The following is a 56,393-nucleotide window of genomic DNA, read 5'->3' on the forward strand; positions in this document are numbered from 1 at the left end:
CGCCAGCGCGACATCGCCGCCGCCGAAGCCGCCTGGGCGGTTTCGCGCCAGATGTTGCAGGACCCTTCGGTGCAGTTCGTGGTGCTCGATGAACTGAACATCGCCCTCAAGCACGGTTATCTTGACCTCGACCAGGTACTGGCCGACATCCAGGCGCGCCCGCCGATGCAGCATGTGATCGTCACCGGCCGTGCCGCCAAGCCGGAGATGATCGAGCTGGCCGACACCGTCACCGAGATGGGTGTGGTCAAGCATGCCTTCCAGGCCGGAATCCGCGCCCAGAAGGGCGTGGAGCTATGAACCAGGTCCGGCACTGCCCGGCGGTGCTGATCGCGGCACCGGCGTCCGGCCAAGGCAAGACCACGGTCACCGCCGCCCTGGCGCGCCTGCACCGCAACCTGGGCCGCAAGGTCCGGGTCTTCAAGTGCGGGCCGGACTTTCTCGACCCGATGATCCTCGAACGCGCCAGCGGCGCACCTGTGTACCAGCTCGACCTGTGGATGATCGGCGCCGAGGAAAGCCGGCGCCTGCTCTGGGAGGCGGCGGGTGAGGCCGACCTGATCCTGATCGAAGGGGTCATGGGGTTGTTCGATGGCACCCCGTCGAGCGCTGACCTGGCACGTCATTTCGGCGTGCCGGTGCTGGCGGTGATCGATGGCACCGCCATGGCCCAGACCTTCGGCGCCCTGGCCCTGGGCCTGGCGCGCTACCAGCCCGACCTGCCCTTTGCCGGGGTGCTGGCCAACCGGGTCGGCAGCCTGCGCCACGCACAATTGCTCGAAGGCAGCCTGACCGAGGGCCTGCGTTGGTACGGCGGTTTATCCCGCGAGCGCGGCATCGAGCTGCCCAGCCGCCACCTGGGGCTGGTCCAGGCCAGCGAACTCAACGACCTGGACATGCGCCTGGATGCTGCCGCCGATGCCCTGGGTGCCAGTTGTGACGCCGCCTTGCCGCCACCGGTGGCGTTCGACGCGCCTGTGCCTGCGGCCAGCGCCGCGACCTTGGCCGGCGTGCGTATTGGCGTCGCCCGGGACGAAGCCTTCGCCTTCACCTATGGGGCCAACCTCGACCTGCTGCGCCGATTGGGGGCGCAACTGCTGTTCTTCTCACCGGTACATGACCTTGAGCTGCCGCCGGTCGACAGCCTCTACCTGCCCGGCGGCTACCCGGAGCTGCACCACCGCACCCTGGCCGGCAACGCACCGATGCTGGAGGCGATCCGCGCCCACCACGCCCAGGGCAAACCTTTGTTGGCCGAATGCGGCGGCATGCTCTACCTGCTCGACGCCCTGACCGACGTGGCCGGCGAGCGGGCTGAGCTGCTCGGCCTGCTGCCGGGCGAGGCGGTGATGCAAAAGCGCCTGGCAGCCCTGGCCCTGCAAGCGGTGGAGCTGCCCGAAGGCACCTTGCGTGGCCATACCTACCATCATTCCCTGACCACGACCGCGCTCGAGCCGATCGCGCGTGGGCAAAGCCCCAACGGCGGGCGTGGCAACGAGGCGGTGTATCGCATCGGCCGCCTGACTGCGTCCTACGTGCACTTCTATTTCCCCTCCAACCCCGACGCGGCGGCGGCGCTGCTGCGACCATGAGCGAGCATGCCTTCTCCGATGCCGAGCGCGCTGCGGTCTATCGCGCCATCGGCGAGCGCCGCGACATGCGCCATTTCGCCGGCGGCGAGGTGGCTCCGGAGCTGCTCGCCCGCCTGCTGGCCGCGGCCCACCAGGCCCCCAGCGTCGGCCTGATGCAGCCGTGGCGCTTCATTCGTATCAGCGAACGCGCGCTGCGTGCGCGTATCCAGGCGCTGGTGGAGCAGGAGCGTGAGCGTACCGCCCAGGCCCTGGGTCAGCGCTCCGATGAATTCATGAAGCTCAAGGTCGAAGGCATCCAGGACTGTGCCGAAGTGCTGGTGGCCGCGCTGATGGACCACCGCGAAGCCCACGTCTTCGGCCGGCGGACCTTGCCGGAAATGGACCTGGCGTCCCTGGCCTGCGCCATCCAGAACCTGTGGCTGGCGGCCCGCGCGGAAGGCCTGGGCATGGGCTGGGTGTCGTTGTTCGACCCCCAGGCCCTGGGCGAGCTGCTGGGTATGCCGGCCGGGGCCAAGGCGGTAGCGGTGCTATGCCTGGGCCCGGTGGTGGAGTTCTACCCGGCACCGATGCTGGTGCTGGAGCAATGGGCGCAGGAGCGACCCTTGAGCGAAATGCTCTACGAGAACCAATGGGGAGAACGCCGATGAGCGTGGCCTTGCTGACCGTGGCCGGCGTGGCCCTGGATGCCTTGCTGGGCGAACCGAGGCGGCGTCACCCGTTGGTGGCCTTCGGCAACTTCGCTTCGCGCCTGGAACAGCGCCTCAATGCGGGCGGGCGGGGCTGGCGCAGCCATGGCGTCAGCGCCTGGTTCCTGGCCGTGGTGCCGCTGACGTTGCTGGTGCTGATCCTCTCCTGGCTGCCGGGTATCGGCTGGCTGGTGGATGTGCTGGCGCTGTATTGTGCCCTGGGTCTGCGCAGCCTGGGCGAGCATGTGCTGCCTGTAGCCGAGGCCTTGCGCCGCGGTGACCTGGGCGAGGCACGCCGGCGCGTGGGTTACCTGGTCAGCCGCGAAACCCGCGAGCTGGACGAGCCCGCCGTGGCTCGCGCGGCCACCGAATCAGTGCTGGAAAACGGCAGCGACGCGGTGTTCGCCGCCTTGTTCTGGTTCGTCGTGGCCGGCGCTCCCGGGGTGGTGCTGTACCGTCTGAGCAATACCCTCGATGCCATGTGGGGCTATCGTAACGAACGGTTCGAGCGCTTCGGCTGGGCCGCGGCGCGTATCGACGATGGGCTCAATTATCTGCCTGCCCGATTGGTGGCACTGACCTACGCGCTGCTGGGCAAGACCCGCCTGGCCTTGGCCTGCTGGCGCAACCAGGCACCGCTGTGGGACAGCCCCAACGCAGGCCCGGTGATGGCCGCCGGTGCCGGCGCCTTGGGCGTAGAGCTGGGTGGCCCGGCGGTGTACCACGGCGAGCTGCACGAGCGCCCGCGCCTGGGCGAGGGGCCCATGGCTGATGCCGACGCCATCGAGCGTGGCTGGAGCCTGGTCCAGCGGGGCGTGTGGCTATGGCTGTTGTTGATGTGCCTGGGAGCCTACTGGAATGCTTGAACACGGTGGTCGCCTGCTGCGCGCAGTGCGCCGATACGGCATCGCCCGTGAAGATTGGCTCGATCTGTCCAGTGGCATCGCGCCCTGGCCCTATGCGATACCACCGATTCCGCTGGACGCCTGGGCGCGCCTGCCGGAATCCGAGGACGGCCTGGAGCAGGCCGCGCGCGCCTATTACGGCGCGGCCGAACTGTTACCGGTCGCTGGCTCCCAGGCCGCGATCCAGGCCTTGCCCTGCCTGCGCCCGGCAGGGCGGGTCGGTGTGCTCTGGCCGTGCTACGCCGAGCATCCCCATGCCTGGCGACGAGCAGGGCATTCATTGGTCGAACTGGACGAAGGGCAGGTCGAGCAGATGCTCGACAGCCTGGATGTGCTGGTGTTGGTCAACCCCAACAACCCCACGGGGCGGCGCATCGAGCGCGAGCGCCTGCTCGACTGGCATTCCCGCCTGGCGCGGCGTGGCGGATGGCTGGTGGTCGACGAAGCCTTCATGGACAACACGCCTGCCCACAGTGTGGTCGGATGCGCCACGCGCCCCGGGCTGGTCGTGCTGCGCTCGTTCGGCAAGTTTTTCGGCCTGGCCGGCGTGCGCCTGGGCTTCGTGATGGCCGAGCAGGCACTGTTGCAGCGCCTGGCCGAGCTGCTCGGGCCCTGGACCATCAGCGGGCCCACCCGGGTGCTGGGGCAGGCCTGTTTCAGCGATGGCGCGGCCCATGCGCTGCAGATCGCCCGCTGCGCACAGGCCAGCCAGCGCCTGGCTGCACTGCTGGCCGATGCGGGCCTTGTGCCCGTGGGCGGCTGCGACCTGTTCCAGTACGTGCGCACCGAGCGGGCCGCGCACCTGCAGGATTTCCTCGCCCGCCGCGGCATCCTGGTGCGCCTGTTCGAGCAGCCAGCGGCCGTGCGCCTGGGCCTGCCTGCCAACGCTGCGGATGAGCAGCGCCTGCACCAGGCCCTGGCCGACTACCAGAAGGAATCGGCATGACCACGCTCATGGTGCAAGGCACCACCTCCGATGCAGGCAAAAGTACGCTGGTCACCGCCCTGTGCCGCTGGCTGTTGCGCCAGGGGATCGGCGTGGTGCCGTTCAAGCCGCAGAACATGGCGCTCAACAGCGCGGTGACCGCCGACGGCGGCGAGATCGGCCGCGCCCAGGCGGTACAGGCCCAGGCCTGCCGGCTGGCGCCGCATACCGACATGAACCCGGTGCTGCTCAAGCCCAACAGCGACACCGGGGCCCAGGTGATCGTCCATGGCCGTGCAGTGACCTGCATGAATGCGGTGGCCTACCACGACTACAAAGCCATCGCCATGCAGGCCGTGCTGGCCTCCCACCAGCGCCTGAGCGCCGTCTACCCGGTCGTGATGGTCGAGGGCGCGGGCTCGCCGGCGGAGATCAACCTGCGCGCCGGCGATATCGCCAACATGGGCTTCGCCGAGGCTGTGGACTGCCCGGTGATCCTGGTAGCTGACATCAACCGCGGCGGGGTCTTCGCTCACCTGGTCGGCACCCTCGAATTGCTGTCGCCGAGCGAGCAGGCCAGGGTGAAGGGCTTCGTCATCAACCGTTTCCGCGGCGATATCGCCTTGCTGCAACCGGGCCTTGACTGGCTGGAGCAACGTACCGGCAAACCCGTGCTGGGGGTGCTGCCCTACATCACCGACCTGCATCTGGAAGCCGAGGACGCCATCGATGTGCGCCAGTCCACCCAGCAAGGGCGCCTGCTCAAGGTGATCGTGCCGGTGCTGCCGCGCATCAGCAATCACACGGATTTCGACCCGTTGCGTCTGCACCCGCAGGTCGATCTGCAGTTCATCGGCCCCGGGCAGCCGATTCCACCGGCTGACCTGATCATCCTGCCGGGTTCCAAGAGCGTGCGCGGCGACCTGGCGCAACTGCGCGAGCGTGGCTGGGACGCTGCCATCGCACGTCACCTGCGCTACGGCGGCAAGCTGATCGGCATCTGCGGTGGCCTGCAGATGCTCGGCCAGCAGGTGCATGACCCGCTCGGCCTGGAAGGCGCCGCCGGCTCCAGCCCCGGGCTCGGGCTGCTGGACTACGCCACCGTGCTGGAGGCCGAAAAACAGTTGCGTAATGTCTGCGGCACCTTGGGCCTGGAGCAGGCCACGGTCAGTGGCTATGAGATCCACGCCGGCGTCACCCGTGGCCCGGCGCTGGAATACCCGGCGGTTCAGCTGACCGATGGCCGCTGCGATGGCGCAATCAGTGCCGATGGCCAGATCCTCGCCACCTACCTGCATGGCCTGTTCGAAGGCAGCCACTCGTGCGCCGCGCTGCTGCGCTGGGCTGGGTTGGAAGACGCCCAGGCCATCGACTACGAAGCCCTGCGCGAACGGGATATCGAACGCCTGGCCGACTTGGTGGAACGCCACCTGGACACCACGCGCCTGCGTGAACTGTGTGGAGTCGCCTGAGATGCGCAACCTGATCCTCGGCGGTGCCCGCTCCGGCAAGAGCCGCCTGGCCGAACAGCTGGCCGTGGCCAGCGGCCTGCCGGTCACCTATATCGCCACCAGCCAGCCGCTCGATGGCGAGATGAACGAACGTGTGCAGTTGCATCGCCAGCGCCGACCCAGCGAATGGGGGCTGGTCGAGGAACCCCTGGCCCTGGCCTCGGTGCTGCGTGCGCAGGCGGATACTGAGCGTTGCCTGCTGGTGGATTGCCTGACCCTGTGGCTGACCAACCTGTTGATGCTCGAAGACGACCAGCGCCTGGCCCATGAGCGCGATGCACTGCTCGACTGCCTGCAAACGCTGCCCGGCACCCTCATCCTGGTCAGCAACGAAACCGGCCTGGGCGTCGTGCCCATGGGCGAGCTGACCCGCCGCTATGTCGACCTGGCCGGCTGGCTGCACCAGGCCGTGGCCGAGCGCTGCGAGCGCGTGGTGCTGACGGTCGCCGGCCTTCCCCTCATGCTCAAAGGACCCGCCCTATGAACCAACCCTGGTGGAGCGCCCCCTGCCAACCGTTCGATACCGCCGCCATGGAGCAGGCCCGTGCCCGCCAGCGACAGTTGACCAAGCCTGCGGGCTCGCTTGGCCAGCTGGAAGGCCTGGCCGTGCACTTGGCCGGCTTGCAGGGCTGCGAGCGGCCATCCCTCGAGCAAGTCTGCATCGCGATCTTCGCGGGTGATCATGGTCTGGTGGAGGAGGGGGTTTCGGCCTATCCCCAAGCCGTGACGGGGCAGATGCTGCACAACTTCGTCGGCGGGGGCGCGGCGATCAGCGTGCTGGCGCGCGAGCTGGGGGCCAGCCTGGAGGTGGTCGACCTGGGCACCATCGATCTTGGCCTGGCGCTGCCAGGTGTTCATCACCTGCGCCTGGGCGCCGGTACAGCCAACTTTGCCCGTCAGCCGGCAATGACCGACGCACAGTTGCAGGCTGCTCTCGGTGCCGGGCGTGACAGCGCCCTGCGGGCAGCCGGGCAAGGTGCCCGGTTGTTCATCGGTGGCGAAATGGGCATCGGCAATACCACCGCCGCCGCAGCGGTGGCCAGTACCCTGCTTGGCTGCCAGGCCCGTGAGCTGAGTGGCCCGGGCACCGGCCTGGACCCGGTCGGCGTGCGTCACAAGGCCGAGGTGATCGAGCGTGCCCTGGTGTTGCACGGGCTGCGTGCCGACGACCCGCTGCAGGCGTTGGGCTGTGTCGGCGGCTTCGAGATCGCCGCCCTGGCAGGGGCCTACCTGGCATGCGCACAGCAGGGGGTGGCCGTGCTCGTGGATGGTTTCATCTGCAGCGTCGCTGCCCTGGTGGCTGTGCGTCTGAACCCGCAATGCCGTCCCTGGCTGCTGTTCGCCCACCAAGGCGCGGAGCCGGGCCACCGGGCGGTGCTCGAAGCCCTGGAGGCGAGCCCGCTGCTGGCCCTGGGCCTGCGCCTGGGCGAAGGCAGCGGTGCCGCGTTGGCGGTCCCGTTGATGCGCCTGGCCTGCGCCCTGCACGGGCAGATGGCGACCTTTGCCGAGGCCGCGGTGGCGGATCGCCCGGCATGATCATCGACCTGCTGCGCCACGGCGAGACCGAACAGGGTGGCGGCCTGCGCGGCAGCCTGGACGATGACCTGACCGAGCGCGGCTGGGCACAGATGCATGCGGCGGTGGCCCAGGCCGGCCCTTGGGATGCCCTGGTCAGCTCGCCATTGCGCCGCTGTGCCCGGTTCGCCGAGCAGCTCGGTGCCCGGCTGGCCTTGCCGGTGCAGTGCGAGGCAGGTGTCCGTGAGCTGCATTTCGGCGACTGGGAAGGGCGCAGCGCCGCGCAGATCATGCAGGACCAGGCCGATGCGCTGGGCCGCTTCTGGGCCGACCCCTATGCCTTCACACCGCCCAACGGCGAGCCGGTGGGCGCGTTTGCCGAGCGGGTGTTGGCGACCATGGAGAACCTTGGTCGCCAGCATGCCGGCAAGCGCGTGCTGCTGATCACCCATGGTGGCGTGATGCGCCTGCTGCTGGCACAGGCCCGAGGCTTGCCGCGCGAGCATTTGTTGCAGGTGGAGGTCGGGCACGGGGCGCTGGTGCGCCTTGTCCTGGCGGCCGATGGCCAGCTGCGCGAGGAGGCCTGACATGTCGCCGTTGTGGATCGCCCTGCAATTTCTCAGCAGCCTGCCCGTGCGCCTGCCGGGTATGCCGGAGCCCCGGCAGGTAGGCCGTTCGCTGCTCTGTTACCCTCTGGTCGGTCTGCTGTTCGGCGTGGTGCTATGGCTGGCCAGCCACCTGTTGCAAGGCACTGCCGCGCCGCTGCACGCGGCCTTGCTGTTGACGCTGTGGGTGATGCTCAGCGGTGCCTTGCACCTGGATGGCCTGGCCGACAGTGCCGATGCCTGGCTGGGCGGTTTCGGCGACCGCGAGCGTACCCTGCGAATCATGAAGGACCCACGCAGCGGCCCCATCGCCGTGGTCACGCTGGTGCTGGTCCTGTTGTTGAAGTTCTGTGCGCTGTGGGTGCTGGTGGAGCAGGGCGCCGGTGCGTCGCTGGTGCTGGCGCCGGTGGTAGGTCGGGCGGCACTGCTGGGGTTGTTCATGGGCACCCCTTACGTGCGCCCGGGTGGGCTGGGGCAGGCATTGGCCGATCACCTGCCGAAAGTGGCCGCGGCCTGGGTGCTGGCGGGCACCTCGCTGGCTGCGGTGCTGCTCGGCGGGTGGCAGGTGTTCGGGGTGTTGCTGCTGGCGGTGCTGGTCTTCGCGTGGGGACGGCGGCTGATGTGTCGGCGCCTGGGAGGCACGACGGGAGATACGGCGGGGGCCTTGCTGGAGTTGGTAGAGCTGGCGGTGGTGCTTGGGTTGGCATTTTTCAGCCGGTGAAGTGTTGGGGCGTCAAAGTGTTCGGCGTAGCCGTTTCGGTGCCGGTGAGATCGAGCGCCGCCCGCGCGGCGCATCGCGAGCTGCGCTCGCTCCTACGTTTTTTTCGGCCAGTAACGCCTGTGACAGGCGCGCGCGACCGCCTGGTTCGTACGGCACGATATTGCGTCATGCCCCAAGGCGCCCGCGCGAAAATCCCCCAGGAATAATTGGCCCGAAACAAACGTAGGAGCGAGCGCAGCTCGCGATGCGCCGCGCGGGCGGCGCTCGATCTTTCAGACACTGCCTTCTTAAACGCAGGCACCCTGCAACTTCCCGCAACGTACCTGAACGGTTTCCCAGCCAAGGCAGGCGTATGCTCACGGGCTTCTCAACCGACCAGGGAGCCTTCGCATGCGCCACTGGATACTCGCCAGCGCCCTCGCGCTGGCCAGCCTGCCCAGCGTGGCAGCCGACCTCATCGATTTCTGGGACACGCCACGTCACGGCGGCAACAGCTTCAACCGACTCCCGCCTGACCAGGCGTACTTCGAGGCGCTCAAAGGCTACGGCGCCACCTGGGTTCGGCTTTCCTACGACAAATGGAAGCCCGAGCGGCGTGACTTCCTGATGGGCGATGCCGATGCCTACAAGGGCCTCGTCGCTGCCGACCTGGCAAGTCTCAAGGCCACCCTGGACAATGCCCACGCCGCCGGGCTCAAGGTCGTGATCGCGCCGCTTTCGCTGCCGGGCATGCGCTGGGCGCAGAACAACCAGGGCACATTCGACGACCGTCTCTGGCAAGACAAGGCCTACTGGGCCCAGGCCGCCGATTTCTGGCGCGACCTGGCGCTTGCGCTCAAGGGCCACCCGGCCGTGGCGGCCTATAACCTGATCAATGAGCCCGCTCCGGAAATGCGAGGCGGCCTGGCCGAGCACGCCGAGCCCGGGCGCATGCGCCAGTGGTATGCCCAGGCGCAAGGCAGTGCGCGCGACCTGCCTGCGTTCTATCGTCAGGTGGTGGCGGCCATCCGTGAGGTCGACACCGTCACCCCGGTCATGCTCGATGCCGGTTGGTACGCCGCCGCCGACGCCTTCGGCTACTGGCCGGCGCCGCTGCAGGATGCCCGGGTGCTCTACAGCCTGCATATGTACGAGCCCTATCAAGCCACCAGTGCGCCGAACATGGCCCGCAAGCAGCCGATACCCTATCCGGGGCCTGCGCCTTTCGGCGGCAAGCGTGAGCACTGGGGGGCTGAACGTGTGGCCGAGTACCTGCAGCAACCCCTGGCCTGGGTGGATGCCATGAAGATTCCGCGGTCGCGCCTGGTGGTGGGCGAGTTCGGCTGCATGCGCCAGCTCGCGGGGTGCAAGCAGTACCTGGAGGATGTGCTCACCGTCCTGGACCAGAACAAGCTGCATTGGGCCTTCTACAGTTTTCGCGAGGACAACTGGGACGGCATGGACTACGAGCTGGGGTCGGCCAAGGTGCCCTGGCGCTACTGGCAGGCTATCGACAAGGGCGAGCCGGACCCGCTGGTGCGGCAGGCCACGGCTGAATTCGAACCGATCCGCCAACGCCTGGCTCGCTGACCGGACGCGCGAAATGCCTTGCAACATATTGGGTGCGGGTATATACACGTAACCATGTTGACCAGCGAATGCATCTGTACCCATCTGCGCCGCGCTGCCCGTGGGGTGAGCCGGCACTACGACGAGGCCCTTGTGGGTTTCGGCGTCAATGTCGCGCAGTTTTCCCTGCTTCGTCATCTGCAGCGGCTCGACCGGCCAAGCATCACTACCCTGGCCGAGGCCATGGGCCTGGATCGCAGCACCTTGGGGCGAAACCTGCGGGTGCTGGAGGCCGAAGGGTGGGTGGCCCTGGCCGATGGCGATGACCAGCGCAACCGCCTGGTGTTGCTGACCGCGGCAGGCAAAGCCTTGCTGCAGGCCGCGCATCCGGCCTGGGAGCAGGCCCAGCGCGAGCTTGTGGAGCGCTTGGGGGAAGGGCAGCGGGATGTATTGGTGCGGCTATTGGAACGTTTGGCGTAAAGCCCTTCGATTAAAAGCGGGTATATACCCGCATAACCTTGCGATGTGCTGGAGATAACCACAATGACTTCGGTATGGCGAACCAGCGGGTGGGTATTGTTGGGCGCGGCGCTGATCTTGGCGCTGTCCCTGGGGGTGCGGCACGGCTTCGGCCTGTTCCTGGCGCCGATGAGCGCCGAGTTCGGCTGGGGGCGTGAGGTATTCGCCTTCGCCATTGCCTTGCAGAACCTGATCTGGGGCCTGGCCCAGCCCTTCGCCGGAGCCCTGGCAGACCGCCTGGGGGCGGCACGGGTGGTGATCATCGGCGGCATCCTCTACACCGCAGGCCTGATTCTGATGGGGATGGCCGATTCGGCCTGGTCGCTGTCGCTCAGTGCCGGGCTGCTGATCGGCATCGGGCTGTCCGGCACCTCCTTCTCAGTCCTGCTCGGGGTCGTGGGGCGTGCGGTGCCGCCGGAAAAGCGCAGCCTGGCCATGGGGATCGCCAGTGCCGCCGGCTCGTTCGGCCAATTCGCCATGCTGCCGGGCACCCTCGGCCTGATTCAGTGGCTGGGCTGGTCGGCGGCCTTGCTCGTGCTGGGCTTGCTGGTGGCGCTGATCGTGCCATTCGTGGGCATGCTGAAAGACCGCCCGTTGCCCAGCCACGGTACCGAACAGAGCCTTGGCCAGGCCTTGCACGAAGCCTGTTCGCATCCGGGTTTCTGGCTGCTGGCCCTGGGTTTCTTCGTCTGCGGCTTTCAGGTGGTGTTCATCGGCGTGCACCTGCCAGCCTACCTGGTGGACCAGCACTTGCCGGCCACCACCGGTACCACCGTGCTGGCGCTGGTCGGGCTGTTCAACATCGTCGGCACCTACACTGCCGGCTGGCTGGGCGGGCGCATGTCCAAGCCGCGCCTGCTAACAGGGCTGTACCTGTTGCGGGCGGTAGTGATCGTGCTGTTCCTGTGGGCGCCGGTGACCCAGGCCAGTGCCTACCTGTTCGGCATCGCCATGGGCCTGCTGTGGCTGTCCACGGTACCCCTGACCAATGGCACGGTGGCCACGGTGTTCGGCGTCCGCAACCTGTCCATGCTCGGCGGCATCGTCTTCCTGTTCCACCAGCTGGGGGCCTTCCTCGGGGGCTGGTTGGGCGGCGTGGTGTATGACCGGACCGGCAGCTATGAGCTGGTCTGGCAGATCTCGATCCTGCTCAGCCTGATGGCTGCGGCCCTCAGCTGGCCGGTGCGCGAGCGCCCGGTCGCACGCCTGCAGGCCCAGGCCGCATGAGCCGTTCATGGGGGCGCTGGCTGCTGGCGGCGGCGGCGCTGCTGGTGCTGGCATTGGCCTGGTGGGGTTGGCACGAGGGCGGGCTGGCGTTGATGCAGTTGGGCATAGGCGCCTGTTAGGCGCTACCCTGCAAGGCAAGGATTTCATTTTGCAGGAGTACCGAACGATGCATGTACGCTGGCTTGCCTTCCCGTTGTTGGCCCTGGCCGCTGCCACCTCGAGCTGGGCGGCGGACTGCCCGGCGTTGTTGCAGGGCAGCCTGCCCGAACTGCGCGGCAGGGAGCAGGTCGACCTATGCCAGCGCTTCGCCGGCAAACCTTTGGTGGTGGTGAACACCGCCAGCTATTGTGGCTTCGCTCCGCAGTTCGAAGGACTGGAGGCCACGTACAAGCGATATCACGAGCAAGGCCTGGAAATGCTCGGCGTGCCGTCGAACGATTTCAAGCAGGAAGATGCCGACAGCGAGAAGACTGCCAAAGTCTGTTATGCCAACTACGGCGTCACCTTCACCATGACCAAGGCCCAGGCGGTGCGGGGCAAGGATGCGGTGCCGCTGTTCAGTGAACTGGCGCGCCAGAGCAGTGCGCCGAAATGGAATTTCTATAAGTACGTGGTCGATCGCCGGGGTAAGGTGATCGCCAACTTTTCCAGCCTGACCAAGCCTGACGACCCGGCATTCCAGGCTGCGATCGAAAAAGCCATCGCTTCCCAGCCATGAGCGATCAGGGCCGCTACGCGCGCCATCGCGGCACGTAGCAGCCCCGATCATTCAAACGAACAACTCAGAAGCGGTAGGTGAGCGAAGCACCGAGCCCGTGAGCACTGTTTTCATACTTGGCTTGGTAGGAGCCTTTGCTCGCACTGACTTGGTTCACCTTGGTGTCCTCTTCCCACAGATAGGAATAGGCCAGGTCAATGGTCATGTCATCGTTCGGGCTCCAACCCGCGCCGAAGCTGACCGCCTTGCGATCACCGGTCGGGATGCGTGGCGAACGGTCATGGTTGTTGGTCGGCGACTGGTCGACGGAGAAGCCTGCGCGCAGGGTCCACTCCTTGTTCACCTTGTAGGACGCGCCGATGGCGTGTGCCCAGGTGTCATGCCAGTTCTGCTCTTCGGTGATGGTATCGAATGGCGAGCCGGTCAGCGGTGGTGGAACGTCGTTCTCCACGGTGATGTTTTCCAGGCGGCTCCAGCGGGTCCAGGTACTGCCCGCGTAGAGGGTCCACTGGTCGTTCAGCTCGTGGGTAATCGAGAGGTCGACGGATTCCGGTGTCTTGATCTTCAGACTGGCGTCGAACTTGCTGCCATCGTAAGGGCCGATCAGCGGCGTGCTGACGCGGGTCTTGCCCTCGAGCTTGTAGTCCACCATCGAATGGTAGGTCAGGCCGACTCGGGTACGATCCGTGGCCTGGACCAGCACACCGATGTTGTAGCCGACAGCGGTGTCGTCGCCCTTGATCTTGACTTCGCCATCGTTGGCGCCGGGTGTGAACGGGTTGATCAGGTTGGAGCCCAACTCGCCCTTGATACGGTTGATGGTCGGGCCGAAACCGATCGACACCTTGTCATTGAAGGCATAGCTGACGGTCGGTTGGAAGGTGATGACCTCGACGTGGCTCTTCTTGCCCCAGTAGCGTGCGGCGTCATCGCTGCCATAGTCGGTGACCAGGCCGAATGGCACATAAACACCGAAACCTACGCTCCAGTGATCATCGATTGGTTTGACGTAGTAACCCATCGGCACACCCACGGTCGGCACCATGTCGCCGTCGGTTTCCCCACCCAGGTTGCTCCCAGGGCCGGAAATATCGGTTTTGGCGATGACCGCTGCACCCCCAACGGTGATCTGCTCGCGCTTGAGGCGCGACATGCCGGCAGGGTTGCCGAATACAGTGCTGGCATCCTCGGCAGAAGACGAGCGCCCCGCGAAACCGGTCCCCATGCCGCTGACACTCTGTTCGTTGAGGGCGAAGCCCGCGGCGAACAGTTGGCTGGATGCGAGGGCGACGGCTACACCGAGGGAGGTTTTGAGCATTGCTTTTTTCATTATTGTGAAACTCCTTGGGATCTCCGGGGCGAAAAGCTACCAACAAATGACGCGCGGCGCTATAGCGGTAATCGCAGCATTTCACGCGGTTTTGTAGGACAATCCGACCAAAATTCCCTTTTTTCCGGTTATTTGTAAGACGCGTCTTAAGATGCCTGGGATAAAATCGGATCCACACACAAATGCCAGGCTTGGGTGAAATCCCGCAGGCGCCCTTGAGGGTGGAAGATCTGTCGCCAGACCCGCGCCAGGCCCAACAGGTCGTTCGGCGCAGGTAATGGCATGGCCTGCTCTTCGATGAGCATCCAGGCGATAGCTGTGGAATAACGCAGGTTGACCGCGAGCTCCAGGTGCGGCCCGCGCAGAAAGGCGTGTTGGCTGGCCAGGCCGCGGACCAGGCTGGCAAGGTCCGGGTCGCGTGCCAGGAAGTCGTCCCAGAGCGCCTGGTGACGGGTTTCGCCTATTAGATAGAGACCATGACCCCGTCGGTCGTGCAGCGCTGAACCCAACGCCGATTGGCTGGCTGCAACGCCCAGCAGCAAGGCCTCGGCGCTTTGGCTGTGACGGCCCAGGTAGATCAGGGTCGGACGGATCACATACTGACACAACTCTTTAGCCGCGATACCCATGGTGCCCTCGATCAGTTAAGGGCCGACGGGCACTGGAGCTTGGCAGCTGGTGAATTGATCAGGCCCGCCGGAAGCGGCTCGCACCGCTCGAGTTGAAGTGTAGTGTGATAATCGTGGTGTAAAGGGCTGTTTTTAAATCGATTGCTGCCCGTCGCCCTGGCGCATATGCCTTGAAGCAATTACGCCAAGAACGATCAGGAAGCGAAGGGAAGGGGCTATCGTGCGCCTGAATGCGCCGGAATAGGCCGCTCACGCGGCCAGCGACTGGCGGGTCCGTTCGATGACAGCCTGCAGCGGGGCGACGCGGCTGTATTGTTCCGGGTACAGGCGTTCGGTGTGGCAGGCGATGCCATGTTCGTCGACCAGGGTGAAGCTGAAGTTGCCCTTACGGGGGGCGACGATAACGCATTTCAACGGCGCGAAGGCCTGGGACAAGGTGCCGATAGCGGCTTGGATCTGATGATGAGTATTCATATTGTTGGATGTTCCTGCTTTAAACACGGATTTCGATCCGTGCATTTTAGAAACGTTCCAGTGACGCCTTTATTAAGGGACGAAGAACCTGACTGGAACAGGGCAGCCAGATGAGGCGCAAGCAAATGTGGGCGCTGGGCTGACTGGTAGGTACTTCAGAAGGCGGGCAGGCACGCCAGGGCAAAGGTTCAATGCCTCTGGGTGAAGATCCCGATCAATCTGTCGCGTGATTCGCGCTGGGGCAGGTTTGCTGCCGAGTGAATCATCGAAGGGGCCGGTCCTGGTTTCAGCAATGGCTCGTGTGGGGCGAGACGCATTGCAAGGACATATTGGCCAGAATTGACTTTCAGCTGGGTACTAACGATGCGCACCCTACAGGAAAGAATACTGCCTGGCAAGCAATTTAGGTTTTTGTCAGGCGAGCCGAGCAGTATGGCCTTTATTCGCCGTGCTGTGAAGTGGGGCGGTTCTGCGGTCGGGTTCGACGATCTTGCGCTTTTCCTATCCAACTGGATGTCCCTGGCGTACTTGTACACACGACGAGTGTGACTTGTAACGGTTTGGCAACGTGCGGCAGCGAGCTCGCCAATGCCTTGACTGAATCCTTAAGTCAATGAAAAAAAACACTAATTTTTACTGGTGAAAAAATCGTCAGTTTGACCGAAAGCCCCATTCCATCGGGGTTTGAAGACGTGTCGAGGCGGTTGTCCACTGAGTTATCCACAGCTTCTGTGGATTGTCCCGAGCGCTTGCTCTAGGACGGGCGTGCCAGCGGTTTTTGAATTGTCCGACGATCAGCCATCCGGGGTCGGCAAGAGGTCCATCGAGCGAAAACGTCAAGAAAAGATCATCGAAATTTTTTTACATCTTTAGGATTTGGCCGGGCTATGAGCAAAAAAATGCAGTAGAGTGCGCGCCTTTCGAATTGCCTTCGCTGTTGCTCATGAAGTTTCGCGGTAAACCCCTCGCAAGCCCCACTGCACATTCGCCCGTGTCTTCCTCCAAGCGCTTTTCCCTGAAGGTGGCCCTTTGGCTGCTCGACAGCCCGCGCCTGGGCGACAAGCCCAGCGTCAAGCACCTGGCCGGCCGCCTGCTCAAGCAGCCCGCGCGTCAGGGCGTGGTGGTGGCCCAGAGTCGCTTGGGGCAGATGCTATGCCGCGATTGTGGCAATGCCCGTGACCGGCGCATCGGCCATGAACTGCTGCGCCAGGCTGCACGGTCGGGCGACCGTCGTGCCCAGCTGGAGTTTGCGCGGTTGTGCCAGCACAGTGAGCCGGATCAGGCCCGTTACTGGCTGGAACTGGCGGCGGGGCAGGGCTCGCAGGAAGCGCGGCGGTTGCTCAAACAGCTGAGCTGACGCGGTTGTCGCAGCGGCTGCGGTGCCTGTGAGATCGCGCGTCGCGCGGGCGGCGCTCGATCTCCAACAACACATCACCCAAGCCCCTCACCTGATAAGCTGCACAGCATTATCGAACACCGATCGGAGTCGCTATGGCAGTGGATCTTGCCAGTATCCTGCTGGGCCTCGTGGCCGCAGCCATCCCTTGCCTGGGCTGGGCCGTGCAACTGCAGCGGCGCCTGTCTGCCCGGCAATCGGAACTGGCGCTGCTCGAAGAGCGCCTTGGCAGTGCCCAGCTCGCCCAGGAAGGCCTGCAGGCGCAGCTGGACGCCAGCCGCGACGAAATCAGCGACCTGAGCGAAGCCAATGTGGTCAAGCAGACCACCCTGGCGGCCCAGGCCCGCGAACTGGAACTGTTGCAGATCGACCGCGACAACGCTCGCGATGCCGCCCACGCCTGGCAGCTGGAGCGGGCCAACCGCGAGGCCGAACTGCGCCGCCTGGAAGCCCAGGCTGCCCGCCTGGAAGCCGAGCTGCGCGAACAGCAGGAAAGCCACCAGCAACGCCTCGAAGACCTGCAGCAAGCCCGCGACACCTTGCGTGCCCAGTTCGCCGAGATGGCCACCAAGATCTTCGATGAACGCGAACAGCGCTTCGCCCAGACCAGCCAGCAGCACCTGGGCCAGTTGCTCGACCCGCTCAAGGAGCGCATCCAGGCCTTCGAAAAGCGCGTGGAGGAAAGCTACCAACAGGAAGCCCGCGAACGCTTCTCCCTGGGCAAGGAGCTCGAGCGCCTGCAGCAGTTGAACCTGCGCCTGTCCGACGAGGCCACCAACCTGACCCAGGCACTCAAGGGCCAGAAGACCCAGGGCAACTGGGGCGAGCTGATTCTGGAGCGGGTGCTGGAGCATGCGGGCTTGGAAAAGGGCCGCGAGTACCAGACCCAGGTCAGCCTCAAGAGCGCCGACGGCGAGCGCTACCAGCCCGACGTACTGATCATGCTGCCAGGCGACAAGCAGGTGGTGGTCGATGCCAAGGTCAGCCTGACCGCCTACCAGCAATTTGTCGGCGACCCCAACACCGAGAGCGCCCAGGCGGCCCTCAAGCAGCACGTGCAGTCGCTGCGCAGCCATGTCAAAGGCCTGTCCAGCAAGGATTACAACCGCCTCGATGGCCTGCACAGCCTGGATTTCGTTCTGCTCTTCGTGCCTATCGAAGCGGCGTTCTCCGCCGCCCTGCAGGCCGAGCCGAACCTGTTCCAGGAGGCCTTCGACCGGCAGATCGTGATCGTCAGCCCCACTACCTTGCTGGCCACCTTGCGGGTCATCGACAGCCTGTGGAAGCAGGAGCGCCAAAGCCAGAACGCCCGGGAAATCGCCGAGCGCGCCGGGTGGCTGTACGACAAGTTCGTGCTGTTCATCCAGGACCTGGACGAACTGGGCAGCCGCCTGCAGCAGGTGGACAAGGCCTATGCCGCAGCGCGCAACAAGCTCTGCGAAGGGCGCGGCAACCTGGTCAGCCGCAGCGAGCAGCTCAAGCTGCTGGGTGCCCGGGCCAGCAAGAGCCTGCCGGGCGACTTGCTCGAGCGGGCCCTTGCCGATGGGGTGATGGCCGACGAAGCGCTTACTGAACCAGGCTCAGATGGCGATTGAGCAGAGCCCGCAGGGCCGCCGGCTTGACGGGTTTTGCCAGGTAGTCGAGGCCGGCGGCATGGACCAGCGCGATGGTCTCGTTGCGCCCGTCGGCACTGATCACCACGCCAGGCACCGGCTCGCCCAGGCGGGTACGTAGCCAGGCCATCAGGCCCGTACCGGTCTCGCCGTCGTCCAGGTGGTAGTCCACCAGCGCCAGGTGCGGGCGCATGCCCTTGCCCAGCAGCGCCTCGCATTCCTCGCGGTTGCGCGCGGTCCAGACCCGGCAGCCCCAGCGGCCGAGCAGGCTGTTCATGCCCACAAGAATGCTGTCTTCGTTGTCGACGCACAGCACCTGCAGCCCGGCCAGTGGTTGGCTGGCCTGTTCCACCGGCGCCTTGGCCGGGGCGACGGCGCTGCGGGCGATCGGCACGCTGACGCGAAACACGCTGCCCTTGCCGGGCCAGGACCGCACCTCCAGCGGGTGGCCGAGCACCCGGCACAGGCCGTCGGCGATGGCCAGGCCCAGGCCCAGGCCTTTCTCGGCACGGGTTTGGTGGCTGTCCAGGCGCTTGAACTCCTGGAAGATCACCTGCAGCTTGTCGTCGGCGATGCCCGGGCCGCGGTCCCACACCTCCAGCCACAGGCGCTCGCCCTGGCGACGTGCGCCCAGCAGGATCGGGCTCTTGCCATAGCGCAGGGCGTTGGTCAGGAAGTTCTGCAGCACCCGGCGTAGCAGCTTCATGTCGCTGTCGACCCGCAACCGGCTGCCGCGCAGGCGGAATTCCAGTCCCTTTTCCGCGGCCAGCACCCTGAACTCGGTGCCCAGGGTATCGAACAGCTCGTTGAGGGCGAACGGCTTCGGGTCGGGAGTGACCTTGCCGTTCTCCAGGCGCGAGATATCCAGCAGATCGCTGATCAGCTCCTCGGCGGAGCGCAGCGAACTGTCCATATGCTGCACCAGTTGTCGGGCCTCGTCGGTCATGCCCTCGTCCTGCTGCGCCAGTGCGGCGGAGAACAGCCGCGCGGCATTGAGCGGCTGCATCAGATCATGGCTGACCGCAGCCAGGAAGCGGGTCTTGGATTGGCTGACGGCCTCGGCTTGGCTCTTGGCCTCCGACAGCGCCTGGTTGAGCTGGGACAACTCGTGGGTGCGCTCGGCGACCCGCTGTTCCAGCCCCTCATTGGCATCCTTGAGTGCCTGTTCGGCCTCGCGGAACGGGGTGATGTCGGTGAAGCTCATGACGAACCCTCCACCGGGCATGGGGTTGCCGATCAGCTCGATGACCCGGCCATTGGGGAACAGGCGTTCGGAGGTGTGCGCGCGGCCTTGGCGCATCCAGTGCAGGCGCCGGGCCACATGGACTTGGGCTTCACCGGGGCCGCACAGGCCACGTTCGGCGTTGTAGCGGATGATGTCGGCGATCGGTCGGCCGACGCTGATCAGCCCGTCGGGGTAGTTGAACAGCTCCAGGTAACGACGGTTCCAGGCCACCAGGTGCAGGTTCTGGTCCACCACGCTGATACCCTGGTTGATGTTCTCGATGGCCCCCTGCAGCAAGGCACGGTTGAACTGCAGCACCTCGCTGGCTTCGTCGGCGATGCGCACCACGTCTTCGAGCTGCATTTCGCGGCCTTCGATGGCTGCCTTGACCACCGCGCGGGTCGAGGAGGTGCCGAGCACGCCGGCGAGCAGGCGCTCGGTGTGTTCGATCCAGTCGCCGTCGGCGTTCTGGTTGGGGTTGAAGCCCTTGCCCTGGCGATAGGCGAAGCGGATGAAGCTCTGCCGAGCGCGCTCTTCACCGACGAAGCGCGCGGCCAGCTTGAGCAGGTCGTCGATCTGCACGGCCAGCAGCGAGCGGCTGCTGGGCCGGGCGCTGCTCTGCTGGCCGATGAAGCGGCCGGCCTGCCAGTGCTCCGATACCCGCGTGCGAGAAAGGATCGAGACCCAGGCGAAGAGGATGAAGTTGCCCGCCAGCGACAGCACCACCCCTTGGGTCAGCGGCGTGATGGGCAGGTCCAGCGGGTTGCCATGCAGCCAGGCCAGCCCCGGGAACAGTTGCAACGACCAGCCAAGGCTACGGGCAGCAATGGGCAGCACCAGGGTGTAGAACCACAGGAAGATCCCCGCTGCCAGGCCCGCGAACACGCCGCGGCGGTTGGCCTGCTTCCAGTAGAGCGCGCCGAGCATCGCCGGGGTCAGCTGGGTGACGGCGGCGAAGGCGATCTGGCCGATGGTCGCCAGGCTCGCGGTGGAGCCAAGCAGGCGATAGCTGACATAGGCGAGCAGCAGGATGACCACGATGGTCACCCGTCGTACCGAAAGCATCCAGTGACGGAACGCCTCGAACGGGCGCTCGGCGTTGTTGCGCCGCAGCAGCCAGGGCAGCAGCATGTCGTTGGAGACCATGGTCGACAGCGCCACCGCCTCGACGATGACCATACCGGTGGCTGCTGAGGCGCCGCCGATGAAGGCCAGCAACGCCAGGCTCGGGTGGGCCTCGGCCAGGGGCAGGCTGATCACGAAGGAGTCGGAGATCACCGTGCCGGGCAACAGCATCTGCCCGGCCAGGGCGATCGGTACCACGAACAGGGCGGCCAGCGCCAGGTACAGCGGGAATACCCAGCGTGCCAGGCGCATGTCCTGGGGTTCGATGTTCTCTACCACAGTCACGTGGAACTGGCGCGGCAGGCAGATGATCGCCATCATCGCCACGGCGGTCTGCACCACCATCGACGGCCAGTTGACCGTCTCCTGCCAGTAGCTTTCCAGGTGCACCGAGTGGCGCGCCTGATTGAACAGGTCGTCGAAGCCATCGTACAGATTGAACACCACGAAGGCGCCCACGGCGAGAAATGCCAGTAGCTTGACCAATGATTCGAAGGCGATGGCCAGGACCATGCCACGGTGGTGCTCGGTGACGTCCAGGCTGCGGGTGCCGAAGACGATGGCGAACAGGGCCAGCACCAGCGAGACGACCAGCGCGGTGTCCTGCACCCGGGTGCCTGTGGCGTCGGCGTTGGCGCCGATCAGCAGGTTGACGCCCAGCACGATGCCCTTGAGCTGCAAGGCGATGTACGGCAAAACCCCGACCAGGCAGATCAGCGCCACCACCACCGCCAGGGATTGCGACTTGCCATAGCGGGCGGCGATGAAGTCAGCGATCGAGGTGATGTTCTCTTGCTTGCTGATCAGCACCATCTTCTGCACCACCCAGGGTGCGAAGACCAGCAACAGCACCGGCCCCAGGTAGATCGGCAGGAAGGCCCACAGCTGTTCGGCGGCCTGGCCGACCGCGCCGAAGAAGGTCCAGCTGGTGCAGTACACGGCCAGCGACAGGCTGTAGACCCACGCGCGCAGACGCGGCGGCAGCGGCGTGCTGCGGCGGTCGCCGTAGAAGGCGATGGCGAACATGATGGCCATATAGACCAGGGCGACCACGGCGATCAGCCCGCTGGACAACGACATGCAAACTCCGGAGCAAAAAAGAAAACGCGGTCCCGATCAATCAGTCTGGCACGGCCACTGAGGTTCGTCAGCGCCGACAATGGTCGCAGTGGCAGGACGTCGCACGCCCGTATCGGCCCGATCGCGGGTCAAGCCCGCCGCGGCAGGCCCGCACCGGCAATCTCAAGGCCTGCGTGTGCCCAGCCAATAGAACACCCCCGCCAGTATCACCGACATCACCAGCAGGTAGAAGGTCGCCGCCGGCACCCACTGCCCCAAGGCAAAGCCGACGATCGCCGGCCCCAATCCCGCCCCCAGGTTGGACAGGTTCTGCGCGCCATAATAGACACCCCGCAGATGCTCCGGCGCGATCAGGTCGATGAACATGTATTCGGCTGGGATCACGATGATCTCGCCGAGGGTGAACACCACCATCGCCAGGCACCAGGCCAGGGCGGAGCCGGCCATGGAAAACCCCAGCAAGCCGAGGATGAACAGCGCCATGCCGGCCAGCAGCCAAGGCATCAGGCGTTGGCGGTCGATGCGTCGGCCGATCAGGTACTGGAGCCCGATCACCGTGACGGCGTTGGTGGTGATCAGGTAGCCCACCAGCCGCGCCGCCTCCTTGGCGTTGGTGGTCACCACCAGGTACTGGGACAGGTAGGCGCCGAACTGGCCGAACACCACGGCGCTCAGCATCCCGCCCACGGTGAAGCAGATCAACCGACGATCACTTACCAGACGCAGGGCGACCTCGGTGAACCCGGCGTTGTGCTGGGCGTTCTCACCGACCTGCAGGCGCCGGTCGCCCAAGCCGTGATAGAGCCCACCCATGCCCAGGCCGATCAGTGCGGAAACCAGGAAGGGCAGGTAGGCACCTTGTTCGAACAGGGCCACCCCAAGCAGGGGGCCGACCGCGTAGGCGATATTGTTCAAGGTGTATTTGATGGCGAACACCTCGGCACGCTCGGCCACCGGCAGCAAGGCGCAGAAGCCCGACTTCACGGCGATGTCGACCACCGCCAGGGCCAGGTTGATCACCACCAGGCAGAAGAAGAACAGCGCGGCCGAGCGGCTGGCGATCGCTCCGACGAAGGCCAGGGCGAATACCGAGATGGCGCCTAGCAACAGGGTATGGTTGCGCACGGTATCGACCAGGTGGCCGCCGTACAAGCTCAGCACAGAGGCGAGGATCACGGCGCTGCCGACCAGCAGGCCGATGGGGCCGACCGCCAATTGGAAGGTATCTGCCATGTACACCACCAGATAGGGCAGGGTGATTGCCCGGGCGAAGGTCAGGACGGCCGCGGTCGCCAGCAGCAGGCGCACGGAGCGGGGGTAGCGTTTGAGGGCGGCGAGCATCGGACATCCTTGTGGTCGGGGTGGTGCCGGAGTCCAAGCATAGGAGCGTGCGTGAATAATGTCGTGGTATCCCTTAAGCACCCATGGACGCGGGGCTGCCTCATGGCGAAACAGTTACGGGTTGCCAGCCAGGCCCATTCCCATGCAGATTTGTGGCTTTGCGCGCTGTGCGTGCCTCCAATTGAAAACGCCCAACCAGGTACACGGACGATGAGCCACCCCTCGCAATTCACCCTGCTCGGCAAGCGGCGCTTCTTGCCGTTCTTCATCACCCAGTCGCTGGGCGCCTTCAACGATAACCTGTTCAAGCAGTCGCTGATCCTGGCGATCCTCTACAAGCTGAGCCTGGAAGGCGACCGCTCGATCTGGGTCAACCTCTGTGCGCTGTTGTTCATCCTGCCGTTCTTCCTGTTCTCGGCGCTGGCTGGGCAGTTCGGCGAAAAGTTCGCCAAGGATGCGCTGATCCGGGTGATCAAGCTGGCCGAGATCGTCATCATGGCCATCGGCGCCACGGGCTTCGTCACCGGCCACCTGCCGCTGATGCTGCTGGCTTTGTTCGCCATGGGCACCCACTCGGCGCTGTTCGGCCCGGTGAAGTACTCGATCCTGCCCCAGGCGTTGCAAGAGGAGGAACTGGTGGGCGGCAATGGCCTGGTGGAGATGGGCACCTTCCTGGCGATCCTGGCCGGGACCATCGGTGCCGGGGTGATGATGTCCTCCACGCACTACGCCACGGTGGTCGCTACCGGTGTGGTGGCGACCGCGGTAGTCGGCTACCTGGCCAGCCGCTGGATCCCTCGCGCTGCCGCGGCCGCGCCGCAGATGACACTGGACTGGAACATCCTCAAACAATCCTGGGCCACCCTGCGCCTGGGCCTTGGGCAGACCCCGGCGGTGTCCCGCTCGATCGTCGGCAACTCCTGGTTCTGGTTCGTCGGCGCCATCTACCTGACCCAGATCCCAGCCTATGCCAAAGACTGGCTGCACGGCGACGAAACCGTGGTGACCCTGGTGCTGACCCTGTTCTCGGTGGGCATCGCCCTGGGTTCGCTGTTGTGCGAACGCCTGAGCGGGCGCAAGGTGGAAATCGGCCTGGTGCCGTTCGGCTCCTTCGGCCTGACGCTGTTCGGCCTGCTCTGGTGGTGGCACTCCGGCGATGTGCCGGTGGGCGCCGTGCCCCATGACTGGCTGGCGCTGCTGGGGATGGGCCAGGCCTGGTGGATCCTGCTGTCGATCGTCGGCCTGGGCGTGTTCGGCGGCTTCTACATCGTGCCGCTGTATGCCTTGATCCAGGCGCGCACCCCTGAAGACCAGCGGGCCCGGGTGATCGCGGCCAACAACATCCTCAATGCCTTGTTCATGGTGGTTTCGGCCATCGCCACCATCGTCCTGTTGAGCCTGGCCGAACTGAGCATTCCGCAGCTGTTCCTGGTGGTGTCGCTGCTCAACATCGCGGTCAACGCCTACATCTTCCGCATCGTGCCCGAGTTCACCATGCGTTTCATGATCTGGCTGCTCAGCCATTCCATGTACCGCGTGGAGCACCGGGACCTCGAGCGTATCCCTGACCAAGGCGCGGCGTTGCTGGTGTGCAACCACGTGTCGTTCGTCGATGCGCTGCTGATCGGTGGTGCCATTCGCCGGCCGATACGCTTCGTCATGTACTACAAGATCTACAACCTGCCGGTGCTCAACTTCGTCTTCCGCACCGCCGGGGCCATCCCCATCGCCGGGCGTGGCGAGGACGAAGCCACCTACGAACGCGCTTTCGCCCGTATCGCCCAGTACCTGGCCGATGGCGAGCTGGTGTGCATCTTCCCCGAGGGCAAGCTCAGTGCCGATGGAGAAATCGATGTGTTCAAGGGTGGGGTGAGCCGCATCCTGCAGGAAACCCCGGTACCGGTGATTCCGCTGGCGTTGCAGGGGCTTTGGGGCAGTTTCTTCAGTCGCGACCCGAACAAGGGGTTCTTCAAGCGTCTGTGGTCACGGGTGACCCTGGTGGCTGGCGCCGCCGTTCCGGTGGACGCGGCGCAGCCCGAGGCGCTGCGCGAGAAAGTCTGTGCCCTGCGCGGCGACGTGCGTTGAGAAGGGAAGGAAGAAAGGTCAGCTGGTGCTGACCTTCAGGCCGACCAGGCCGGCCACGATCAGTGCGACGCTGGCCAGGCGCATGAACGCCATCGATTCGCCGAACAGGATGATCCCGGCGATCACTGTGCCCACGGCGCCGACGCCAGTCCAGACCGCGTAGGCGGTACCCAGTGGCAGTTCCTTCATGGCCAGGCCCAGCAGGCCCAGGCTCACGGCCATGGCGGCGACGGTCAAGGCAGTGGGCAGGGGGCGGGTGAAACCGTCGGTGTACTTGAGGCCTACGGCCCAGCCCACTTCGAACAGGCCGGCGAAGAACAGGATGATCCAGGACATGATGAGTCTCCATCGTTGCTAAGGATGGGGCCGTCCCCGGAATGGTCACGCGTTGCGTCGTGAGGCCGTCCTCACAGTGCGCACTATACTGCACATTTTGCTGTGAGTCGGCAAGCGTGTAGGCGTTATCCGGGCCCACGCAATCGCGGGGCAAGTCGGACCGCCGCACCGCCGCTCCCACAGGGCCTCTTTCCATTTTGGTAGAGCGGAATACCTGTGGGAGCGGCGGTGCGGCGGTCCGACTTGTCCCGCGATAGGGCCGGTGAGGCGATCGGTATCTCAGACCCCCTGCGGAATCTCCTCGCCCCCCAGCGCCTCGAACAGCGCCGGCAGGAACTCGGTGAAGGTCATCATCATCAGGGTAAAGCTGGCGTCGAACTGCTGCTGGGCTTCCTCGCCGCCGTCCTGCTCGGCCTGCTCCTGCAGCAGCTCTTCGAACTTCAGGCGCTTGATCACCGTCTTGTCATCCAGCACGAACGACAGTTTGTCCTGCCAGGCCAGGGCCAGCTGGGTGACCACCTTGCCGGTGCCCAGGTGCAGCTGGATCTCTTCGCTGGCCAGGTCCTGGCGCTTGCAGCGCACGATGCCGCCATCTTCATGGGTGTCGCGCAGCTCACATTCATCCAGGACGAAGAAGTCGGCAGCCGGCTCCTGGGTCTTGACCCAGTCGGTCATGGTCGCACTCGGGGCGGTCTTGACCGTGACCGGGCGCACCGGCAGCGAGCCCATCACTTCACGCAGGGTCGACAGCAGGTCCTCGGCACGCTTGGCGCTGGCCGAGTTGACCAGGATCAAGCCCAGGCGCGGGGCGATGGCGGCGAAGATCATCGAACGGCGGATGAAGGCGCGGGGCAGGAATGCCTGGATGATCTCGTCCTTGATCTGGTCGCGTTCCTTTTTATAGACCTTGCGCATCTGCTCGGTCTCGATTTCCTCGACCTTTTCCTTGACCGCGTCGTTGACCACGCTGCTGGGCAGGATGCGTTCCTCCTTGCGCGCGGCGATCAGCAGGAAGTCACCGCTGACGTGCACCAAGGGAGCATCCTCGCCCTTGCCGAACGGGGCGACGAAACCATAGGTGGTCAGCTCCTGGCTGGCGCAGGGGCGGGCTGGCTTGCTGGCCAGGGCGGCTTCCAGTGCCTCGGGCTCGAACGGGACGTCCTGGGTCAGGCGGTAGGTCAGCAGGTTCTTGAACCACATGAGGGGGAATCTCTCCTTAATGCATAAGGCGGGCATTATTCTCCGAGGGGTGGTCGCAGGCCAACCCTGTCAGAGCGCCACCAGTGACTTAATTCAGGAGAAAAGCGCTATTGCGCTAGGTCTTTGAAAGGCCTGAAAAATTTTTTTTAAAAAGTGCTTGCCAGGGTGGCAGGTCCTCCGTAGAATGCGCGCCACACCGAGACGTTGGGTGATTAGCTCAGCCGGGAGAGCATCTGCCTTACAAGCAGAGGGTCGGCGGTTCGATCCCGTCATCACCCACCACTTCTCGATGTTTAGCGCAGCGGTAGTTCAGTCGGTTAGAATACCGGCCTGTCACGCCGGGGGTCGCGGGTTCGAGTCCCGTCCGCTGCGCCATATTCCAGCTTCCAGGGCCCACTGAACACCCGGAAGCACAAAAAAAGCGACCCTAGGGTCGCTTTTTTTGTTTCTGCTGCTTATTGAGGTCGTCAGTGCCACCGATTGGTGCGAACCCAATGGTTCAGTGCCATTTCTGTGCCGGCCCAATCTCGGGGCAAGTTCGCTCCCATACTGTTTCTGTTCCTCAAGGACACTGAAGTCCCTGTGGGGGGGCCGATGTCTGCAGTTGGCCCAGTACTTGCTGATGCTCTTGCATCCAGGCCATCAATGCCGATGGCCCCCACGACAAAGGCGCCGTGCTGCTCCTCCTGCTTCTGCAGGGCGGGGCGGCCGGCGCCTTTTTTCGTTCATGCGGCCAGGAGATCGACCGATGAGCAGCAGCGAAGTGCGCAGTGTGTGCCCGTATTGCGGGGTAGGGTGCGGCATCGTCATGACCGTGACGGACGGCAAGGTCACCAAGGTCAGCGGTGACAAGCAGCACCCGAGCAACTTCGGTCGCCTCTGCACCAAGGGCCTGACCGCTCATCTGCCACTGACCGCCGCCGGGCGCATGACCCACGCGTTCATGCGCCGGCAGCGCGGTCATGAGCCCATGCAGGGCACTCTGGACAGCGCCATCGAACAGGCCGCCGACCGTCTGCGTGGGATCATCGACACCCACGGCCCGGACGCGGTGGCGCTCTATGTGTCCGGGCAGATGTCGCTGGAGGCGCAGTACCTGGCCAACAAGCTGGCCAAGGGCTTCATCCGCACCCGGCACATCGAGTCCAATTCGCGCCTGTGCATGGCCAGCGCCAGCAGCGGCTACAAGCAGTCCCTGGGCGCCGACGGGCCACCGGGCAGCTACCAGGATTTCGAGCACGCCGAGGTGTTCCTGGTGATCGGCGCGAACATGGCCGATTGCCATCCGATCCTCTTCCTGCGCCTGCTCGACCGGCTCAAGGCCGGCGCCAGGCTGATCGTCGTCGACCCCCGGCGCAGTGCCACCGCCGATAAGGCCGACCTGTTCCTGCAGGTGCGCCCGGGTACCGACCTGGCCCTGCTCAACGGCCTGCTGCACCTGTTGCACCGCAATGGCCATACCGACGCCGACTTCATCGCCCGTCACACCGAAGGCTGGGAGGCGATGCCCGCTTTCCTCGAGGCTTACACCCCGCAGCGGGTCGCTGCCATTACCGGCCTCGCCGAGGCCGACATTCACCAGGCCGCGGACTGGATCGGCCGAGCCGGCAACTGGATGAGCTGCTGGACCATGGGCCTGAACCAGAGCATCCACGGCACCTGGCACAGCAATGCCCTGTGCAACCTGCACCTGGCCACCGGCGCCATTTGCCGCCTGGGCAGCGGCCCGTTCTCGTTGACCGGCCAACCCAATGCCATGGGCGGGCGCGAAATGGGTTACATGGGATCCGGGTTGCCCGGCCAGCGTTCGGTTCAGGTCGCCGCTGACCGGGCCTTCGTCGAACAGCACTGGGGGCTCGCCCCGGGCAGCCTGCGCAACGAGAGCGAGGCAGGCACCGTGGCCTTGTTCGAACAGATGAAAGCCGGCCGGATAAAGGCCTGCTGGATCATCTGCAGCAACCCGGTGGCCAGCGTCGCCAACCGCCAGCAGGTCATCGACGGCCTGGGCCGGGCGGAGTTGGTGATCACCCAGGATGCGTTCCTCGATACCGAGACCAACCGCTACGCCGACATCCTGTTACCTGCCGCCCTTTGGGCCGAAGGCGAGGGGGTGATGGTCAACAGTGAGCGCAACCTGACGCTGATGCCCAAGGCGGTCGAGCCGCCCGGCCAGAGCCTGCCGGACTGGCAAATCATTGCGCGCATCGCCTGTGCCATGGGATATGCGCAAGGCTTCGACTACCCCGACGCCGAAGCCGTATTCGATGAGATCCGCCGCTTCTGGAATCCCCGAACCGGCTACGACCTGCGCGGCATTGGCTACTGCGAGCTGCGCCAGCGCCCGCGCCAATGGCCCTGTGCCCCGGGCCGCGCCGATGACCGCAGCCCGTTACGCTACGTCGACGCCAGCGCCGCCGCCGCACGGCCTGTAGTGGTCTTCCCCACCCCTAGCGGCAAGGCTCGCTTTTTGGCACGCCCCTGGCTGCCGCCCGCCGAGCAGCCCGATAGCGACTTTCCGCTGGTGCTCAATACCGGGCGTGTGCAGCACCAGTGGCATACCCTGACCAAGACCGGCAAGGTTCCCAGCCTGAACAAGCTCGACCCGGGCCCCTTCGTCGAGCTGCACCCCGCAGACGCGGCACGCCTGGGGATCGTCGAGCGCGACCAGGTGGCCATCCGTTCCCGTCGCGGCCAGGCCGTGCTGCCGGCGCGGGTCAGCGACCGGGTGCAGGTGGGCAGCTGCTTCGCCCCGTTCCACTGGAACGATGTGTATGGTGAGCAGTTGGCGATCAACGCGCTGACCTGCGACGCTGTCGACCCGACTTCGTTGCAACCGGCTTATAAACAGTGCGCCGTGGCCGTGGAGCGGGTCGGTGGGGCGCGTATCGATGTGTTCGAGCTGAACCCGGCGACCGCTGTCGGAACACCGTCCGGTGCTCCTCTCCACCGCGTGCTCTGGGCCTCGCAGACCGGCAACGGCCAGGCCCTGGCCGAGCGCTGTGGCCAATGCCTGCGCGAGGCGGGGTTGGCCGTGGAGGTAAGCTGCATGGAAGCGGTCAGCCCGCGCCAGTTGCAAGGTGCTGCCAGCGTGATGCTGATCGCCAGCACCTTCGGCGACGGCGAAGCCCCCGCCAGCGGGGCTGGCTTCTGGCAGGCGTTGCTAGGGGAGGAGGGCAGCCACTGCGCCGAGCTGCCTTATGCGGTGCTGGCCTTGGGTGATTCGAGCTACGACCAGTTCTGCGGCTTTGGCCGCAAGCTCGATGCGCGTCTGGCCGCGTTGGGTGCCCATCGGTTATTGCCCCGGGTCGATTGCGAACCTGACTTCGACGACGCCTTCACCGCCTGGCTCGAGGCGCTGCTGCCGGCGTTGGGCGCGGCCCCGGCGGCGGTATTGCGCGGCAGTGTTTCCAGCGACGTGTTCGACAAACAGCGTCCATTGCCGGCCAAGCTGGTGGAAAATCGCCTGCTCAATGGCCCGGGCGCCAGCAAGGAAACCCGCCAGCTGGTATTCGAACTGGGCGACAGTGGCTTCGCCTACCAAGCCGGCGATGCCCTGGGTGTCTGGCCTCGCAACTGCCCGACGCTGGTTAAGGAGTTGCTCGGCTTGATGAAGCTGGACGGCCAGGCCTCGGTCGAGCTCAAGGGCAACGCCTCCATGCCCTTGGCCGTAGCCTTGGAGCGGCACCTGGACATCACCCGGGTCACGTCCCGCCAGCTGGAGGTCTTCAGCCAGGCGAGCAGCGACCTACGTGGCATGCTGCTGCCCGAACGCAAGGCCGATCTGAGAAGCTGGCTGTGGGGGCGGCAACTGGCCGATGTGTTGCGCGAGTTCCCGCAGGCATTGTCACTGGCACAGTGGCTGGACCTGCTCAGGCCCTTGCAGCCTCGGTTGTACTCGATCAGCTCGAGCCCCACCGTGCATCCCGGCCAGGTTCACCTGACCGTCTCCACGGTGCGCTACGGCACGCGCAAGGGCGTGTGCTCGACCTTCCTCGCCGACCGCGCCGAGGGGTACGAGGTGGCGATCTTTCCCCAGGTGACGACCCATTTCCGCTTGCCCGACGACGACTGTACGCCGTTGATCATGGTCGGCCCCGGCACGGGCATCGCGCCGTTCCGGGCATTTCTCGAAGAGCGCCAGGCGCGGGGGGCGAGTGGGCGCAACTGGCTGTTCTTCGGCGAACAGCACGAAGCCTGCGATTTCTATTACCGCGACCAGTTGCTGGCCTGGCAGGCCAGCGGCCACCTGCAACTGAGCACGGCGTTCTCCCGCGACCAGGCGCGCAAGGTCTATGTCCAGCAGCGCATGCTGGAGCAGGGGGCGCAGCTGTGGCGCTGGTTGGAGGAGGGCGCCTACTTCTACGTGTGCGGCGACGCCCTGCGCATGGCCAAGGATGTCGAGGCCGCCTTGCACCAGGTCATCGCCGAGCACGGCGGTATGGGGAGCGAGGCCGCTCAGGGGTACGTGGACGCCTTGAACAAGGCCGGGCGCTACCGGCGCGATGTGTACTGAGTGCCCCAGGATGAGCAGGCGTGCACTGGATTGGAGCTTTGCGTACCCCTGAGAACTGGCGTGATCCTTGTAGGAGCGGGCTTGTCCCGCGATTAGGCCGGCCCCGATATCACCGTCGTCTGGCAAGGGCTTCGCCCTTGATCGCGGGACAAGCCCGCTCTTACAGAAAGGGGGCAACGCCTAATGGTGAGTTGGCACACTCCCTGCTTCTGAACCCTTACAACCTGCCCTGCTGATCAACGGCGACCAGCCCGGGCCCACTACTGATGAGAACAGGCAAAGGCGCCTGGAGCTTCGGCTCCAGGCGCCTTTTTTTTCGCGAGGATCGGCTATGAAGGCAACAGCGAACAGCGGGCAACGAGAGCGACTGGTCATCGTCGGCAATGGCATGGTCGGCCACCACTGCGTCGAACAACTGATCGAACGCGGCGCCCTGGCGCGTTTCGAGCTGCGCGTGTTCGGCGAGGAACGCCAGCGCGCCTACGACCGCGTGCACCTCTCCGACTATTTCGGTGGTAGCGATGCCGAGGCTCTGGCGATGTGCGAGCGGGACTTCTACGACCGCCACGGCGTGCACTTGCACCTGGGCGAGGCCGTGCTGGGCATCGACCGCGAACGCTGCGAGGTGCACACGGCCGAAGGGCGCTACGGCTACGACCAGTTGATCCTCGCCACCGGTTCCTACCCCTTCGTGCCGCCGATCGAAGGCTCCAGCGGCACCGCGCGCCTGGTCTATCGCACCCTGGACGACCTCGACGCCATCCGCGCGGCAGCCGGCAACGCCCGCCGTGGCGTGGTGGTCGGTGGTGGCCTGCTCGGCCTGGAGGCGGCCAATGCCCTGAAGGCCCTGGGCCTGGAAGCCCATGTGGTGGAGTTCGCGCCACGGCTGATGCCGGTGCAGCTCGATGGCGAGGGTGGTGCTGCCCTGTGCGCGCAGATCGAGGCGCTGGGCGTGGGCGTGCACCTGTCCCGGGCCACCCAGTCGATCAGTGCTGGCGAGGCCTACCGCTACCGCATGAACTTCGACGGTGGCGAGCACCTGGAAACCGACCTGATCGTATTCTCCGCCGGAATCCGCCCCCAGGATGCCCTGGCCCGCGCCTGCGGCCTGGATGTCGCCGCCCGGGGTGGCGTGGTGATCGACGGCGATTGCCGCAGCAGCGACCCACGCATCTACGCCATCGGCGAATGCGCGTCGTGGAACGGCAGCGTGTTCGGCCTGGTGGCGCCAGGCTACGGCATGGCCCGCAACCTGGCGGCGCTGTTGGCAGGCGAGCCTGCCCAGGCCTTCACCGGCGCCGACATGTCCACCAAGCTCAAGCTGCTGGGTGTGGATGTCGGCTCCATCGGCGATGCCCACGGTGCCACCCCCGGCGCGCGCAGCTATCGCTTCATCGACGAGGCCAACGCGGCCTATCGCCGGCTGGTGGTGGATGCCAGCGGCAAGCGTGTGCTCGGCGCGGTGCTGGTGGGCGACAACAGCTATTACGACACCCTGCTGCAGTACGTGCAGAACGGCATCGCCCTGCCGGCCGACCCCGCGGCGCTGATCCTGCCGCAAGGTAGCGGGGCTCCGGCCCTGGGCGCCGATGCACTGCCCGACAGCGCGACCATCTGCTCCTGCCACAACGTCAGCAAGGGCGCGGTCTGCGCGGCGATCGACAGCGGCTGCGCCGACCTCGCCGCAGTCAAGGACTGCACCAAGGCCGCCAGCGGTTGCGGTGGCTGCACGGCGCTGCTCAAGCAGGTCTTCGAGCATGCGCTGAGCGCCCGTGGCGTGGCCGTGGACAAGAGCCTCTGCGAACACTTCGCCTATACCCGCCAGGAGCTCTACGCATTGGTCCGGGTCGAAGGCATCCGTACTTTCGCCGACCTGCTCGCGCGCCACGGCAAGGGCCAGGTCGGTTGCGACATCTGCAAGCCCACCGTGGGCTCGATCCTCGCATCCTGCTGGAACCAGCCGATCATGGACCCCTCCCTGGTGCCGCTGCAGGACACCAACGACACGTTCATGGCCAACATGCAGAAGAACGGCACCTACTCCGTGGTGCCGCGCATTCCCGGCGGCGAGATCACCCCCGACAAGCTGATCGTGATCGGCCAGGTGGCGAAGAAGTACGACCTCTACACCAAGATCACCGGCGGCCAGCGCATCGACCTGTTCGGCGCCCAGCTGCACGAGTTGCCCTTGATCTGGGGCGAGCTGATCGAGGCCGGTTTCGAGACCGGGCATGCCTACGGCAAGTCGACCCGCACGGTGAAGTCCTGCGTGGGCAGCACCTGGTGCCGCTACGGCGTGCAGGACAGCGTCGCCATGGCCCTGCGCCTGGAAGACCGCTACAAGGGCCTGCGCTCGCCGCACAAGCTCAAGTTCGCGGTCTCCGGCTGTACCCGTGAATGCGCCGAGGCGCAGAGCAAGGACATCGGCGTGATCGCCACCGACAAGGGCTGGAATCTGTACATCTGCGGCAACGGTGGCATGCGCCCGCGCCATGCCGAGCTGTTCGCCACCGACCTCGACGACGAAACCCTGGTGCGCCTGATCGACCGGGTGCTGATGTTCTACATCCGCACCGCCGACAAGCTGCAGCGCACTTCGGTCTGGCGCGAGAGCCTGGAAGGCGGGCTGGACTACCTCAAGCAGGTGATCATCGACGACAGCCTGGGCCTGGCCAGCGAGCTGGAGGCGCAGATGCAGCATGTGGTCGAGCGCTACGAATGCGAATGGGCCAACGCCCTCAAGGACCCGGAAAAGCTCAAGCGCTTTCGCACCTTCGTCAATGACCAGCGCCCCGACCCGGACGTGCACTTCGTTCGCGAGCGCGAGCAGCGCCGGCCCGGTGCACCCTTGCATTTGATTCCCACCACCCAGGAGGCTATCTGATGAAAACGTCCAACGCTGCTGTGGCAACGCAACCCGGTTGGCAAACGGTCTGCCGGCTCCAGGACCTGGTCGCCGACTCCGGCGTGGTGGTCTGGCATGAGGGCGAACAGGTGGCGCTGTTCTACCTGCCCGACCAGGCCCAGCCCGTGTACGCCCTCGACAACCGTGACCCGCGCTCCGGTGCCAATATCATCGGTCGAGGCCTGGTCGGCAGTCTGAAAGGGCAGCTGGTGGTCGCGGCACCACTGTACAAGCAGCATTTCAGCCTGCACGACGGGCACTGCCTGGAGGATACGGCGCAGGCCTTGCGCGTGTGGCCGGTGCGCGTTTGCGGCGATGCGGTGGAGCTTGCGGCGTGCGCTTGAAGCGTGCGCGGTGAAGTTGCAAGCGGCCGGGCAGGACGATTCGCTTCAGCTACGGGGAAATATCCGTGAACTTATCGGACTTTCCTGGCTCTCATGCCGGTAGCCATTGGTCATGGCCGCCTGATAAGCTCGCGGCTTTACCTGATTGCCCTTATGGCGCATGAACAAGGAACTAGCATGAAACAGCATCGTTTGGCGGCTGCGGTTGCCCTGGTTGGTTTGGTCCTCGCGGGCTGCGACGCTCAGACCAGCAGCGTCGAGCTGAAGACTCCGGCACAGAAAGCCTCCTACGGTATCGGCCTGAACATGGGCAAGAGCCTGGCTCAGGAAGGCATGGAAGACCTAGATTCCAAAGCGGTGGCCCTCGGCATCGAGGATGCGGTTGCCAAGAAAGAGCAGCGCATCAAGGACGAAGACCTGGTAGCGGCCTTCACCGATCTGCAGAAGCGCGCCGAAGAGCGTCTGGCCAAGGCCAGCGAGGAAGCGGCCAGCGCCGGCAAGAAATTCCTCGAAGAGAACGGCAAGAAGCCAGGCGTCGTCACCACCGCCTCGGGCCTGCAGTACGAAGTGGTCAAGAAGGCCGACGGCCCGCAGCCCAAGCCGACCGACGTGGTCACTGTCCACTACGAAGGCAAGCTGATCGATGGCAAGGTGTTCGACAGCTCCGTCGAACGTGGCAGCCCGATCGACCTGCCGGTCAGCGGCGTGATCCCGGGTTGGGTCGAAGGCCTGCAACTGATGCACGTCGGCGAGAAGTACAAGCTGTACATCCCGGCTGACCTGGCCTACGGTGCCCAGAGCCCGAGCCCGCTGATTCCGGCGAACTCGGTACTGGTCTTCGACCTGGAGCTGCTGGGCATCAAGGACCCGGCCAACGCCCAGGGCGAGGCGCCGGAAGCCGAAGCGCCAGCGGCTGAAGAGCCTGCCAAGTAATACCGCGTCAGATCCAAACAAAGGGGCCGCTTCGCGCCCCATCGCGGCACAAGGCCGCTCCTACATCAGCCGTGCCACCCGCACGTCCCCTGTAGGAGCGGCCTTGTGCCGCGATGGGGCGCGAAGCGGCCCCTTTAGTTCTGAACGAACCCCATAAACCCCGGAGTGTCGAAGAAAGGGCAGCCCACCGACGCAAAACGTTTGCGGTTCTGAAACAGCTGTGTAAAAAACGCCCGATCTGAGCCAGACCCTTGCCCTGTGGGCACCTCGCGTCGGAAACTGCTCCCTGTTCACAAGGTTATCCACAATAAATGTGGATAACCTTCCCTGCCGATATGGAGGCCCCATGAGCGCACCCTGGAATTTCGCCCGCTTCCTGCCCCTGGCCGAGCGCCTGCTCAGCCGTGGTCGGCTGCCGGCCTTGCTGTTCGCCGTGGCCCGCAAAGGCCCCAAGCTTGGCCAGCTGCGGGAGGACGTCCGTTTGCTCCAAGGCCTGTGCCTGGCGTGGTGGCGGGGCGAATACCGCGCCATCAGCCCCAAGGCGCTGGTCACGGTGGTGGCGGGCCTGCTGTATTTCGTCAGCCCCCTGGATGCCATTCCCGACTGGCTGCTGGGGGTTGGCTTCCTCGATGACATCGCCGTATTGGGCTGGGTACTCAAGGCCGTGGGCGATGAATTGAACCGCTTCAAGGCCTGGCGCGACAGCCAGGCACCCGAGCGCCTGCAGGTGGTCGAACGCCTGCCGGACACCCCCGAAGCCCTGCGCCTGGAGCGCGGAGCGCCCTGAAATCGCCCCGGCCGCGCATACGCCCGCGCTTGGACATATAATTGGCATAAGGATTATGCCTACGGATTACATGCAGTAATCCTACGTAAGGGGGTTGTATGGGTATTCAGGTCATCAGCCGGGACGGTCAGCCCGAGTATGCCGTGGTTCCGTGGGAACAGTACCAGGCACTGCTCAAGGCCGCGGGGCAGGCACCTGCCGAGGCACCAACGAACGAACCTGCAGTCGCCGCCGAGGCCCCGGCCTTGGTGGCATTGAGTGAATTGACACGACTGCGCCAGGCCAAGGGCCTGGCGCCCGAGCAATTGGCGCGCAATGTCGGCATCAGCCCGGCCTACCTGGCGATGATCGAGGCCGGGGAGCGCCAGCCGGATGCGGCGATCCTGCGCAGCCTGGCCTGGCACCTGGGCATCGCTGGCTGGAGCGAGCCGTCATGAGCCAGGTCAGGATCAGCCGCCAGCATTGGGACAACCTGTTGAACGAGCTCGATCTGGCCCGTCGCCAACGCCACCTGCTGACCTACCGCGCGTTGATCGAACGCCTGCAGTTGCCCAGCCCGGCGATGCAGACCCTTACCGCTGCCCTGGAATACCTGGCCGTGCTCGACGCCCGGGCCGAGCAGCCGCTGCGCAGCTCGCTGGTGATCAGCCAAGGTGCCAGCCGCTTGCCGCGTACCGGCTTCTTCGAGTGCGTCGAGCGCCTGGGGCGCTTCTCGGGGCCGGTCGATGGGCTCGAGGCGGCATCCTGGCATGCCTCGGAAGTGGTGCGGGTGTTCGAGTACAGCTATTCGGAAGAGCGCTGAGCGCGCTCTTTGCAAGTTGCAGGCTTCTCCAGTCACCTTGGCCTCTGGCCCAAGGCAGGTTGTAGAGCTGCTCCCCCTCTGGCCGGCCACCGGTGTGCAAGGCTCGTGCGCTGGCGTGTGCTGTCGCATAGAACCGCTTGTATAAATAATGTTGAATTGCCATCACTGGCTGTGATGAAATCCTCTCACTATCCCATGCTTTTTAAACACTTCTCGTTCAGGGACGAACGTTAGCCAGCGCATGCTCCCTGGTGGTCGACCTGAGTGCGAATTTCTCAGGAGCCAGATTTGTCGCCTTTATCGCTTTCCCCGCGTGAGATGCGCAGCAGCGCCTTGGCTATCGCCATTGCCATGACGGTTACCGGTTGCGCCAGTATCGAAGAGTTTTCGCGTAATCACAGTCGCACAGCCAACTGCCTGATTGGCGGTACGGTGGGGGCCTTGGCGGGGGCGGCTGCCGGCGCCCTGAGCAACCAGGGCGATGGGGCGATCATCGGTGGTGCGATCATAGGGGCTGCCGCAGGTTGTGGCGCGGCACTGGCCTACAAGGAGCGTATCGATCGCCTGCAAAAGTTGGCTCAGGAAGAGAACCTCAAGCTTCAGGTAGAGCCCCTGAGTACGCCTGGCAATACTCAGAACGCCGCCCCTCAGGATGCAGGCTTCGTTGCCCAGGTACAGGACCAGGGCATGTTCGCGGTCGGCAGTGCACACCTCAGTGTCGACGGCGAGCGGCAGGTACGCAAGCTAGCCAGCGCCTTCGTCGGACAGCGTGATACGGCGATCCTGGTGGTTGGCCATACCGACGCCACAGGCAGTGCCCGCGGCAACCAGCAGCTTTCCGAGCGTCGTGCCCGCGCGGTGGCCAGCATCCTCGCCGAGCAGGGCATCGCTCCCCAGCGCATGTACTTCCAGGGTGCTGGTGCCTCCCGGCCCGTAGCGGACAACGCCGACCCCCTGCAGCGTGGAAAGAACCGTCGTGTCGAAATCGTCGAAGTCAACGACACTGCCACGCTGGTCAAGCGGGTCAACGCTGAACAGAACAACCCCAAATACCTTGCTCATGGCACGGCGATTGTCGCTAAGGCACCTGCCGTGCATACCCCGCAAGTTGTTGGCAAGCCTGTTAAACAGACCACGGCCAAGCCGACCATTGCCAGCACCACCTCGAAGGTTGCGGCAAAGGCTGCTGCACCAATCGCCCATTCCGGCGCGCTGGTCGACTTCGGCGGCCAGGCCGTGACCGGCAGCGAATGGACGCTGGGGCAGACCATCACGCCGAAAACCGGCGGTTTCTCGCTGATCTCCCCAGCCTATGCCAACAGCATCCCGATGAGCAGCTGCGAAAGCGATCAACCCCGTGAAAGCGGCAGAGTATTCAACCTGGCCAGCGGCCAGAGGCTCGATACCCATCAAACCACCGACTACCTCCCAGGCTATAACAACCGGGTGTGGGCACAGACCGTCAACGGCCACCTGGTAACCATCTCCCCAGTCTCCATTCTGCGGGTCGATGCCGCTGTCGATCGCCAACCGTTCATCCAAGTGGTCAAGGACTACGCCGATGGCAACCGCAAGGCGTTGATCAAGGCCGACGCGGTGGCCAACACCTACGAAGGCGAGGACCGGGTGCTGTACCGAGTCTTCCTGAAGGATCCGCAAGCGCCGGTCTCTTGCATGGATGTCGTGTTCAGCAAAGGCAGTGCGCAAGCCACCGATGGTGCGCTGTTCTACCCGCGACGCGATGGTGAAACCTTTACCGCCCGGTTCGTGCCGGTCCGCACCTGACACAAGGGAATACAAATGGAAGAATTCAGCTTCAATGCCTTGATGGCCCTCGCATGGGCCAACAAGTTGATCAGTGGAGTGGTGATTTCCACGCTGCTGGCGATCATCGCTATCAAGATTTATTGGGACAAGGTCGGTTACTTCGCGATGCGGGTCTGGCACGGGATGCCGTTGGTCGGTACCGTCGCACGCCTGGCCCGCGGCAGTACCAGCGCCGACAATCGCAAATGGCTGCTCAGCGAGACCTCGCTGTGCAATGCCTACTACGACTATTACCAGGATGTCGGTGAGAAGAACGCCGACTACTACAACAAGTGCGAAGCCTATCTGGATGCCATCGGCGAGAGCGATCGTCGTGAGCGACCGCTCTGGGTGCTGGTGCTGATCTTCCTGTTGATTCTCTTCGAGGCGGTCGGTTTCGCCTATGTGCTGGTGCCATTCATCAACCAGAATCTATCGAGCAACGACCAGACCTATCTCGGCTGGATGGCGGCCTTCCTGCTGTCGATTATCTCCGCGGGCTTTGCTGAGGCCGCAGGCCGTGCGATTCACCATAACACCCTGGTGAGCAAGGCGCGCCACTGGTGGGAGAGCGATCCGGAGCGCGGCAGTAGTGCGCTCAAGCAGCAACCCACCCTGCGTATCAAGGACACCTACAAAGACATGGGCGCCAAGGATTACAACCGTATCCTGGCCCGCCTGAACACCAACCATACCGTAACGCCCAAGCGGGGCTGGATCGTCGGCTGCGCCTTGGTGGTGGTCATCATGGCCTGCGCCGCTTTTGGCATTCGTGCCTACCAGCTCAAGAGCATCGAGACCGAAATGGTTGGCAACCCCGATGTCTTCGCCCAACAGAGCTTCGAGGGCAATGCCAGCCCTTTCGAACTCCCTGAAGAATCGGCCACGCTCAATCAGGAGGCCAACGACAGCACCCTGACCGACAAGATGGATGCCATTCGCAGCGCTTCGCTGATCACTTTCGTCGTGCTCTCGGTGATCTATGTGGCCATTCAGGCGGTGAGTGTCTGGCTGGCGTCGATCTTCGGCTTTGCCGGGGTGGAGTCGAAGAAAGCCTGGGAGTACACCCACGCCTTCAACAACGCCGCGGAGCTGGAGCGCTGGATGGAGAACCAGCGCATCAAGATCAGTGCCCATGCCGATCACAAGCTGCGTATGCTGCAGATGAAACTGTCGCGCCGCCCGACCACCGACCCGGATGTCGCCCTTGCCATCAGTGGTGCTCAGAGCCGTGACTTCAATGCCTACGTGCGCCGCATGCAGGAAGAAAACATCACTCACAAGTCGGTGGAAGTAGATGCCGCACCGACAGCGCCTGCTCGCCCGATGGTCGCGCAGGGTGGCTCGGCGCCTGCAGCCGTGGGCATCGTGGCACCGGCCGTGGCCAAGGAACCGGCCATTGCGTCGCCGCAGCCGGCAGGCGCCAGCACTCCGCTGGATGCCCTGCGCAGCAAAGACCTGACGGTCTATAGCGAAGAACAATTGCGCACTGTGTGCCAGAACAAGGGCTACGATGTGGCCGCCGTGTTGGCCTTGCGTGCCGAACAAAAGCTGCTCAAAGACTTCGAAGGCGTCTGAATGAAACTCAAATCGCTGCTGGCTCTGCTGCTCTGGCTGCCTGCCCTCATCCAAGCGGGGGAGCGCAACGACGTGCCTGACTGCTACGCATATGCCAAGATCGATGCATTTCGCCAGGCTGGTTCGGGGCGAGAACTGACCGTAATCGTCGACCAGACTGTGCCCATGCCGCAAAGTATCCAGAAAGCCACCTGGGCGCAGATCAATCGCTTTGTCGGCCCTGGTGACAAGCTGCGCTTGTACAGCTTCTCGGCCTTCCTGCCCGGGCAGTTCATGCAGCTGCGCTTTGCCGGCGAGTTAAACGCGCCCCTGCAAGGCGAGATACGCGACGATGTCGGCATGCAGTCGTTGCGCGCGTTCGACAAGTGCGTGGCGCAGCAACAGGCGTTCATGCAGAAGAAGTTCGGCCAGATATTCGTCCAGACCCTGCGCGAGGCGAACGAGGATATTCCCCGCAGCGAGATCTTCCACTCGCTGCGCGACATCGGGAGCGATCTGGCGAGCCGACCGGCGAACGACCGGGTCATCCTCCTGCTCTCGGACATGCTGGAAAACAGCGACTTCGGCAGCTTCTACGCCAACAGCCGGATCCGAAATCTTGACTCGTCTGTAGAGCTCAAGCGAGTGGGCGACAAGCACCTGTTCGCCGACCTACAAGGTGCCAGGGTGTATGTCGTTGGCGCTGGCCTGGTGACCAAGGATGTCAAGCAGGCCTATCGATCCGGCAAGACCATGGAGCAGTTGCAAGCATTCTGGAAAGGCTATTTCGAAGGCTCCAACGCCTCCCTGGCGGCCTTTGGTACGCCGAGCCTGAATGTCGACCTGCAGTAGTCCCGCGGCATCATGAAAAAGGGGCGAGCACCTATCGTGTTCGCCCCTTTTTCATGATGACGCGGGTGCGTCATAGGCCTCAGTGCTTGGCCACCTGCGAATTCAAGCTCAGGTAGTCGAGCAGGATGCGCCCGGTCTCGGCCAGGTAGGCATCGTCCTCAGGCTTGGTGTCCTCGTCCTCGATCGGCAGGGCATCCTCGTCTTCTTTCTTCAGTTCCTTGAGCGGCTCCTCGCCCTTGGCCTTGCGACGAACGTTCTCCAGCGCCAGTTGCTTGGCCTCGATTTCGTCGTGGCGTGCGCGGCGTTCCTGCTCGTTGAGGCTGACGGTCTTCTCGTTCATCAGCTTCTGGGTCAGGGCCAGGCGGTCACGGATGTAGGCGAATTCCGGGTCCTTGGCGCTGCGCGCGTCATGACGGGCCTTGAGTTCGGCCAGGAACGGCTTGAACGGATCGACCGCAGGGCGTACCACGGGGCGGATGGTATCCCATGGCATGGCCTCGGGCAGGGCGCTCTCGCCGATCTCCTTGGTGTCGATGATCGACGGGTAGTCGATGTCCGGCAGCACGCCCTGGTGTTGGGTGCTCTGCCCGGAAACCCGGTAGAACTTGGCCAGGGTCAGCTTCAGCTCGCCATGGTTGAGCGGCTGGATGGTCTGCACGGTGCCTTTGCCGAAGGTCTGGCCGCCGATGATCAGCGCGCGGTGGTAGTCCTGCATGGCGCCGGCGAAGATCTCCGAGGCCGAGGCCGAGAGGCGGTTGACCAGCAGCGCCAATGGGCCCTTGTAGAAGGCGCCGGGGTTCTCGTCTTCGAGCACGTCGACGCGGCCATCGCTGTTGCGCACCAGCACCGTCGGGCCTTTCTCGATGAACAGGCTGGTCAGTTCGGTGGCTTCCTGCAGGGAGCCGCCGCCGTTGTTGCGCAGGTCGATGACCACGCCGTCGACCTTTTCCTTCTGCAGCTCGGTGAGCAGTTTCTTCACGTCGCGCGTGGTGCTCTTGTAGTCAGGGTCACCCGCGCGGTAGGCCTTGAAGTCCAGGTAGAAGGCCGGGATCTCGATGATGCCCAGCTTGTAGTCGCGCCCGTCTTGCTTGAGCTTGAGCACCGACTTCTTGGCAGCCTGCTCCTCGAGCTTGACCGCTTCGCGTGTGATCGATACCACCTTGCTGGTCTGGTCGTTCGGCGCGTTGCTGGCCGGGATGATTTCCAGGCGGACCACCGAGCCTTTCGGGCCGCGGATCAGCTTGACCACTTCGTCCAGGCGCCAGCCGACCACGTCGACCATTTCCTTGTCGCCCTGGGCCACGCCGATGATCTTGTCGGCCGGTGCCACCTGCTTGGTCTTGGCCGCCGGGCCTGCCGGCACCAGGCGCACGATCTTGACCTGGTCGTTATCGCTCTGCAGCACCGCGCCGATGCCTTCGAGCGACAGGCTCATATTGATGTCGAAGTTTTCCGCGTTGTCCGGCGACAGGTAGTTGGTGTGCGGGTCGTAGGACTGGGCGAAGGTATTGATATAGGCCTGGAAGATATCCTCGGCACGGGTCTGGTCCAGGCGCGACAGCTGGTTCTTGTAGCGCTTGGTCAGGGTTTCCTGGATCTGCTTGGGATCCTTGCCGGCGAGCTTCTGGCGCAGCACTTCGTCCTTGACGCGCTTGCGCCACAGGTCGTCGAGCTCGGCCTCGTTCTTCATCCAGGGCGCATCCTCGCGGTCGACCAGCAAGGTTTCCTTGGTGGTGAAGTCCATCTTGTCGACGCCCTTGGCCAGCTCGGCCAGGGCGAAGTCCAGGCGCGATTTCACGCGGTCCAGGTAGCGCTTGTAGATGGTGAAGCCGGGTTCGAGGTTACCGCTCTTGAGGAAATCGTCGAACTGGGTCTTCCACTTGTCGAACTGGGCGATGTCGGCGGCGGTGAAGTAGCTGCGCGAGGGGTCGAGCAGCTTGATGTAGCTGTCGTAGATGATGATCGAACGGGCATCGTCCAGCGGCGGCTTGCTGTAGTGGTGGCGCTTGAGCAGCTCCACTACGTTCAGGCTGGCGACGATCTCGTCACGGTCAGGCTGCAGGCTGTCCCACTTGTTGGCGGCCGCCGCATTGCCACCGAGCGTGAGGCTGCCGAGGCCGATCAGGAGGGCGAGGGCAGTGCTGGGCAGGAAATGCTTCATGCTGATTCGACGTAAAGGCAATTGATCACGCATAGTAGGCCGTCTTTTCCGTTCGCCGGTTCCACAAGAGCCGGACGCATACTGCAAAAAGCCCGGGACATGGCGATCCCGGGCTCAGTCATGACTCAACTATGGAGGCACTGTGAAGGCATTGCAAGGCGTTGACGGACATGTGGCCTGGGTCGAAGCCGAGCGCCCGACCTGTGACGCAGGCCAGGTGCGTATTCGTGTGGCCGCAGCGGGACTCAACCGCGCCGACCTGCTGCAGATGAAAGGCCTGTACCCGCCGCCGCCCGGCGCGAGCCCCTACATGGGCCTGGAGTGCGCAGGGGTGGTCGAGGAAGTGGGCGCCGGGGCCGACTGGCGCGTGGGCGACCGGGTCTGCGCGCTGTTGGCCAGTGGCGCCATGGCCGAGGAAGTGGTGGTCGATGCCCGCCACGTGCTGCCGGTGCCCGAGGGCTTGAGCCTGCACGAGGCGGCGGCGCTGCCCGAGGTGTATGCCACGGCCTGGCTGAACATCTTCCAGCTGGGCGCGGTGAAGGCCGGCGAGAAGGTGCTGGTGCACGCAGGCGCCAGTGGCGTCGGCTCGGCGGCGATCCAGCTGTGCAAGGCATTCGGCAACCCGGTGTGGGTCAGTGTCGGCTCGCAGGATCGCCTGGCCTATTGCCAGGCGCTGGGGGCTGCCGGTGGCGTGGTGCGCAACGAGAACCTGGACGAGCTGAAGGCGTTCGGGCCGTTCGATGTGATCCTCGACCCGGTGGGCGCCAGCTATGGGCAAATGAACCTCGAATTGCTGGCCCGCGACGGGCGCTGGGTGATCATCGGCCTGATGGGCGGGCGCAAGGTCGAGCTGGACCTGGCGCAGGTGCTGGCCAAGCGGGCACAGGTCACCGGCTCGACCTTGCGTAATCGCACTGATGAATTCAAGGGCGAGCTGCTGCGCGAGCTGGTGCAGCAGGTGTGGCCGTTGTTCGGCGAAGGGCGGCTGTCGCCGCAGTTGGTGGACACCTACCCGGTGGCGTTTGCCGAGGCGGCGTATGCGGAGCTGGCGAGCAACCAGGTGTCGGGCAAGCTGGTGCTGGTGATCGATCCTGGTTTGGCTTGAGATCGCTGGGGCTGTTTTGCAGCCCTTTCGCAGCACGAGGCCGCTCCTACAGGGCGACGCGATTCTGTGTAGGAGCGGCCTTGTGCCGCGAAAGGGGCGCAAAGCGCCCCCGGGATCTCAGCTCCAGCTCAGAATCGGCCACCCATTGACCTCGGCATGCTCACGCAGCACCGGGTCCGGGTTGACCACATGGGGGTGGTCCACCTTCAGCAGCAACGGCAGGTCATTGCGCGAGTCGGAATAGAAGCTCGCCCCTTCCAGGTTCTCCTGCTCCTGGTCCAGCCACTCCAGCAAGCGGGTGATCTTGCCCTCGCGGTAGGTCAGCACCCCATGGGTCTTGCCGGTATACACCCCGTTCACCGCCTCCAGCTCGATCGCCAGGTATTCGTCCACCCCCAGGCGTGCCGCGATCGGCCCGACCAGGTGGGTCCCCGAGGCGGAGATGATCAGGATCCGGTCACCGCGCTTGCGGTGCTCGGCAATGCAGCGGCAGGCGTCGCCATAGATGATCGGCTCGATCACATCCTCGACCCAGGGCTCGACCAGGTGCTCCACCTCCTCGAGGGTGCGCCCGGCGATCGGTTCCAGGCTGAAGGCCATGTACTCCTCCATCTTCAGGTGGCCCTTGCCGTAGGCCTCCATCAGCTCCTGGTCGCGGCGCAGGAATTCCTTGCCGTCCACCCAGCCCAGCTGGGCCATCTGCTTGCTCCACAGCGAGGCGCAGTCGCCGTGGATGAGGGTTTCGTCCAGATCGAAAATTGCCAATGCCATTGCGTTGTTCTCCTAGGCCACTTCTCGTAGCGCCGTGGGGTCGATCGACAAGGATACCCGCTGCCCGTCGGCGTGCAGGTCGGCCGACGAGCGATTGAGCACGTCCACCACCAGCTCCACGCCACGCACCTCTACCCGGTAGCGGATGACGTTGCCCAGTAGGCTGTGGCTGCGTACCTGGGCGTCCAGCTCACCTTCCAGGCGCAGGCTGATGGCTTCCGGGCGAATCGCCAGGCGACTGGCCACGGGGCGCTGCAGCAGGCGGCTGGCGGTGTCCGGCTCGAGCAGGTTGTAGTTACCGATGAAGCCTGCGGCGAACAGGTCCACGGGCGCGGTATAGAGGGTTTCGGCATCGCCGCTCTGGACGATGCGACCCTGGTTCATCAGGAAGATGCGGTCAGACATCGTCAGCGCTTCCTCCTGGTCATGGGTGACGAAGATGGTGGTCAGGCCCAGCTCGCGCTGGATGGCGCGGATCTGTTCGCGCAGGTGCTTGCGGATGCGTGCATCCAGGGCCGACAGCGGCTCGTCGAGCAGCAGCAGGCGCGGGCGGGTCACCAGTGAGCGCGCCAGGGCCACGCGCTGGCATTGCCCGCCCGACAGCTGGTGCGGGTAGCGCCCGGCGAAGCTGGAAAGCTCCACCAGTTCCAGGGCCTCGCGCACCCGCACCAGGCTCTCGTCGGCCTGGGTCTTCTGCATGCGCAGGCCGAAGGCGACGTTCTGCTCCACGGTCATGTTGGGAAACAGCGCATAGCTCTGGAACACCATGCCGATGCCGCGTTTCTGCGGGCTGAGCGGCACCAGGTCCTGGCCGTCGAGCAGGATGCGGCCGCTGTCCACCGGGGTCAGCCCGGCGATGCAGCGCAGCAGAGTTGACTTGCCGCAACCGGAAGGGCCGAGCAGGGTGACGAACTCGCCGCGTTCGATCTGGCAGTCGATGTCATGGAACACCGGGCTGCCGGCGTAGCTTTTGTGCAGTTTCTGTACGCTGACGAAGCTCATGTCAGGATTTGTCCTTGTTCAGGCGATTGGCGACCCAGGTCAGCACCAGCACGAAGGCGAAGTAGGAGATTACCAGTGCGCTGTTGAAATGGCCGCTGCTGTTGCGCATGTTGTTCAGGTAGACCTGCAAGGTCTCATAGCGGGTCCCCACCAGCAGGTTGGCGAATACGAACTCGCCGAACAGGAACGAGAACGACAGCAGCAACGCCACCATCAGGCCCTTGCGCAGGTTCGGCAGCACCACCAGCAAGGCCGCCTGCCAGGTGCTGGCGCCCAGCAGTTGGGCGGCGTCCATCAGGTCGCGCAGGTTGATCGCCTGCAGGTTGTTGGTGATGGCCCGGTACATGAACGGCAAGGCGATGGTGAAGTAGCAGCCGATGAGGATCCATGGTGTGCCGACCATGGCCATCGGCCCGCTGCCGTACAGCTGCAGCAGGCCCACCGAAGACACCACCGGCGGCACGGCGAAGGGCAGCAGGATGAGGATGTTCATCAGCGCATCCAGGCGCGGGAAGTGGTAGTGCACCACGAACAACAGCGGCAGGATCAGCACCACCGACAGCACCAGCGCGCCGACGCATACCAGCAGTGACTGGCCGAAGGCCGCCAGGAAGCGCGGTTCGCTCCATAGCGCCAGGTACCATTTGAAGGTCAGGCCGCTGGGCAGCAGGCTCGCCGACCAGCTGGTGGCCAGGGAATAGAGCAAGGTGCCGGCCAACGGCAGCAGCAGGATGATGAACAGCAGGTACACCACCACCCGGTGGTAGAGGTTGCCGCGAGGTTCAGCGCGCATGGTAGCTCCTCTTGAGCAGCCATTGATGGACCACCGTGACCAACGTCATCAACCCCACCAGCACCATCGCCAGGGCGCTGGCCAGGTTCGGGTCGAGGGTGATGTCGCCGGCCACCAGGGCGGCGATGCGGATCGGCAGCACGTTGAAGTTGCCGGTGGTCAGGGCATAGACCGTGGCATAGGCGCCCAGGGCGTTGGCCAGCAGGATGACGAAGGTGCCCAGCAGGGCAGGGGCCAGCACCGGCAGGCCGATGTGCCGCCAGTACTGCCAGTGGTTGGCACCCAGCAGTGCCGCGGACTCGCGCCAGTCTTCACGCAGGGCGTCGAAGGCCGGGTAGAGCAGCAGCACACCGAGGGGGATCTGGAAGTAGGTGTACACCAGGATCAGACCGCTCCTGGAGTAGATGCTGAAGTCTTCCAACAGGCCGGCCTGCTTGAGCAGCAAGGTCAGCGCGCCGTTGAAGCCCAGCAGGATGATGAAGGCGAACGCCAGCGGTACCCCGGCGAAGTTGCTGGTCATGTTGGCGAAGGCGCTGACGAAGTCGCGCAGGCGCGAGTCCACCTGGCGCAGGGAGTAGGCGCCGAGGGTGGCGATGACGATGCCGAACAGGCTCGACCAGAAGCTGATCTCCAGGCTGCGCTGCAGCGCCTGCAGGTAGAACTTGGAGGCGAACACCTTGTTGAAGTTGGCCAGCCCCCAGCCGCTTTCGCTCTGCAGGCTGTTGATGGCCACCCAGGCCAGCGGGGCGATCTGGAACACGATGAAGAACAGGGCGAACGGCAGCAGGCAGAGCAGGGCCAGGTAGCGGCCGCGAGGGCGGGTATTCACTTGAGCAGCTCCCGGCAGACCGGCTTGTCGTGGGCTGCGCCCAGCAGTTCGCAGATCGTGCCGCACAGCTCGGTCTGCAAGGGTTTGGCTGCAGGGTCGAGGCTGAACGCCTCGCCGAACACGAACAACGGCACTTCACGCTCCTCGGGCAGCAGGCCGTTGTGCGAGCGGTCGTTGTTCATGCCATGGTCAGCGGTCACCAGCACCTGGTAGCCCTCTTCGAGCCAGCGTGGCAGGTAGTCGGCCAGGAGGATGTCGACGCTGCGCGCGGTGTTGCGGTACTGACTGCTGTCCAGGCCATGGCGATGGCCGGCGTCATCGATGTTCATCGGGTGCACGAGCAGGAAGTTCGGAGCATGGCGACGGCGCAGGTACTCGGCGTCGGCCAGCAGGTGCGAGTCGGGGTAGTGGTCGGCGTAGTAGAACAGCCCGTGCTGGATGGGCAGCTTCGGCGCATGGGTATGACGGTCACGTAGCGGGTCGAAGGGCGAGCGGTTGTACAGCTCGCTGATCCAGTGGTAGGCCGCCGCCGCGGTGCCCAGGCCCGCTTCGCGGGCGTAGTGGAACACGCTGCGTTGGTTGGACAGGCGGCTGACGTTGTTGTGCACGATGCCGCTGTCGATAGGGGCCACGCCGGTGAGGATGCATTCGTACAGGGGCCGCGACAGCGACGGCAGCTCGCATTCGATGCGGTACAGCGCGGCGCGGTCAGCCTCGACATAGGCGTGCAGGTGGCCCATGGCATGGTGGGCGACCTGGTGGTTGAGGCCGTCGAGCAGGACCAGGATGACGTTGTGGTTCATAAGCGCTCCGCAGGGGGGGCGACGCCCCCTGTGGGAGCGGGCTTGCCCCGCGATGGCGTCAGTCGTGCAGACGCGGTTGTCTGACCTGACGCCATCGCGGGGCAAGCCCGCTCCCACAGGGCGTGAGTCGCCTCATTCCATCTCGATGATCACTTGCTCCTGCCACATCTGCGGCAGTTTCTTGGAGGTCGCTTCCCAGGCCTCGGCATTCTTGATCGGCTGCGCCGCGCTGTATTGCTCGTTGGGCAGCAGCTTGGCCTGCACCTCGGCCGGCAGCTTCAGGTGCTCGGCGCGAATCGGTCGGGCATGGCCGATGGCCAGGTTGGTCTGGCCGGCGTCGCTGAAGATGTATTCACGGGTGAGCTTGGCGGCGTTGGGATGCTTGGCGTACTTGTTGATGATGGTGGTGTAGCCGGAGATCACCGAACCGTCGGAGGGGATCAGCACCTCGAAGCGCTTGGGATCGATCTGCTCGCGGTAGCTCAGGCCATTGAAGTCCCAGACCACGCCGACCTCCACTTCGCCCTTCTCGAGGGTCTGGATGGTCGGGTTGGCCAGCGACAGGCGCTTGTCCTGGGCCAGCTTGGTGAACAGCTGCAGGCCCGGCTCGATGTTGCTTTCGTCCCCTTTATAGGCGATGGCGGCGGCCAGTACGCCGTTGGCAGCCTGGGCGGCGGTACCGACGTCACCGATGGCGACCTTGTACGTGCCTTTTTCCAGGTCGTGCCAGGTTTTCGGGCGCTCGCCTTCCTTGACCAGATCCTTGTTGATGATGAAGGCGATGGTGCCGGTATAGGCCAGGGCCCAGTGGCCGTCCTGGTCCTTGGCCCAGGCGGGCACCTGGTCCCAGGTGCTTGGCTTGTAGGGCTGGGTCACGCCCTTGGTCACGGCGATGGGGCCGAAGGCGGCGCCCACATCGCCGATGTCGGCGCTGGCGTTGCTCTTCTCGGCGTCGAACTTGGCGATTTCCTGGGCAGAGCTCATGTCGGTGTCGCTGTGCTTGAGGCCGTACTTGCTGGCCAGGTCCGCCCAGGTACCTTTCCAGTTGGCCCAGGCATCGGGCATGCCCACGCTGTTGATCACACCTTCCTTGCGGGCGGCCTCTTCCAGGGCCTTGAGGTCGGTACCGGCGGCCATGGCCGCAGTGCACAGGGCGATGGTCGAGCCGAGCAGTGACGCCATGAAGAACGTTTTCATCCGAAGCTCCTTTGGTAGGGCCTTGCAGTGTTGTGATGTGAGGAAACCCATGCTTGCGAACGTGTGGTCTAGGTCAGCAAACCTCGAGCCAAGGTAGGCCGGTTGCGTGACAGTTTGATGTAAGGCCTGGGCGTGAAAATGCGCTCCGGGGCCCTGGCACTACAGCGTAGACCAGATCCCAGGCCTTGAATTCCGGGGCCTGGGCCTGTCCTGCCAGGAGCGGGACGAGGGCTTTGTCACAGGATGTTCATGGGCTGTGCCTAGGCTTGCGCTAATCTCCAATGGCCCTGTTCTGGGGCTGGACTAGTCCAGATAGGTAACCTTCGATGCAATCGACGCCACCGCGCGCGGTAACAGCCATCTGCCATGCGTTGCAGGAGCAGATCGAACACGGCCTGCTGGCCCCGGGGGGTAAGCTGCCGGCCGAGCGCAAGTTGAGCGAGGTGTTCGATACCACGCGTATCACCTTGCGCGAGGCGCTGGTACAGCTGGAGGCGCAGGGGTTGATCTACCGGGAGGAGCGCCGGGGCTGGTTCGTGGCGCCCGAGCGGCTGACCTACGACCTGGTCGAGCGCAGCCATTTCCATGCCATGGTGCGTGCCCAGGGGCGGGAGCCGGGCACCGAGCTGTTGTCGGCGCGGTTGCAGCCGGCGCCGGCGGCGATCTGTGCGCGGCTGGGGTTGACGGCGCTTTCGAGCGTGGTGCGTATCTGCCGCTTGCGGCGCATCGATGGGCGGGCGGTGCTGTATGCCGAGCACTACCTCAACCCGCGGTATTTCCCCGGCATCCTGGACCAGGACCTGGGGCAGTCGCTGACCGAGATCTATGCCCGTGAGTTCGGCATCCGCTACGGGCGGGTGTGCTTCGAGATCCTGCCCACGGCCTTGCCGGGGGCGGCTGCGGCGGCGCTGAAGGTTTCAGCGGGCAGTGCGGGGTTGCACGTCACGCGGGTCAACAGCGACCAGCATGGGCATGTGATCGATTGCGACCTGGAGTATTGGCGGCATGATGCGATTCGCATCCGGGCAGAGGTGGGGTAGGGGCGCGAAGCGGCCCTAGCTGGCAGCCCCGCCAGCCTCGCTCATGCCACCCCCGCCGGCTGTCACCACCTGCACCGACAACCGCGGCGTCGCCAGGTCCAGCCCCGCCTCATCCAGCTGCCGCTTCAAGGCCAGGTTGAACGCCCGCGACACCTCCCACTGCTTGATCGGCGCCGTCTTGAACCGCGCCCGCAGGATCGCCGACCCCGACTCGAAACTCTCCACCCCCTGCAGCTCCAGCGGCGACCAGATATTGCGCCGCATCAGCGGGTCGTTGCGCAGCTTCTGCCCCACCTCGCGGATCAACGTGATGGCCTGGTCGATGTTCATGCTGTGCGGGATCGCCACGCGAAAGATCGCGTAGCCGAACTCGCGCGAGTAGTTCTTGATGCTCTTGATCTCGCTGAACGGAATGGTATGCACGATGCCGTCGATATCCCGCAGGCGCACGGTACGGATGGTCAGGCCCTCTACCGTGCCCAGGTGGCCACCGACATCCACGTAGTCGTCGATGGCCAGGGAGTCCTCGATGATGATGAACAACCCCGTGATCAGGTCCGCCACCAGTGACTGGGCACCGAAGCCGATGGCGAGGCCGATGACACCGGCACCGGCCAGCAACGGGGTGACGTTCATGCCCATGTTGGCCAGGGCGACGATCACCGCGATGATGAAGATCGCCACGAACATCACGTTGCGGATCAACGGCATCATCGTCTGCGCGCGGGCATTGGCCAGGCCTCGGCGCGAGCGCACCAGAGCATGGTGCACGGCGGTGTCGGCCAGGATCCAGACCAGCCAGGCAGCGATCAAGGTCCCGGCCAGGCCCAGCACGCGCACGCTGACTTCATGCCCGCTGCCCTCGGCGAAATTGATCATCGACAGCCCCCAGACCCGCAGGCCCAGTTCGATGAATACCAGCCAGATGAACAGGTGCACCAGCGCATAGGCAAAGTTGCGCAGGCGCTCGGCGTAGACCTCCTGGCGCCGGTTGGCCCGCCTGGGGTTGGCGGCGTGGCGGCGCACCAGGCCGTTGAGCACCATGCACACCACCACCAGCACCGTGCACATCAGCGACTGGCGCAGGGCTGTGCTGGTGTCGCCGGCGGACACGAAGGTGGCGAACAGTGAGATCGCTACCAGGATCAACGCCGGCACGAACCAGAAGCTGCCGAGGATCTCGATGGTGTCGCTCAGGGTGCGGCGGGTCAGGCGGCGCGACAGGGGCTGGTTGCGGATCAGATGGGCGATGGGGCGGCGGAAGCGCAGGATGAACAGGCCCGTGCATATTGCCGCCACCACATTGGCCAGGGTCGCCAGGGCGTGGGCCAGGTGGCTGCCCAGGGCGGTGGTCATGCGCGGGTCGCTCATCGCCTCGCCGAACGCGGCGAAGCTGCCGATCAACCACAGCGGGCGGAACGCCTGGCGCCGCAGGATGTGCAAGGCCTGGTGGCGATGGGGGCCGTCGAGCAGGGAGAAGGCGATCACGCAGATCGCCGAGAACAGCGTGCCCACCACCAGCGCATAGGCCAGCACCATGGCCAGCGATTTGCCCAGCGAGGAGGGCAGGGCGAAGCTCAGGTAAACGGTGAATACCAAGGCGACCAGCCATGGCCCCAACTTGCGCAAGGCGAAGCGCACCAGGTCCCAGGTCCGTGGGTGCTGCGGCAGCTCTTCGCTCAGGCCGAAGCGCAGGCGCACGCGGTGGCCGATCCAGTTGAAGGTGTAGGCCAGCAGGCTCCAGACCGCGATGATCGCAGCAAAGCCGAACAGGATCGCCGGCCATTGATGCACCGGCACCACCAAGGCCGCCAGTTCGTCCTGGGCCTGGTCGATCTCCATCGACCAACGCCGGAACGGGCTGGCCTCACCGCTGAACTGCTTCTCCAGGTCATGCAGGGCACCGCCGATCAGGCCCAGTACGCCTTGTTCGGCGCTGGGCTGCGACTGTTTGGTGGCATCGCGCAGTTTCTTCAGGTCGTTGAGCAACTGGGTGCGCTGCTGGTCGTTCTCCAGGTTCTTGATCACCTCGTCCAGCGACTGGCCCAAGGGTTGCGTCGCTTCCGGTTGCGCAGGCTTGCCCGCACCGAGCAGGCCGGGCAGGCCGGCGGCCTGGGCGGGAGCGATGAAGAAAAACAGCAGCAGGGCAAGGCAACGCAGGAGGGCAGGCACCGAAAATCTACCTCAGGGCAAACGATTGCCGCAGTGTAGAGGATTTTTCAGGCCAGTTTCGCGAGGATCTTCCAGCACATGATGCCGAAGATGCCGAGGGTGCCGATCCACATCATCAGCACGCCGACATTGCGTTCGCGCAGGCTGAAGCCGATGGTCAACAGCAGCAGGCCGATGAACACCGGCAGGAACAGGGAAAGGAACGGCGACATGAACAGGCATCCTTCTACATGATGTCAATGTAGTAAGCATAGCGGGTTGAGCAGCCGTGGGCATTGATCCGGGTTAGGTGTTGTCCCCATCGCCGGCAAGCCGGCTTCCACCGGGATTACGCCGCTCTCAAGACTTGCGAAATCCCTGTGGGAGCCGGCTTGCCGGCGATCGGGCGGTGTGGTTTCAGGGCAACTCGCGGCTGCGATAGAACGCGGTCAACACCTTCACCAGGTGCGCCAGGTCGTGGCTGCCGCACAGTTCGCGAATCGAATGCATGGCGAAGGTCGGCAGGCCGATGTCGACGGTGCGCACGCCCAGGTGGCTGGCGGTGATCGGGCCGATGGTCGAGCCGCAGCCCATGTCGCTGCGTACCACGAAGCTTTGCACCGGCACTTCCTCGGCCATGCACAGGTGGCGGAAGAACCCGGCGGTCTCGCTGTTGGTGGCGTAGCGCTGGTTGTTGTTGACCTTGATCACGGGCCCGGCGTTGAGCTTGGGCCCATGGTTGCCGTCATGCTTGTCGGCGTAGTTGGGGTGCACGCCGTGGGCGTTGTCGGCCGACACCAGCAGCGAGCGCTGGAGGGTGCGCACGTAGTCGTCGCCGTCGGGCAGCAGGCGTTGCAGGGTTTGTTCGAGCATCGGGCCATCGGCGCCGCAGGCCGAGCAGGAACCGACTTCCTCGTGGTCGTTGCATACCAGCACGCAGGTCTCATCGCTGTCGGCGGCCAGCAGCGCCTGCAGGCCGGCGTAGCACGACAGCAGGTTGTCCAGGCGGGCACCGGCGATGAAGTCGCCGTTCAGGCCGACCAGTGCGGCGTCCTGGGTGTCATAGAAGCTCAGCTCATAGTCCAGCACCACGTCGGCGTTGAGGTCGTGCTCGCGGGCCAGCTGCTCGGTGAGCAGGGCGCGGAAGTCGACGCGCTCGTCACCGGCAACCTGGGCCAGGATCGGCGGCAGCTCGGTCTGCGGGTTGATTGCCCAGCCTTCGTTGGCGGTGCGGTTGAGGTGGATGGCCAGGTTGGGGATCACCGCGATCGGCAGCTTGAAGTCCACCAGCTGGCTCTCGACCTTGCCGTCGCGGCGGAAGGTGACCCGGCCGGCCAGGGACAGGTCGCGGTCGAACCAGGGGGCGAGCAGGGCGCCGCCATAGACTTCGACGCCCAACTGCAGGAAACCATGGCGCTGCAGTTCTGGCTGTGGCTTGACCCGCAGGCAAGGGCTGTCGGTATGGGCGCCGACCATGCGGATGCCGCCGATCAGGGGCGATTGCCTGCCCAGCTTGATGGCGATGATCGAGGAGTCGTTGCGGGTGACGTAGTAGCGGCCACCGGGCACCGTGGCCCAGCTGTCGCGTTCGTCCAGGCGCTGGTAGCCGGCGGCCTCCAGGCGCTGGGCGAGGCTCGCGGTGGCATGGAAGGGCGTCGGGGAAGCCTTGAGGAAATCGATCAGGCCAGCATTCAGGGAATCGCGCATAACTCACTCCAGACAGCAGTGGCGCGAGTTTAGCGCAGTTGGACGGCAAATTGGGCTGACACAGGGGGCACGCGCCTCAGAACGGCGCCGGGCACTCGAACTTCAGGCGCTCCCCGGACACCGGGTGGGTAAAGCTCAGCATCGAGGCATGCAGGCACAGCCGCTCATGGGCCGCCAGCGCCTCGGGGTTGGCGTACAGCCGGTCGCCCAGCAGCGGGTGGCCGATCGACAACATGTGCACGCGCAACTGGTGCGAGCGACCGGTGATCGGGGTCAGCTCCACCCGGCAATGGTCGGCGCAACGCTCGAGCACGCGCCAGAAGGTCAGGGCATGCTTGCCGTGCTCATGGTCCACCACATGGCGCGGCTTGGTCGGCGGGTCGTAGCGCAAGGGCAGGTCGATGCTGCCGCTGTCCAAGGCCGGCTGGCCCCAGCACAGGGCGGTGTAGGCCTTCTCGGTCTCGCGGTCATGGAACTGGCGCGACAGCTCGCGATGGCTGTCGGCATCGCGGGCCAGCAGGATGATGCCGGAGGTCTCCCAGTCCAGGCGATGGACGATCAGGGCATCGGGGTAGCCGTTTTCCTGCAGGCGGGTGATCAGGCAGTCCTTGTTGTCCTCGGCGCGGCCCGGCACCGACAGCAGCAGGGTGGGCTTGTTGACCACCAGGACGGCGGCATCCTCGAAGAGGATCTGGATGTTCGACAACGGCATTATGGTGTGTTCTCAAAAAACACTGTGGGAGCGGGCTCGTCCCGCGATTGCGTCAGCCGGGGCTTGCACAATCGCGGGACAAGCCCGCTCCCACAGAGGTGGTCCGAGAGGACCGGATCAGCGATCAGGCAGGGTGATGTTCAGCTCCAGGATGGAGCAGCTACCCTGGTTCTCGAGTTCGATATGCACGTCGTCGCTGCCGATGTTCACATACTTGCGGATCACTTCCAGCAGCTCTTTCTGCAGGGCAGGCAGGTAATCCGGTTCGCTGCGCTGGCCGCGTTCGTGCGCCACGATGATCTGTAGACGCTCTTTCGCTACCGACGCGCTGCTTTGTTTCTGTCTGCCACGAAAGAAGTCAAAAAGGTTCATGGTTTACTTGCCTCCAAACAGGCGCGCGAAGAATCCTTGCTTCTGCACATCGATGAACCGCAGTGGCTTCTCTTTGCCCAGCAGGCGGTCGACGGTGTCGCTGTACGCCTGGCCGGCATCGCTCTGGTCGTCGAGGATGACCGGGATGCCCTGGTTGGAGGCCTTGAGCACGGCCTGGGATTCGGGAATCACACCCTTGAGCTTGATCGCCAGGATCTCTTCGACGTCGGCGATGCTGAGCATCTCGCCTTTCTCGACGCGCTCGGGGTGATAGCGGGTGATCAGCAGGTGTTCCTTGATCGGCTCCTCGCCGTTCTCGGAGCGGCGCGACTTGCTCGACAGGATGCCCAGCATGCGGTCGGAGTCACGGACCGAGGACACTTCCGGGTTGGTCACGACGATGGCCTCGTCGGCGAAGTACATCGCCAGGTGGGCGCCTTTCTCGATACCGGCCGGGGAGTCGCAGATGACGAAGTCGAAGGTTTCCTTGAGCTCCATCAGCACCTTCTCGACGCCTTCCTGGGTCAGGGCGTCCTTGTCGCGGGTCTGGCTGGCGGCCAGCACGAACAGGTTCTCCAGGCGCTTGTCCTTGATCAGGGCCTGCTGCAGGTTGGCCTCGCCGTTGACCACATTGACGAAGTCGTACACCACGCGACGCTCGCAGCCCATGATCAGGTCGAGGTTACGCAGGCCGACGTCGAAGTCGACGATGACAGTCTTGTAGCCGCGCAGAGCGAGGCCGGTACCGATGGCGGCGCTGGTGGTGGTCTTGCCCACACCCCCCTTGCCGGAAGTAACCACGAGAATCTTGGCCAAGGTGTTTCACCCCTAAATAAATGGGACAGCGGTCCCTGCAAATACGAAAAACGGCAACAAGAAAAAAGTTGCGCTAAAAATGCCGGCAAGTATCCGTTAAAGACGGGTGATGTTCAACACATCGCCAGA

At 64.9% G+C, this 56,393-nt stretch carries 51 protein-coding genes and 2 tRNA genes (2 of these 53 cut by a window edge); 32 read left to right on the forward strand and 21 right to left on the reverse strand.

Features of this window, described 5'->3' with window-relative positions; translation table 11 throughout:
- The 15 genes from cobO to AC1MHZ_RS18005 all read left to right on the forward strand — a co-directional run.
- Positions 1–300: the 3' end of a cob(I)yrinic acid a,c-diamide adenosyltransferase gene (gene cobO / locus AC1MHZ_RS17935; RefSeq protein ID WP_084858796.1), read on the forward strand. The gene continues 312 nt to the left of window position 1, outside the view; 300 of the gene's 612 nt are visible here — the last part of the coding sequence; the start codon falls outside the window, past its left edge; the stop codon is at positions 298–300.
- Positions 297–1,592 carry a cobyrinic acid a,c-diamide synthase CobB gene (locus tag AC1MHZ_RS17940; RefSeq protein WP_084858797.1) on the forward strand — a complete coding sequence of 432 codons (1,296 nt, stop codon included), beginning with the start codon at positions 297–299 and terminating at the stop codon, positions 1,590–1,592. The genes cobO and AC1MHZ_RS17940 overlap by 4 nt, the downstream gene beginning before the upstream one ends.
- Entirely contained in the window at positions 1,589–2,239 is a 651-nt protein-coding gene (gene bluB, locus AC1MHZ_RS17945; protein WP_084858798.1) for a 5,6-dimethylbenzimidazole synthase, read from the forward strand. The genes AC1MHZ_RS17940 and bluB overlap by 4 nt, the downstream gene beginning before the upstream one ends.
- The gene (gene cbiB, locus AC1MHZ_RS17950) at positions 2,236–3,144 is read left to right on the forward strand and encodes an adenosylcobinamide-phosphate synthase CbiB (protein WP_084858799.1); all 909 of its coding nucleotides are present in this window, start codon (positions 2,236–2,238) and stop codon (positions 3,142–3,144) included. Before bluB ends, cbiB begins: the two co-directional genes overlap by 4 nt.
- Positions 3,137–4,129 carry a threonine-phosphate decarboxylase CobD gene (gene cobD, locus AC1MHZ_RS17955; protein WP_084858800.1) on the forward strand — a complete coding sequence of 331 codons (993 nt, stop codon included), beginning with the start codon at positions 3,137–3,139 and terminating at the stop codon, positions 4,127–4,129. Before cbiB ends, cobD begins: the two co-directional genes overlap by 8 nt.
- Positions 4,126–5,580: a cobyric acid synthase gene (locus AC1MHZ_RS17960; RefSeq protein ID WP_084858801.1), complete on the forward strand. Its 1,455-nt coding sequence runs from the start codon at positions 4,126–4,128 to the stop codon at positions 5,578–5,580. The genes cobD and AC1MHZ_RS17960 overlap by 4 nt, the downstream gene beginning before the upstream one ends.
- 1 nt (position 5,581) lies before the next feature.
- Positions 5,582–6,103: a bifunctional adenosylcobinamide kinase/adenosylcobinamide-phosphate guanylyltransferase gene (cobU, locus tag AC1MHZ_RS17965; RefSeq protein WP_324814973.1), complete on the forward strand. Its 522-nt coding sequence runs from the start codon at positions 5,582–5,584 to the stop codon at positions 6,101–6,103.
- Positions 6,100–7,155, forward strand: a complete 1,056-nt coding sequence (gene cobT, locus AC1MHZ_RS17970; RefSeq protein ID WP_482966743.1) for a nicotinate-nucleotide--dimethylbenzimidazole phosphoribosyltransferase — start codon at positions 6,100–6,102, stop codon at positions 7,153–7,155. Before cobU ends, cobT begins: the two co-directional genes overlap by 4 nt.
- Positions 7,152–7,721, forward strand: coding sequence for an alpha-ribazole phosphatase family protein (gene cobC / locus AC1MHZ_RS17975; protein WP_084858804.1), 570 nt, complete (start codon positions 7,152–7,154; stop codon positions 7,719–7,721). The genes cobT and cobC overlap by 4 nt, the downstream gene beginning before the upstream one ends.
- Before the next feature lies 1 nt (position 7,722).
- Positions 7,723–8,460 (forward strand): adenosylcobinamide-GDP ribazoletransferase, encoded by a 738-nt coding sequence (locus AC1MHZ_RS17980; RefSeq protein WP_368829875.1) that lies wholly within the window; start codon positions 7,723–7,725, stop codon positions 8,458–8,460.
- A gap of 390 nt (positions 8,461–8,850) precedes the next feature.
- Positions 8,851–10,029: a glycoside hydrolase family 5 protein gene (locus tag AC1MHZ_RS17985; RefSeq protein ID WP_084858639.1), complete on the forward strand. Its 1,179-nt coding sequence runs from the start codon at positions 8,851–8,853 to the stop codon at positions 10,027–10,029.
- Between the two features lie 54 nt (positions 10,030–10,083).
- Positions 10,084–10,488: a MarR family winged helix-turn-helix transcriptional regulator gene (locus AC1MHZ_RS17990; RefSeq protein WP_084858640.1), complete on the forward strand. Its 405-nt coding sequence runs from the start codon at positions 10,084–10,086 to the stop codon at positions 10,486–10,488.
- A gap of 63 nt (positions 10,489–10,551) precedes the next feature.
- On the forward strand, positions 10,552–11,754 hold the full coding sequence (locus tag AC1MHZ_RS17995) for an MFS transporter (RefSeq protein WP_324814987.1): 1,203 nt from the start codon (positions 10,552–10,554) through the stop codon (positions 11,752–11,754).
- On the forward strand, positions 11,751–11,873 hold the full coding sequence (locus AC1MHZ_RS18000) for a hypothetical protein (protein WP_301178469.1): 123 nt from the start codon (positions 11,751–11,753) through the stop codon (positions 11,871–11,873). Before AC1MHZ_RS17995 ends, AC1MHZ_RS18000 begins: the two co-directional genes overlap by 4 nt.
- A gap of 47 nt (positions 11,874–11,920) precedes the next feature.
- A complete protein-coding gene (locus AC1MHZ_RS18005) occupies positions 11,921–12,472 on the forward strand; it encodes a glutathione peroxidase (RefSeq protein WP_084858642.1) in 552 nt (183 codons plus the stop codon).
- A 64-nt stretch (positions 12,473–12,536) separates the two neighbouring features.
- Here AC1MHZ_RS18005 and AC1MHZ_RS18010 read toward each other — a convergent pair whose 3' ends face one another.
- From AC1MHZ_RS18010 to AC1MHZ_RS18020, 3 genes are all read right to left on the reverse strand, one after another.
- A complete protein-coding gene (locus AC1MHZ_RS18010) occupies positions 12,537–13,802 on the reverse strand; it encodes an OmpP1/FadL family transporter (protein ID WP_084858643.1) in 1,266 nt (421 codons plus the stop codon).
- A gap of 146 nt (positions 13,803–13,948) precedes the next feature.
- Positions 13,949–14,431 carry a hypothetical protein gene (locus AC1MHZ_RS18015; RefSeq protein WP_084858644.1) on the reverse strand — a complete coding sequence of 161 codons (483 nt, stop codon included), beginning with the start codon at positions 14,429–14,431 and terminating at the stop codon, positions 13,949–13,951.
- A 249-nt stretch (positions 14,432–14,680) separates the two neighbouring features.
- On the reverse strand, positions 14,681–14,905 hold the full coding sequence (locus AC1MHZ_RS18020; RefSeq protein ID WP_084858645.1) for a hypothetical protein: 225 nt from the start codon (positions 14,903–14,905) through the stop codon (positions 14,681–14,683).
- Between the two features lie 943 nt (positions 14,906–15,848).
- Here AC1MHZ_RS18020 and AC1MHZ_RS18025 point away from each other — a divergent pair.
- Together AC1MHZ_RS18025 and AC1MHZ_RS18030 are read left to right on the forward strand one after the other, a co-directional pair.
- Positions 15,849–16,262, forward strand: a complete 414-nt coding sequence (locus tag AC1MHZ_RS18025; RefSeq protein ID WP_084858646.1) for a tetratricopeptide repeat protein — start codon at positions 15,849–15,851, stop codon at positions 16,260–16,262.
- A 248-nt stretch (positions 16,263–16,510) separates the two neighbouring features.
- Positions 16,511–17,896 (forward strand): DNA recombination protein RmuC, encoded by a 1,386-nt coding sequence (locus AC1MHZ_RS18030; RefSeq protein ID WP_172403061.1) that lies wholly within the window; start codon positions 16,511–16,513, stop codon positions 17,894–17,896.
- Here AC1MHZ_RS18030 and AC1MHZ_RS18035 read toward each other — a convergent pair.
- Positions 17,868–21,344: a hybrid sensor histidine kinase/response regulator gene (locus AC1MHZ_RS18035; protein WP_084858648.1), complete on the reverse strand. Its 3,477-nt coding sequence runs from the start codon at positions 21,342–21,344 to the stop codon at positions 17,868–17,870. The genes AC1MHZ_RS18030 and AC1MHZ_RS18035 overlap by 29 nt on opposite strands.
- 162 nt (positions 21,345–21,506) lie before the next feature.
- Positions 21,507–22,685: an MFS transporter gene (locus AC1MHZ_RS18040; RefSeq protein ID WP_084858649.1), complete on the reverse strand. Its 1,179-nt coding sequence runs from the start codon at positions 22,683–22,685 to the stop codon at positions 21,507–21,509.
- 210 nt (positions 22,686–22,895) lie between these two features.
- On the opposite strand from AC1MHZ_RS18040, the gene AC1MHZ_RS18045 reads away from it, so the two are divergent.
- Positions 22,896–24,770, forward strand: a complete 1,875-nt coding sequence (locus AC1MHZ_RS18045) for an MFS transporter (protein WP_084858650.1) — start codon at positions 22,896–22,898, stop codon at positions 24,768–24,770.
- An 18-nt stretch (positions 24,771–24,788) separates the two neighbouring features.
- On the opposite strand, the gene sugE is transcribed toward AC1MHZ_RS18045, so the two are convergent.
- Together sugE and rdgC are read right to left on the reverse strand one after the other, a co-directional pair.
- On the reverse strand, positions 24,789–25,106 hold the full coding sequence (sugE, locus tag AC1MHZ_RS18050; protein WP_084858651.1) for a quaternary ammonium compound efflux SMR transporter SugE: 318 nt from the start codon (positions 25,104–25,106) through the stop codon (positions 24,789–24,791).
- Positions 25,107–25,385: 279 nt separating this feature from the next.
- Positions 25,386–26,306, reverse strand: a complete 921-nt coding sequence (gene rdgC, locus AC1MHZ_RS18055; RefSeq protein ID WP_084858652.1) for a recombination-associated protein RdgC — start codon at positions 26,304–26,306, stop codon at positions 25,386–25,388.
- 206 nt (positions 26,307–26,512) lie between these two features.
- Between rdgC and AC1MHZ_RS18060 the strand changes: the two genes are divergently transcribed.
- The 12 genes from AC1MHZ_RS18060 to AC1MHZ_RS18115 all read left to right on the forward strand — a co-directional run bounded on the left by AC1MHZ_RS18060 (position 26,513) and on the right by AC1MHZ_RS18115 (position 40,805).
- Positions 26,513–26,588 (forward strand) — tRNA-Val (locus tag AC1MHZ_RS18060).
- A gap of 16 nt (positions 26,589–26,604) precedes the next feature.
- Positions 26,605–26,681 (forward strand) — tRNA-Asp (locus AC1MHZ_RS18065).
- Positions 26,682–27,054: 373 nt separating this feature from the next.
- Positions 27,055–30,819 carry a bifunctional nitrate reductase/sulfite reductase flavoprotein subunit alpha gene (locus tag AC1MHZ_RS18070; RefSeq protein ID WP_482966744.1) on the forward strand — a complete coding sequence of 1,255 codons (3,765 nt, stop codon included), beginning with the start codon at positions 27,055–27,057 and terminating at the stop codon, positions 30,817–30,819.
- Positions 30,820–31,150: 331 nt separating this feature from the next.
- Positions 31,151–33,703 (forward strand): nitrite reductase large subunit NirB, encoded by a 2,553-nt coding sequence (nirB, locus tag AC1MHZ_RS18075; RefSeq protein ID WP_482966745.1) that lies wholly within the window; start codon positions 31,151–31,153, stop codon positions 33,701–33,703.
- Positions 33,703–34,068 carry a nitrite reductase small subunit NirD gene (nirD, locus tag AC1MHZ_RS18080; protein WP_084858655.1) on the forward strand — a complete coding sequence of 122 codons (366 nt, stop codon included), beginning with the start codon at positions 33,703–33,705 and terminating at the stop codon, positions 34,066–34,068. The genes nirB and nirD overlap by 1 nt, the downstream gene beginning before the upstream one ends.
- 177 nt (positions 34,069–34,245) lie before the next feature.
- Positions 34,246–35,001 (forward strand): BamJ family beta-barrel-assembly machinery protein, encoded by a 756-nt coding sequence (gene bamJ / locus AC1MHZ_RS18085; RefSeq protein ID WP_084858656.1) that lies wholly within the window; start codon positions 34,246–34,248, stop codon positions 34,999–35,001.
- Positions 35,002–35,347: 346 nt separating this feature from the next.
- On the forward strand, positions 35,348–35,788 hold the full coding sequence (locus AC1MHZ_RS18090; RefSeq protein WP_084854860.1) for a YkvA family protein: 441 nt from the start codon (positions 35,348–35,350) through the stop codon (positions 35,786–35,788).
- Positions 35,789–35,886: 98 nt separating this feature from the next.
- Positions 35,887–36,225 (forward strand): helix-turn-helix domain-containing protein, encoded by a 339-nt coding sequence (locus AC1MHZ_RS18095; RefSeq protein WP_084854861.1) that lies wholly within the window; start codon positions 35,887–35,889, stop codon positions 36,223–36,225.
- Positions 36,222–36,590 (forward strand): hypothetical protein, encoded by a 369-nt coding sequence (locus tag AC1MHZ_RS18100; RefSeq protein ID WP_368829867.1) that lies wholly within the window; start codon positions 36,222–36,224, stop codon positions 36,588–36,590. The genes AC1MHZ_RS18095 and AC1MHZ_RS18100 overlap by 4 nt, the downstream gene beginning before the upstream one ends.
- 288 nt (positions 36,591–36,878) lie before the next feature.
- Positions 36,879–38,375, forward strand: coding sequence for an OmpA family protein (locus tag AC1MHZ_RS18105; protein ID WP_368829866.1), 1,497 nt, complete (start codon positions 36,879–36,881; stop codon positions 38,373–38,375).
- 15 nt (positions 38,376–38,390) lie between these two features.
- Positions 38,391–39,974, forward strand: coding sequence for a hypothetical protein (locus AC1MHZ_RS18110; RefSeq protein ID WP_482966746.1), 1,584 nt, complete (start codon positions 38,391–38,393; stop codon positions 39,972–39,974).
- On the forward strand, positions 39,975–40,805 hold the full coding sequence (locus tag AC1MHZ_RS18115) for a hypothetical protein (RefSeq protein ID WP_368829864.1): 831 nt from the start codon (positions 39,975–39,977) through the stop codon (positions 40,803–40,805).
- Positions 40,806–40,884: 79 nt separating this feature from the next.
- Here the strand turns inward: AC1MHZ_RS18115 and AC1MHZ_RS18120 are convergent, their stop codons facing one another.
- Positions 40,885–42,966, reverse strand: coding sequence for a carboxy terminal-processing peptidase (locus AC1MHZ_RS18120; RefSeq protein WP_172402950.1), 2,082 nt, complete (start codon positions 42,964–42,966; stop codon positions 40,885–40,887).
- A gap of 142 nt (positions 42,967–43,108) precedes the next feature.
- On the opposite strand from AC1MHZ_RS18120, the gene AC1MHZ_RS18125 reads away from it, so the two are divergent.
- Positions 43,109–44,071 (forward strand): NAD(P)H-quinone oxidoreductase, encoded by a 963-nt coding sequence (locus AC1MHZ_RS18125; RefSeq protein ID WP_324818191.1) that lies wholly within the window; start codon positions 43,109–43,111, stop codon positions 44,069–44,071.
- 117 nt (positions 44,072–44,188) lie between these two features.
- Here AC1MHZ_RS18125 and AC1MHZ_RS18130 read toward each other — a convergent pair whose 3' ends face one another.
- From AC1MHZ_RS18130 to AC1MHZ_RS18155, 6 genes are all read right to left on the reverse strand, one after another.
- Positions 44,189–44,842: an HAD family hydrolase gene (locus AC1MHZ_RS18130; RefSeq protein ID WP_084854865.1), complete on the reverse strand. Its 654-nt coding sequence runs from the start codon at positions 44,840–44,842 to the stop codon at positions 44,189–44,191.
- Between the two features lie 12 nt (positions 44,843–44,854).
- Entirely contained in the window at positions 44,855–45,844 is a 990-nt protein-coding gene (locus AC1MHZ_RS18135; protein ID WP_324818195.1) for an ABC transporter ATP-binding protein, read from the reverse strand.
- Position 45,845: 1 nt separating this feature from the next.
- Positions 45,846–46,637 carry an ABC transporter permease gene (locus AC1MHZ_RS18140; protein WP_084854867.1) on the reverse strand — a complete coding sequence of 264 codons (792 nt, stop codon included), beginning with the start codon at positions 46,635–46,637 and terminating at the stop codon, positions 45,846–45,848.
- On the reverse strand, positions 46,627–47,466 hold the full coding sequence (locus AC1MHZ_RS18145; RefSeq protein ID WP_482966747.1) for an ABC transporter permease: 840 nt from the start codon (positions 47,464–47,466) through the stop codon (positions 46,627–46,629). Before AC1MHZ_RS18145 ends, AC1MHZ_RS18140 begins: the two co-directional genes overlap by 11 nt.
- On the reverse strand, positions 47,463–48,269 hold the full coding sequence (locus tag AC1MHZ_RS18150; protein WP_084854869.1) for an alkaline phosphatase family protein: 807 nt from the start codon (positions 48,267–48,269) through the stop codon (positions 47,463–47,465). The genes AC1MHZ_RS18145 and AC1MHZ_RS18150 overlap by 4 nt, the downstream gene beginning before the upstream one ends.
- Before the next feature lie 132 nt (positions 48,270–48,401).
- Positions 48,402–49,466: an ABC transporter substrate-binding protein gene (locus tag AC1MHZ_RS18155; RefSeq protein ID WP_084854870.1), complete on the reverse strand. Its 1,065-nt coding sequence runs from the start codon at positions 49,464–49,466 to the stop codon at positions 48,402–48,404.
- A gap of 326 nt (positions 49,467–49,792) precedes the next feature.
- Between AC1MHZ_RS18155 and AC1MHZ_RS18160 the strand changes: the two genes are divergently transcribed.
- Positions 49,793–50,506, forward strand: a complete 714-nt coding sequence (locus AC1MHZ_RS18160) for a UTRA domain-containing protein (protein ID WP_465001810.1) — start codon at positions 49,793–49,795, stop codon at positions 50,504–50,506.
- Between the two features lie 15 nt (positions 50,507–50,521).
- Here AC1MHZ_RS18160 and AC1MHZ_RS18165 read toward each other — a convergent pair whose 3' ends face one another.
- The 7 genes from AC1MHZ_RS18165 to minC all read right to left on the reverse strand — a co-directional run.
- Positions 50,522–52,678 (reverse strand): mechanosensitive ion channel family protein, encoded by a 2,157-nt coding sequence (locus AC1MHZ_RS18165; protein ID WP_368829860.1) that lies wholly within the window; start codon positions 52,676–52,678, stop codon positions 50,522–50,524.
- Positions 52,679–52,725: 47 nt separating this feature from the next.
- A complete protein-coding gene (locus tag AC1MHZ_RS18170) occupies positions 52,726–52,890 on the reverse strand; it encodes a hypothetical protein (RefSeq protein WP_172402951.1) in 165 nt (54 codons plus the stop codon).
- A 184-nt stretch (positions 52,891–53,074) separates the two neighbouring features.
- On the reverse strand, positions 53,075–54,364 hold the full coding sequence (locus AC1MHZ_RS18175; protein WP_084854873.1) for a M18 family aminopeptidase: 1,290 nt from the start codon (positions 54,362–54,364) through the stop codon (positions 53,075–53,077).
- A gap of 76 nt (positions 54,365–54,440) precedes the next feature.
- Positions 54,441–55,076, reverse strand: a complete 636-nt coding sequence (locus AC1MHZ_RS18180; protein ID WP_084854874.1) for an RluA family pseudouridine synthase — start codon at positions 55,074–55,076, stop codon at positions 54,441–54,443.
- Between the two features lie 117 nt (positions 55,077–55,193).
- On the reverse strand, positions 55,194–55,448 hold the full coding sequence (minE, locus tag AC1MHZ_RS18185; protein WP_043206650.1) for a cell division topological specificity factor MinE: 255 nt from the start codon (positions 55,446–55,448) through the stop codon (positions 55,194–55,196).
- 3 nt (positions 55,449–55,451) lie between these two features.
- Entirely contained in the window at positions 55,452–56,264 is an 813-nt protein-coding gene (minD, locus tag AC1MHZ_RS18190; protein ID WP_084854875.1) for a septum site-determining protein MinD, read from the reverse strand.
- Positions 56,265–56,360: 96 nt separating this feature from the next.
- A protein-coding gene (gene minC, locus AC1MHZ_RS18195; RefSeq protein ID WP_084854876.1) for a septum site-determining protein MinC crosses the window boundary here: on the reverse strand, positions 56,361–56,393 show its 3' end. 729 nt of this gene lie beyond the right edge of the window; the window shows 33 of its 762 coding nt (coding positions 730–762); the start codon falls outside the window, past its right edge — the gene reads right to left on this strand; the stop codon is at positions 56,361–56,363.

The sequence above is a fragment of the Pseudomonas sp. FA-1 genome (genome assembly GCF_056856075.1).

Excerpts from the sequence above, each read along its gene's own strand:
- AC1MHZ_RS18000 (WP_301178469.1), top strand. The coding sequence starts at position 11,751 with ATGAGCCGTTCATGGGGGCGCTGGCTGCTGGCGGCGGCGGCGCTGCTG.
- AC1MHZ_RS17995 (WP_324814987.1), top strand. The coding sequence starts at position 10,552 with ATGACTTCGGTATGGCGAACCAGCGGGTGGGTATTGTTGGGCGCGGCG.
- cobU (WP_324814973.1), top strand. The coding sequence starts at position 5,582 with ATGCGCAACCTGATCCTCGGCGGTGCCCGCTCCGGCAAGAGCCGCCTG.
- AC1MHZ_RS17960 (WP_084858801.1), top strand. The coding sequence starts at position 4,126 with ATGACCACGCTCATGGTGCAAGGCACCACCTCCGATGCAGGCAAAAGT.
- nirD (WP_084858655.1), top strand. The coding sequence starts at position 33,703 with ATGAAAACGTCCAACGCTGCTGTGGCAACGCAACCCGGTTGGCAAACG.
- AC1MHZ_RS18005 (WP_084858642.1), top strand. The coding sequence starts at position 11,921 with ATGCATGTACGCTGGCTTGCCTTCCCGTTGTTGGCCCTGGCCGCTGCC.
- AC1MHZ_RS18025 (WP_084858646.1), top strand. The coding sequence starts at position 15,849 with ATGAAGTTTCGCGGTAAACCCCTCGCAAGCCCCACTGCACATTCGCCC.
- bamJ (WP_084858656.1), top strand. The coding sequence starts at position 34,246 with ATGAAACAGCATCGTTTGGCGGCTGCGGTTGCCCTGGTTGGTTTGGTC.
- AC1MHZ_RS17985 (WP_084858639.1), top strand. The coding sequence starts at position 8,851 with ATGCGCCACTGGATACTCGCCAGCGCCCTCGCGCTGGCCAGCCTGCCC.
- AC1MHZ_RS18130 (WP_084854865.1), bottom strand. The coding sequence starts at position 44,842 with ATGGCATTGGCAATTTTCGATCTGGACGAAACCCTCATCCACGGCGAC.
- AC1MHZ_RS18035 (WP_084858648.1), bottom strand. The coding sequence starts at position 21,344 with ATGTCGTTGTCCAGCGGGCTGATCGCCGTGGTCGCCCTGGTCTATATG.
- AC1MHZ_RS18070 (WP_482966744.1), top strand. The coding sequence starts at position 27,055 with ATGAGCAGCAGCGAAGTGCGCAGTGTGTGCCCGTATTGCGGGGTAGGG.
- AC1MHZ_RS18155 (WP_084854870.1), bottom strand. The coding sequence starts at position 49,466 with ATGAAAACGTTCTTCATGGCGTCACTGCTCGGCTCGACCATCGCCCTG.
- AC1MHZ_RS18140 (WP_084854867.1), bottom strand. The coding sequence starts at position 46,637 with ATGCGCGCTGAACCTCGCGGCAACCTCTACCACCGGGTGGTGGTGTAC.
- cobD (WP_084858800.1), top strand. The coding sequence starts at position 3,137 with ATGCTTGAACACGGTGGTCGCCTGCTGCGCGCAGTGCGCCGATACGGC.
- AC1MHZ_RS17940 (WP_084858797.1), top strand. The coding sequence starts at position 297 with ATGAACCAGGTCCGGCACTGCCCGGCGGTGCTGATCGCGGCACCGGCG.
- AC1MHZ_RS17990 (WP_084858640.1), top strand. The coding sequence starts at position 10,084 with ATGTTGACCAGCGAATGCATCTGTACCCATCTGCGCCGCGCTGCCCGT.
- cobC (WP_084858804.1), top strand. The coding sequence starts at position 7,152 with ATGATCATCGACCTGCTGCGCCACGGCGAGACCGAACAGGGTGGCGGC.
- AC1MHZ_RS18020 (WP_084858645.1), bottom strand. The coding sequence starts at position 14,905 with ATGAATACTCATCATCAGATCCAAGCCGCTATCGGCACCTTGTCCCAG.
- AC1MHZ_RS18090 (WP_084854860.1), top strand. The coding sequence starts at position 35,348 with ATGAGCGCACCCTGGAATTTCGCCCGCTTCCTGCCCCTGGCCGAGCGC.
- AC1MHZ_RS18110 (WP_482966746.1), top strand. The coding sequence starts at position 38,391 with ATGGAAGAATTCAGCTTCAATGCCTTGATGGCCCTCGCATGGGCCAAC.
- minE (WP_043206650.1), bottom strand. The coding sequence starts at position 55,448 with ATGAACCTTTTTGACTTCTTTCGTGGCAGACAGAAACAAAGCAGCGCG.
- AC1MHZ_RS18135 (WP_324818195.1), bottom strand. The coding sequence starts at position 45,844 with ATGAGCTTCGTCAGCGTACAGAAACTGCACAAAAGCTACGCCGGCAGC.
- AC1MHZ_RS18095 (WP_084854861.1), top strand. The coding sequence starts at position 35,887 with ATGGGTATTCAGGTCATCAGCCGGGACGGTCAGCCCGAGTATGCCGTG.
- nirB (WP_482966745.1), top strand. The coding sequence starts at position 31,151 with ATGAAGGCAACAGCGAACAGCGGGCAACGAGAGCGACTGGTCATCGTC.
- AC1MHZ_RS18115 (WP_368829864.1), top strand. The coding sequence starts at position 39,975 with ATGAAACTCAAATCGCTGCTGGCTCTGCTGCTCTGGCTGCCTGCCCTC.
- AC1MHZ_RS17980 (WP_368829875.1), top strand. The coding sequence starts at position 7,723 with ATGTCGCCGTTGTGGATCGCCCTGCAATTTCTCAGCAGCCTGCCCGTG.
- cbiB (WP_084858799.1), top strand. The coding sequence starts at position 2,236 with ATGAGCGTGGCCTTGCTGACCGTGGCCGGCGTGGCCCTGGATGCCTTG.
- AC1MHZ_RS18045 (WP_084858650.1), top strand. The coding sequence starts at position 22,896 with ATGAGCCACCCCTCGCAATTCACCCTGCTCGGCAAGCGGCGCTTCTTG.
- cobT (WP_482966743.1), top strand. The coding sequence starts at position 6,100 with ATGAACCAACCCTGGTGGAGCGCCCCCTGCCAACCGTTCGATACCGCC.
- AC1MHZ_RS18015 (WP_084858644.1), bottom strand. The coding sequence starts at position 14,431 with ATGGGTATCGCGGCTAAAGAGTTGTGTCAGTATGTGATCCGTCCGACC.
- AC1MHZ_RS18170 (WP_172402951.1), bottom strand. The coding sequence starts at position 52,890 with ATGTCGCCGTTCCTTTCCCTGTTCCTGCCGGTGTTCATCGGCCTGCTG.
- AC1MHZ_RS18100 (WP_368829867.1), top strand. The coding sequence starts at position 36,222 with ATGAGCCAGGTCAGGATCAGCCGCCAGCATTGGGACAACCTGTTGAAC.
- AC1MHZ_RS18150 (WP_084854869.1), bottom strand. The coding sequence starts at position 48,269 with ATGAACCACAACGTCATCCTGGTCCTGCTCGACGGCCTCAACCACCAG.
- AC1MHZ_RS18180 (WP_084854874.1), bottom strand. The coding sequence starts at position 55,076 with ATGCCGTTGTCGAACATCCAGATCCTCTTCGAGGATGCCGCCGTCCTG.
- AC1MHZ_RS18175 (WP_084854873.1), bottom strand. The coding sequence starts at position 54,364 with ATGCGCGATTCCCTGAATGCTGGCCTGATCGATTTCCTCAAGGCTTCC.
- sugE (WP_084858651.1), bottom strand. The coding sequence starts at position 25,106 with ATGTCCTGGATCATCCTGTTCTTCGCCGGCCTGTTCGAAGTGGGCTGG.
- AC1MHZ_RS18040 (WP_084858649.1), bottom strand. The coding sequence starts at position 22,685 with ATGCTCGCCGCCCTCAAACGCTACCCCCGCTCCGTGCGCCTGCTGCTG.
- AC1MHZ_RS18120 (WP_172402950.1), bottom strand. The coding sequence starts at position 42,966 with ATGAAGCATTTCCTGCCCAGCACTGCCCTCGCCCTCCTGATCGGCCTC.
- bluB (WP_084858798.1), top strand. The coding sequence starts at position 1,589 with ATGAGCGAGCATGCCTTCTCCGATGCCGAGCGCGCTGCGGTCTATCGC.
- rdgC (WP_084858652.1), bottom strand. The coding sequence starts at position 26,306 with ATGTGGTTCAAGAACCTGCTGACCTACCGCCTGACCCAGGACGTCCCG.
- AC1MHZ_RS18010 (WP_084858643.1), bottom strand. The coding sequence starts at position 13,802 with ATGAAAAAAGCAATGCTCAAAACCTCCCTCGGTGTAGCCGTCGCCCTC.
- AC1MHZ_RS18160 (WP_465001810.1), top strand. The coding sequence starts at position 49,793 with ATGCAATCGACGCCACCGCGCGCGGTAACAGCCATCTGCCATGCGTTG.